This window comes from Shewanella sp. FJAT-52076, assembly GCF_019457455.1.
In the GTDB taxonomy this organism is placed as follows: Bacteria; Pseudomonadota; Gammaproteobacteria; order Enterobacterales; family Shewanellaceae; genus Shewanella; species Shewanella zhangzhouensis.
This window is the reverse complement of sequence record NZ_CP080415.1, coordinates 1-45,000: the sequence shown is the minus strand read 5'-3', so window position 1 is coordinate 45,000 and position 45,000 is coordinate 1. Positions and strand designations below refer to the sequence as shown.

The 45,000-nt window shown below is 54.0% G+C and carries 40 protein-coding genes (1 of these 40 only partly in view); 22 read left to right on the top strand and 18 right to left on the bottom strand.

What is annotated here, in order from left to right:
* On the top strand, positions 1-312 hold the 3' portion of the coding sequence (locus tag K0H79_RS00200) for a group II truncated hemoglobin (protein ID WP_220066234.1). It extends 120 nt beyond the left edge of the window; the window shows 312 of its 432 coding nt (coding positions 121-432); its start codon lies beyond the left edge, outside the window; it ends in the stop codon at positions 310-312.
* Positions 313-336: 24 nt separating this feature from the next.
* Here the strand turns inward: K0H79_RS00200 and hemF are convergent, their stop codons facing one another.
* The 3 genes from hemF to K0H79_RS00185 all read right to left on the bottom strand — a co-directional run bounded on the left by hemF (position 337) and on the right by K0H79_RS00185 (position 2,496).
* The gene (gene hemF / locus K0H79_RS00195) at positions 337-1,251 is read right to left on the bottom strand and encodes an oxygen-dependent coproporphyrinogen oxidase (protein WP_220076933.1); all 915 of its coding nucleotides are present in this window, start codon (positions 1,249-1,251) and stop codon (positions 337-339) included.
* Between the two features lie 13 nt (positions 1,252-1,264).
* Positions 1,265-1,828 (bottom strand): L-threonylcarbamoyladenylate synthase, encoded by a 564-nt coding sequence (locus tag K0H79_RS00190; RefSeq protein WP_220076932.1) that lies wholly within the window; start codon positions 1,826-1,828, stop codon positions 1,265-1,267.
* A 104-nt stretch (positions 1,829-1,932) separates the two neighbouring features.
* Positions 1,933-2,496 (bottom strand): type I DNA topoisomerase, encoded by a 564-nt coding sequence (locus K0H79_RS00185; protein ID WP_220076931.1) that lies wholly within the window; start codon positions 2,494-2,496, stop codon positions 1,933-1,935.
* 207 nt (positions 2,497-2,703) lie between these two features.
* Between K0H79_RS00185 and K0H79_RS00180 the strand changes: the two genes are divergently transcribed.
* Complete coding sequence (locus tag K0H79_RS00180; protein ID WP_258405442.1) at positions 2,704-4,452, top strand: collagenase; 1,749 nt, start codon at positions 2,704-2,706, stop codon at positions 4,450-4,452.
* Between the two features lie 102 nt (positions 4,453-4,554).
* Here K0H79_RS00180 and K0H79_RS00175 read toward each other — a convergent pair whose 3' ends face one another.
* From K0H79_RS00175 to K0H79_RS00165, 3 genes are all read right to left on the bottom strand, one after another.
* Complete coding sequence (locus tag K0H79_RS00175; protein WP_011758169.1) at positions 4,555-5,034, bottom strand: DUF494 family protein; 480 nt, start codon at positions 5,032-5,034, stop codon at positions 4,555-4,557.
* 2 nt (positions 5,035-5,036) lie between these two features.
* The gene (gene dprA, locus K0H79_RS00170) at positions 5,037-6,053 is read right to left on the bottom strand and encodes a DNA-processing protein DprA (protein WP_220078048.1); all 1,017 of its coding nucleotides are present in this window, start codon (positions 6,051-6,053) and stop codon (positions 5,037-5,039) included.
* A gap of 84 nt (positions 6,054-6,137) precedes the next feature.
* On the bottom strand, positions 6,138-7,241 hold the full coding sequence (locus K0H79_RS00165) for a LysM peptidoglycan-binding domain-containing protein (protein ID WP_220076930.1): 1,104 nt from the start codon (positions 7,239-7,241) through the stop codon (positions 6,138-6,140).
* 124 nt (positions 7,242-7,365) lie between these two features.
* Between K0H79_RS00165 and def the strand changes: the two genes are divergently transcribed.
* From def to K0H79_RS00140, 5 genes are read left to right on the top strand one after another with little or no spacing between them, the layout of a single operon-like run.
* Positions 7,366-7,869: a peptide deformylase gene (def, locus tag K0H79_RS00160; RefSeq protein WP_220066229.1), complete on the top strand. Its 504-nt coding sequence runs from the start codon at positions 7,366-7,368 to the stop codon at positions 7,867-7,869.
* 15 nt (positions 7,870-7,884) lie between these two features.
* Complete coding sequence (fmt, locus tag K0H79_RS00155; protein ID WP_220076929.1) at positions 7,885-8,847, top strand: methionyl-tRNA formyltransferase; 963 nt, start codon at positions 7,885-7,887, stop codon at positions 8,845-8,847.
* Positions 8,847-10,130, top strand: a complete 1,284-nt coding sequence (gene rsmB, locus K0H79_RS00150) for a 16S rRNA (cytosine(967)-C(5))-methyltransferase RsmB (RefSeq protein WP_220076928.1) — start codon at positions 8,847-8,849, stop codon at positions 10,128-10,130. The genes fmt and rsmB overlap by 1 nt, the downstream gene beginning before the upstream one ends.
* 17 nt (positions 10,131-10,147) lie before the next feature.
* A complete protein-coding gene (trkA, locus tag K0H79_RS00145; protein WP_011758163.1) occupies positions 10,148-11,557 on the top strand; it encodes a Trk system potassium transporter TrkA in 1,410 nt (469 codons plus the stop codon).
* Between the two features lie 2 nt (positions 11,558-11,559).
* Entirely contained in the window at positions 11,560-13,002 is a 1,443-nt protein-coding gene (locus K0H79_RS00140; RefSeq protein ID WP_220076927.1) for a TrkH family potassium uptake protein, read from the top strand.
* A gap of 5 nt (positions 13,003-13,007) precedes the next feature.
* Here K0H79_RS00140 and hemG (K0H79_RS00135) read toward each other — a convergent pair whose 3' ends face one another.
* Positions 13,008-13,559 (bottom strand): menaquinone-dependent protoporphyrinogen IX dehydrogenase, encoded by a 552-nt coding sequence (gene hemG, locus K0H79_RS00135; protein ID WP_220076926.1) that lies wholly within the window; start codon positions 13,557-13,559, stop codon positions 13,008-13,010.
* A gap of 189 nt (positions 13,560-13,748) precedes the next feature.
* Between hemG (K0H79_RS00135) and K0H79_RS00130 the strand changes: the two genes are divergently transcribed.
* Positions 13,749-14,057, top strand: a complete 309-nt coding sequence (locus K0H79_RS00130; protein WP_011758160.1) for a metalloregulator ArsR/SmtB family transcription factor — start codon at positions 13,749-13,751, stop codon at positions 14,055-14,057.
* Positions 14,058-14,101: 44 nt separating this feature from the next.
* Here K0H79_RS00130 and hemG (K0H79_RS00125) read toward each other — a convergent pair whose 3' ends face one another.
* The 4 genes from hemG (K0H79_RS00125) to pepQ all read right to left on the bottom strand — a co-directional run bounded on the left by hemG (K0H79_RS00125) (position 14,102) and on the right by pepQ (position 18,160).
* Positions 14,102-14,635, bottom strand: coding sequence for a menaquinone-dependent protoporphyrinogen IX dehydrogenase (hemG, locus tag K0H79_RS00125; protein WP_220076925.1), 534 nt, complete (start codon positions 14,633-14,635; stop codon positions 14,102-14,104).
* Positions 14,635-16,092: a TrkH family potassium uptake protein gene (locus tag K0H79_RS00120; protein WP_220066223.1), complete on the bottom strand. Its 1,458-nt coding sequence runs from the start codon at positions 16,090-16,092 to the stop codon at positions 14,635-14,637. The genes hemG (K0H79_RS00125) and K0H79_RS00120 overlap by 1 nt, the downstream gene beginning before the upstream one ends.
* Positions 16,093-16,217: 125 nt before the next feature.
* Complete coding sequence (locus K0H79_RS00115; protein WP_220076924.1) at positions 16,218-16,838, bottom strand: YigZ family protein; 621 nt, start codon at positions 16,836-16,838, stop codon at positions 16,218-16,220.
* 2 nt (positions 16,839-16,840) lie between these two features.
* Positions 16,841-18,160 carry a Xaa-Pro dipeptidase gene (gene pepQ / locus K0H79_RS00110; protein ID WP_220076923.1) on the bottom strand — a complete coding sequence of 440 codons (1,320 nt, stop codon included), beginning with the start codon at positions 18,158-18,160 and terminating at the stop codon, positions 16,841-16,843.
* Positions 18,161-18,440: 280 nt separating this feature from the next.
* Between pepQ and fadB the strand changes: the two genes are divergently transcribed.
* Together fadB and fadA are read left to right on the top strand one after the other, a co-directional pair.
* Positions 18,441-20,591, top strand: a complete 2,151-nt coding sequence (fadB, locus tag K0H79_RS00105) for a fatty acid oxidation complex subunit alpha FadB (RefSeq protein ID WP_220076922.1) — start codon at positions 18,441-18,443, stop codon at positions 20,589-20,591.
* Positions 20,592-20,610: 19 nt separating this feature from the next.
* On the top strand, positions 20,611-21,774 hold the full coding sequence (gene fadA, locus K0H79_RS00100; RefSeq protein ID WP_220066219.1) for an acetyl-CoA C-acyltransferase FadA: 1,164 nt from the start codon (positions 20,611-20,613) through the stop codon (positions 21,772-21,774).
* Between the two features lie 67 nt (positions 21,775-21,841).
* Here the strand turns inward: fadA and K0H79_RS00095 are convergent, their stop codons facing one another.
* Entirely contained in the window at positions 21,842-23,914 is a 2,073-nt protein-coding gene (locus K0H79_RS00095; protein ID WP_220076921.1) for a methyl-accepting chemotaxis protein, read from the bottom strand.
* Between the two features lie 241 nt (positions 23,915-24,155).
* Here K0H79_RS00095 and tusA point away from each other — a divergent pair, with 241 nt between their 5' ends.
* Both tusA and K0H79_RS00085 read left to right on the top strand, forming a co-directional pair.
* Positions 24,156-24,401, top strand: a complete 246-nt coding sequence (gene tusA, locus K0H79_RS00090) for a sulfurtransferase TusA (RefSeq protein WP_220066217.1) — start codon at positions 24,156-24,158, stop codon at positions 24,399-24,401.
* Between the two features lie 143 nt (positions 24,402-24,544).
* Positions 24,545-27,733 (top strand): amidohydrolase family protein, encoded by a 3,189-nt coding sequence (locus tag K0H79_RS00085; protein ID WP_220076920.1) that lies wholly within the window; start codon positions 24,545-24,547, stop codon positions 27,731-27,733.
* Between the two features lie 103 nt (positions 27,734-27,836).
* Here K0H79_RS00085 and K0H79_RS00080 read toward each other — a convergent pair whose 3' ends face one another.
* Positions 27,837-28,406, bottom strand: a complete 570-nt coding sequence (locus K0H79_RS00080; protein ID WP_220076919.1) for a DNA-3-methyladenine glycosylase I — start codon at positions 28,404-28,406, stop codon at positions 27,837-27,839.
* A gap of 110 nt (positions 28,407-28,516) precedes the next feature.
* Here K0H79_RS00080 and glyQ point away from each other — a divergent pair, with 110 nt between their 5' ends.
* Positions 28,517-29,422: a glycine--tRNA ligase subunit alpha gene (gene glyQ, locus K0H79_RS00075; RefSeq protein WP_126168880.1), complete on the top strand. Its 906-nt coding sequence runs from the start codon at positions 28,517-28,519 to the stop codon at positions 29,420-29,422.
* A 12-nt stretch (positions 29,423-29,434) separates the two neighbouring features.
* Positions 29,435-31,504, top strand: a complete 2,070-nt coding sequence (gene glyS / locus K0H79_RS00070) for a glycine--tRNA ligase subunit beta (RefSeq protein ID WP_220076918.1) — start codon at positions 29,435-29,437, stop codon at positions 31,502-31,504.
* Positions 31,505-31,575: 71 nt separating this feature from the next.
* Here glyS and K0H79_RS00065 read toward each other — a convergent pair whose 3' ends face one another.
* Positions 31,576-32,631 carry an HDOD domain-containing protein gene (locus K0H79_RS00065; protein WP_220076917.1) on the bottom strand — a complete coding sequence of 352 codons (1,056 nt, stop codon included), beginning with the start codon at positions 32,629-32,631 and terminating at the stop codon, positions 31,576-31,578.
* 254 nt (positions 32,632-32,885) lie between these two features.
* Between K0H79_RS00065 and pxpB the strand changes: the two genes are divergently transcribed.
* The 8 genes from pxpB to K0H79_RS00025 all read left to right on the top strand — a co-directional run bounded on the left by pxpB (position 32,886) and on the right by K0H79_RS00025 (position 38,839).
* Positions 32,886-33,557, top strand: coding sequence for a 5-oxoprolinase subunit PxpB (gene pxpB / locus K0H79_RS00060; RefSeq protein ID WP_220076916.1), 672 nt, complete (start codon positions 32,886-32,888; stop codon positions 33,555-33,557).
* Positions 33,550-34,482 (top strand): biotin-dependent carboxyltransferase family protein, encoded by a 933-nt coding sequence (locus K0H79_RS00055; protein ID WP_220076915.1) that lies wholly within the window; start codon positions 33,550-33,552, stop codon positions 34,480-34,482. Before pxpB ends, K0H79_RS00055 begins: the two co-directional genes overlap by 8 nt.
* Positions 34,475-35,200: a 5-oxoprolinase subunit PxpA gene (gene pxpA, locus K0H79_RS00050; protein ID WP_220076914.1), complete on the top strand. Its 726-nt coding sequence runs from the start codon at positions 34,475-34,477 to the stop codon at positions 35,198-35,200. Before K0H79_RS00055 ends, pxpA begins: the two co-directional genes overlap by 8 nt.
* The gene (locus K0H79_RS00045; RefSeq protein ID WP_408733361.1) at positions 35,190-35,930 is read left to right on the top strand and encodes a DUF969 domain-containing protein; all 741 of its coding nucleotides are present in this window, start codon (positions 35,190-35,192) and stop codon (positions 35,928-35,930) included. The genes pxpA and K0H79_RS00045 overlap by 11 nt, the downstream gene beginning before the upstream one ends.
* The gene (locus K0H79_RS00040; protein ID WP_220076913.1) at positions 35,927-36,910 is read left to right on the top strand and encodes a DUF979 domain-containing protein; all 984 of its coding nucleotides are present in this window, start codon (positions 35,927-35,929) and stop codon (positions 36,908-36,910) included. The genes K0H79_RS00045 and K0H79_RS00040 overlap by 4 nt, the downstream gene beginning before the upstream one ends.
* 11 nt (positions 36,911-36,921) lie before the next feature.
* Positions 36,922-37,575, top strand: a complete 654-nt coding sequence (gene pcp, locus K0H79_RS00035; RefSeq protein WP_220076912.1) for a pyroglutamyl-peptidase I — start codon at positions 36,922-36,924, stop codon at positions 37,573-37,575.
* Positions 37,575-37,976 (top strand): NUDIX hydrolase, encoded by a 402-nt coding sequence (locus tag K0H79_RS00030; protein WP_220076911.1) that lies wholly within the window; start codon positions 37,575-37,577, stop codon positions 37,974-37,976. Before pcp ends, K0H79_RS00030 begins: the two co-directional genes overlap by 1 nt.
* 98 nt (positions 37,977-38,074) lie before the next feature.
* On the top strand, positions 38,075-38,839 hold the full coding sequence (locus tag K0H79_RS00025; protein ID WP_220076910.1) for a hypothetical protein: 765 nt from the start codon (positions 38,075-38,077) through the stop codon (positions 38,837-38,839).
* Positions 38,840-38,885: 46 nt separating this feature from the next.
* Here the strand turns inward: K0H79_RS00025 and gyrB are convergent, their stop codons facing one another.
* From gyrB to dnaA, 4 genes are all read right to left on the bottom strand, one after another.
* Positions 38,886-41,303, bottom strand: coding sequence for a DNA topoisomerase (ATP-hydrolyzing) subunit B (gene gyrB, locus K0H79_RS00020; RefSeq protein ID WP_220076909.1), 2,418 nt, complete (start codon positions 41,301-41,303; stop codon positions 38,886-38,888).
* Positions 41,304-41,396: 93 nt separating this feature from the next.
* Positions 41,397-42,479, bottom strand: a complete 1,083-nt coding sequence (recF, locus tag K0H79_RS00015; protein ID WP_220076908.1) for a DNA replication/repair protein RecF — start codon at positions 42,477-42,479, stop codon at positions 41,397-41,399.
* A 27-nt stretch (positions 42,480-42,506) separates the two neighbouring features.
* Complete coding sequence (gene dnaN / locus K0H79_RS00010) at positions 42,507-43,607, bottom strand: DNA polymerase III subunit beta (RefSeq protein ID WP_011758137.1); 1,101 nt, start codon at positions 43,605-43,607, stop codon at positions 42,507-42,509.
* Between the two features lie 19 nt (positions 43,608-43,626).
* Positions 43,627-45,000: a chromosomal replication initiator protein DnaA gene (dnaA, locus tag K0H79_RS00005; RefSeq protein WP_220066202.1), complete on the bottom strand. Its 1,374-nt coding sequence runs from the start codon at positions 44,998-45,000 to the stop codon at positions 43,627-43,629.

Below are 45,000 nucleotides of genomic sequence, written 5' to 3'. Positions count from 1 at the left end.
TACGCCCGAATGCAGCAGGGTGAAGACACCCAAAAGCTGCTGGCAATGCACCCGGGGCCAATCGAGCAATCAGAACAAAAGCTGTATGAATTTTTGAGCGGCTGGCTAGGCGGACCTCAGCTGTTTCAGCAAAAGTATGGCCATCCTGCACTGCGTGCCAGACACATGCCCTTCGCCATAGATGAGCAAATGCGGGATCAGTGGCTGCTGTGCATGCAGCATGCGCTGGAACAGGAAGTGGCTAATGAACAGCACCGCGAGGTGATCTACCAGGCTATTGCGACCCTGGCAGACCACATGCGCAATCAATAAGCCATTTTTAAAGACCGTTGACCATTAATCAGCCAGCCAGTCCTGGGGCTTGAGGAAACGCTCGTACAGCTCTGCCTCAGGAGTCCCTGCTTCAGGACTGTAGGCATACTGCCAACGCACCAGCGGTGGCATCGACATCAGAATCGATTCGGTGCGACCACCGGTTTGCAGCCCAAACAGGGTGCCGCGGTCATACACCAGGTTAAATTCCACATAGCGGCCACGGCGATAAAGCTGAAAATCACGCTCACGCTCGCCATAAGCCGTGTCTTTACGACGCTCAACAATAGGTGCATAAGCCTTAAGGAAGCCATTACCCACCGCTTGCATATAGTCAAAGCACTTATCAAATTCCCAGTGGTTGAGATCATCGAAGAACAGACCACCCACACCTCGGGTTTCACCGCGATGCGGCAGGAAGAAGTACTTATCGCACCATTCTTTGTACTTGGGATACACCTCATCGCCGAAAGGCTTACACAGGTCTTTGGCGCTTTGGTGCCATTCTTTGACGTCTGACTCGAACGGATAATAAGGCGTTAAATCGAAACCACCACCAAACCACCATACGGGGTCGGCACCCTCTTTACGGGCAATAAAGAAGCGCACATTGGCATGAGTGGTTGGGATATAAGGGTTTTTCGGGTGGATAACCAAAGAAACACCCATCGCCTCAAAGCTGCGGCCCGCCAACTCGGGTCTGTGTGCCGTGGCAGACGCAGGCATGGAGGCACCCATCACATGGGAGAAGTTTACCCCGGCCTGCTCAAATACAGCCCCATCGGTCAGCACCCGGCTAACGCCTCCGCCGCCTTCGGCGCGCTGCCAGCTGTCGGTGGCAAAGCACGCCTGACCATCCAGCCTTTCCAGGCCAGCGCAGATGTTAGCCTGCAGCTGCATTAAAAACGCTTTTACCTCATCGGCGTTGGGAAGTCCCATGCTGTTTTCCTTCTTATCCTTGTCTGAAAATATGTCCGGTTTGAATATCGATAATGGTGGATGGCTGACCAGATTGCCCAAGCTGTCCCAACACCACGGCGTCGATTTTATCACCCAGCTGAGTTTGAACTTCAGCCAATGTCAGGGCTGGCTGTTCTCCTGCCAGGTTGGCACTGGTGGATACCAGCGGTTTTTGGCAGGCGTCACACATGGCACGTACGCCCTCATGGGCCGTCACCCGCACGGCAATGGTATCAAAGCAGCCCCTGAGCATGGGCGATACATCGGCTTTCGCGGGAATAACAAAGGTAAAAGGGCCCGGCCATTTATCAAATGCGGCCTGTAACTGAACTTCGGTCACCCGACTTAAGTCAATATAGGGTTTGAGCTGGTCAAAGCTGCTGGCTATCAGAATAAGGCCTTTTTCCCAAGGGCGCTGCTTTACTGCCAAAAGCTTTTGTATAGCGGTATCGTTATCCGGATCGCATCCCAAACCATATACGGCCTCGGTGGGATAGGCCACAACGCCGCCACTTTCAATGATGCCACTGATATGAGAAGGGTTTACCTGCACCATTAACGTCATCTCGAAGATAAAAAATTCGCGCCATTGGCCCTGACTATCAGGCTGGATGCTCAGTATAACGACACGGCGGACAAGCTTAAAGAAATGCGATCGGGTCAAAGAGGCCGTTTGTATTTGCACGGTTTATTGGGGCATTCGAGCCGCGTACCGCTGGCACCTTTACGCTGCACCAAGAGACCAAAGCCACAATCAGGGCAGCTCTCAGCCACCGGCGGATAGTTCACCAAAAACTTGCACTTGGGATAACAGGAACATGCGTAAAAACCTTTACCATAGCGATTGGTTCTGTGCTCCATCACGCCGCTTTTGCATACTGGGCAGGCCACAGCCTCTTCCGGCGGGGCCTGATCGGGCTTCTCGATATGGTGGCACTGCGGGTATTGGGTACAGCCGATGAAAATACCAAAGCGACCGGACTTAACCGCGAGTTCGTGGCCGCACTCGGGACAAACGGAACCTTCAATCACCTGGGTTTCGATGGATTCGTGCTGCACCAAAGGTCGGGTGTATTGGCAAGTGGGGTAATTGTTGCAGCCAACAAAGCTGCCATGTTTGCTGTGACGCACCGACAGCTCGCTGCCACACTCGGGGCAGAGCTCAAACTCTCGCTCCAGGGCGTGCTCGTGGGCACTGAACAGGCTGTGATCTATCTTGGACATGGCGACCTCTACTGCAAACTGCCACCATTTTAGCAATTGGCAGGCCTTGCTGAAAGCCAACTAGCCCGAATAAGCCAGCGTCTTGGCGACAAGCCCCTGTTATCACCAAGCCATAGCTAACTTCAGGGTGAAGGCTAAATCATGGTAGGGATGAAAACTCACATTCACAATGTTATATTGTATCCAAAACAACAATAGAGACTGAATGTGAACCTAAAATCCCTTGCCATCTGCCTGATGTTGGCCATGACCGGCTGCGTCCAATCCCCTAAATCAACCTCTGTGATCGACACACTCACCCCCAGACTTGCCAACATTGAACATAAACTGGCAGCAGACCCCGAACTCTACAGCAAGGCCAACTTCAATCTGGCACTGGCGCTGCTCGAAAGGCCCGAAACCGACCATGAAAAGCTGCTGGTCTATCTTCGCGCCTACAGCTATTTCGGTGATACGGATGTCATGGGTGCAAAACAAGCCTCACGCCTTGCTGCAATTTTGGCGCAAGTAGCGCAGGCCGCTTCTGCCAGCACTCGCGAACAGGTTGCCGTGGTGGGTTACCGTTTCCTCGCCGATAAGGATCGCGGCGACGAAATTGCGCCTTTTCTTGACCGGCTGGCATCGCAGCTGAAGCAATTGGCAGCACAACCTGCATCGATTGAACGGGACTATGCCCTGTGGGAAACCCTCAGAGCCTACGGTTTTTTACTGTTTGAAAGCCGTAAACACCCGGATAGTAGCCTCACCAAAGCCCTGCTTGTATCAGATGCGAGCACAGTACTGCTGAACTTTGCCAGCAGCGATGCCGCCATCAGCGGCGAAGATGACTGGCCGCGAATGAATGCCTATTGGGCGTTGGCACTCTATCGTCTGGCACTGCCCGCTGGCGAAAATGGCGAGGTCACGCCGGAGGAAACCCTGCTGGATGAGGCGGTAAAACGTATTGCCATTGCTGATACCAGAAACCGTGGCGAAGCGGCCAAAACCGCCTACACCCTGGGTTACCACGTCAACCGCTTTGCTGGCAAAGAAGCCTGCGAGCAGGATGACCTCTGCGTGATCCCTGAGCTTACTCAGGTACTGCCCCAACGGCATGGGTGTTCAGACAGCCTTTATATCCTGTCTCAGGATTTGACCGAGGCCGAGTTTGCCGAAAGCTGCTCCAAGCTGATTTCTCAGGAAGACAGTTTCCACTCTCTGCTAAAAACAGACCGGGAACCCACTGCCAATGATTTCAATCAGGCCCTACAGGTCGTAGCCTTTAAAAACTGGAGCCAATACAATGCCTACGGCCAACTGCTGTTTGATATAGGCACAGACAATGGCGGTATGTATATCGAGGGCACACCATCCAAACCCGGTAACCAGGCGAGCTTTTTTGCCTTCCGTCAATGGTGGATTGCCCCAGAGTTTGCCATCTGGAACCTCAATCACGAGTACGTGCATTATCTCGACGGCCGATTCGTAAAGTACGGCGGTTTTGGCCACTTCCCGGGCAAGATGGTGTGGTGGGCCGAGGGGCTGGCGGAATATGTCTCCAGGAATAATGACAATCCAGAAGCCCTCACGCTCGCGCGGGAAAAACGCGCAGAAGCCCCCGCCCTGGCCGATATCTTTGCCACCGAATATAAGGATGGGCTGGACAGAACCTACCGCTGGAGCTATCTCGCCATTCGCTATCTGGCAGAGCAGCGCCCGGGGGTGTTGGTGAACTTGTCGCGCTTATTAAAGACCGATTATTTTGAAGGTTATGATGCCCTGCTAAGCCAAATTGCCAACGAAGAGCAAAGCCGTTTTGAGACTTGGCTGGATGAGCAAATATCCCATACCGATGCGAAGGAAAAGGACACCCCAACGCTGCCTCACAAACTTAACCGCTATGCTTATCGTGACTACTTGATGCCACTCCACCTGGCGCAACCTGAGGGCAAAGCGGGCGTACATTTCCATTTCTAATCCTGCCTGGTCACCTGAATCACTTACTGCGGTGCAGGCCAAATGCCCAATAAAAAAGGAGACCTCTTGGTCTCCTTTCTTCTATTTGCGAGGGCTGGCGGCTCAGGAATGTAAACGGCCAGGCTGCTCGTCAAACATCATATTTTCCATCTGGTTGTATGCCATTTCCTGGCCTGGTGCATTAAAGAGCACCATCATGATCACCCATTTCAGGTCGTCCAATGTGAGGCTGGATTCATCCAAATCCATCACCCTGTCTATCACCATCTCACGGGCTTCGACATTGAGAACCTTTATCTGTTCGAGAAACATGAGAAAGCCGCGACATTCCACGTCCAGGCGCTCCATCTCTTCCGGGGTATACACCCGAAATGAGTGCTGCTCGTGGTGGCACAAATAAGGTTGTTCACTATCGCGAAGATCGGCCAGATGCTCCAGCCAATTCAATGCTTTGATAATTTCTGTTTGGCGAAATCCGGCCAAAGCCAGTTCTTTTTTCAGCTGGTCTTCGTCCACCAGCATGTCAACTTCCAGGTCATTCTGAACATAGTTCTCGAATAGGTACATGAGGATGTCAAACATGGCTAATTCCTCTTCACTCTGACGTAACCACCGGGTACTGCAGCAACCCAACCTTGTAACTCCAACTCAAGTATTTGTTCCAGCACAAGATCTATCGGTTTACCACTATGTTCCACCAACCTGTCTACGGGTGTGGTCTCATACTCTACACTAGCCAAGAGCTCTGGGTAAGGCAACTCCTGACCACTTTCAGCTTCGATATGGGGGCTTTGGGGCAACATATCAAGCTGGCAACTCAACATACTGCCAAGTTCCTCCACTATATCGGCAGCGTCGCAAACAAGTTTTACCCCCTGTCGCAACAAATCATGACATCCTTGATGTCGTTCATCCAATACGCTGCCGGGCACGGCGAAAACCTCCCGGCCTTGCTCCATCGCCAGTCTGGCGGAAATTAACGAGCCGCTCTTTCTGGCCGCCTCAACCACCAGAGTACCCAGGGCCATTCCCGTGACAATACGGTTTCGTTTAGGGAAGTTACCGGCAAACACCGGTGTGCCTGGCCAGAATTCACTGACTATGCAACCTCTCTCCAAAATTTCATTGGCCAGATGGGCATGCTTTTTCGGGTAGATTTCATCTATCCCCGTGCCAAGCACCGCATGGGTCACACCGCTAGCGGTCAATGCCCCCTGATGACTGGCGCCATCGATGCCGGCCGCCAAGCCGCTGACAACGGCAAACCCATAACCTGCCAGTCCGGACGCCAGCATTCTGGCCGTTTGAAGCCCGCTGTAACTCGCAGCCCGGCTGCCCACCATGGCAACAGAAGGTCGCAATAATGCCTCAGCCTGGCCTCTTACAAAAAGAAATATGGGTGGATCTGTGATGGTTTTAAGTAATGGAGGATAACGTGGGTCATCAAAACAGATAAGGTGGTGGTCAGTGGATGCGTCTTGCCATGCCAGAGCCGCATCCACCAAGCGGTAATCCACAATCAGGCCGGACCGCAGAGAGGGGGACAAAGGCAGGGAGTATTTTTCCGTTTCCAGCCTTTGTCTTAACTCGTCCACATCCATGTGTTGGAGCAATTGGCGGATCCGGGTCGGTCCCAACCCGGAAACAGCACCGACAATTAACCAGTCGACCAGACTGGCTGCGATTTATTCCCCCGCTAACCCGGTTTCCGCAGGCACCGACAATTTGTCATCAGTGCGCACCGGACGGTTGTTGATCATGATAAGACCCATACTCACTTTATCGAACACTTTGAACACCATGAGATTGCCATGATACACATCGGGCAACTTGATGGCGCTGTCGCTGCCAAATGTGGCCATCAGATCACCGTAGGCACTGCGGTCTATGCTTGGGACAGGTGTGCCATTTTTATCAATCACCACGGTTTCACCGTCGCGATGAATGGCAAACACATCACCGGGCTCTACACCATCGGTCTCACCCTTGCTGATATACACCACATCCAACTTACCCACTTCGCGAATGTCTTTTTCGGTACCAAGCACATAGGCATCGGTGACATCAGCAGGCTTGGGCATAAAGTACGCTGACATCAAGGCTTCATCTTCAATAGGCAGCACACGATTGCCAGGACGGGTTTCACGCAGGTTAGTGCTGATTTGGATTTTGGAAATGGGGCCAGACTCAACCACACGGCCACTCGCCGTCAGAATGACTTCACGGCCCAGAGTCTCTTCGGTGGTTTTGTCGGTAAAGATTCGACCAGCATCATAAGCAGCAACCTTCATACCAACGGGCAGTTCAGCTTGCACATAAATCACGTCCCGCTCGATATGGAAACGTGACGGACTCTCGCCACCAAGAATCATGGGCTGCTGTGCATACCATTCATCGTCAACTACTCGGTTTTGGCTCAGATAAGGCTGGATAAGTTCCAGATTGACCGCTGGAATGGCTCCACCTTTTGGCATGACACGCCCTTCTGGGCTCTTACGAACCTGCGGCTTGACCACCAAACGCGGCTGACCATCAATAAAGACCAATGTCAGACGATCCCCGGGGTAAATCAAATGGGGATTGGCAATTTGTGGGTTGGCATTCCAAAGCTTTGGCCAACGCCAGGGGTCGTTTAAAAACTTCGCAGAAATATCCCAGAGGGTATCTCCTTTTACGACAACGTAGGTGTCCGGATGGCCTGGCTTAAGCGTCAGGGTATCAGCCATGGCAAACGAACTGGTTAGAGAGATTAACGCGACTAGAATTAACCTTTTCATGGGAGCATCCATGTTGTTTGGCTCGTTAGGCGAGCTTTTACTGTTATTGATTGTCGCTACGGATTAAAATTGACCCAATAGCAAAGTCAGTATAACCAACTGGCACGGATTTGACAGACTTGTTAAGAGTTTAAGTATGCCTCTATTAAAAGTTTTACGTTTTCCCGACGAAAGATTAAGGACAGTTGCCAAGCCGGTGACGGAATTTACACCCGCTCTCCAATCGCAAATCGACGACATGTTTGAAACCATGTACGAAGAAAATGGAATTGGCCTGGCCGCGACTCAGGTCGATTTCCATCAACGCCTGATTGTGATGGATCTGCAAGACGAGGTTGAGCGCCCCAAGGTATTCATTAACCCTGAAATCGTGGCCAAGAGCGGTGACTTCTGCAACGAGGAAGGCTGCCTGTCGGTGCCTGGCGTCTATGCCAAGGTTGACCGCGCCGAGTTCATCACAGTGAAGGCGCTTGACCGCAACGGCAATGAATTTACTGTAGAGGCTGATGGCCTGTTCGCCATTTGCCTGCAACATGAGATGGATCATCTCGTCGGCAAGCTCTTTGTTGACTATCTTTCTCCCCTGAAGCGTCAGCGTATTCGCCAAAAGCTGGAAAAAGCCGCCCGTAACGACAAATAAGATTCAGGAATCGTTTTGAAGCCACTGAAAATCATCTTTGCCGGTACGCCGGATTTTGCTGCCCGCCACCTGCAGGCACTGCTGACGTCTGAGCATGAAGTCATCGCCGTCTACACCCAACCAGACCGACCAGCAGGAAGGGGCCATAAATTAACCCCAAGCCCGGTCAAGTCATTGGCACTGGAACATGGGATCCCGGTGTTTCAGCCTAAATCCCTGCGTAAAGAAGACGCGCAGCAGGAACTGGCGGCCCTCGGTGCCGACATCATGGTGGTGGTGGCTTACGGCCTGATCTTGCCCAAGGTGGTGCTGGATACTCCGCGCCTCGGCTGCATCAACGTGCACGGCTCCATTCTGCCGCGCTGGCGCGGTGCAGCGCCCATCCAACGTGCCCTGTGGGCCGGTGATACCGAGACCGGCGTGACCATCATGCAAATGGATGTGGGTCTGGATACCGGTGATATGCTGCTCAAAACCCATCTGCCCATAGAAGATGACGACACCTCTGCCAGCCTGTATGAGAAACTGGCCGAGCAAGGTCCTGCGGCACTGTTGGAAGCCCTAGCAGCGCTCAGCGAAGGCACCTTGAGCGCCGAAAAGCAGGACGAAGCACAGGCCAACTACGCCGAGAAGCTCAGCAAAGAAGAGGCCCGTCTCGATTTTGCCAAGCCCGCTAAAAATCTGTGGCAGGAAGTACGCGCCTTTAACCCCTGGCCGGTGAGCTACTTCGAGCATCAGGGGCAGACCATCAAGGTATGGCAGACAAGTGTGCTGGCTGAATCCAGCCCCAGAACGCCCGGCACCATAGTTGCCGCAGGCAAACAAGGCATAGATATCGCAACTACCGATGGCGTGCTGCGTATTCACAAAATGCAGCTGCCCGGTAAAAAGCCCATGGACGTGGCCGATATCCTCAATAGCCGCGGCGACTGGTTCGCTCCCGGCACCCAGCTGGCAAGCCCAGAGGCAAGCGAGTAATGAATATCCGAGCCCTCGCCGCCAAGGCGATTTTCGACGTACTGGAGCGCGGCGTGTCGCTCTCGGTTGCCCTGCCAGCCCAGCAACAACTCCTGCGTGATGGCAAAGACAAGGCACTGATGGCCGAGATTTGCTATGGCGTCATGCGCCACCTGCCCCAGCTCGACAAGCTGATCAGCGGCTATATGCAAAAACCCCTCAAGGGCAAACAGCGTGTTATCCACCAGCTGCTGCTGGTGGGTGCCTATCAGCTTTATTTCACCCGGGTGCCGGCCCACGCCGCCATTTCCGAAACCGCCGAAGGCTGCCGCGCCCTCGGTTTTGAGAGCCTGGTCAAGGTGGTCAACGGGGTGCTGCGTAACATTCAGCGTCAGGAGCCGTCGCTGGACGAGTCCAACGACACCTTAAAGTACAACTTTCCGGCCTGGATAATCCGCCGCCTGAAAGACGCCTACCCAGATAACTGGGAAGGCATTATCGAGGCGTCACACCAGCGGCCCCCTATGTGGCTTAGAAACAACCGCCGCCACCAGAGCCGCGATGCCTATCTGCAGGCGCTTAGCGATGCAGAAATAAGCGCTGCTGCGGGTCAGGGGGAAGATGCCATTTGCCTCGAATTTGCCACTGACGTCGCTCGCCTGCCCAATTTTGCCGACGGCGCAAGTTCGGTGCAGGACGGCGCAGCCCAGTGGGCCGCAAGCCTGCTGGCGCCCCAGAACGGTGAGCTGGTACTCGATGCCTGCGCCGCCCCCGGCGGTAAGAGCTGCCACCTGCTGGAGCTGGCCGATATCGAGCTGGTCGCTGTGGATTTCGACGAGAAACGTCTCGAACGTGTTTCACAAAACCTGGAACGTCTCAAACTCAATGCCAAAGTCATCCACGGCGATGCCGGTGATATCGGCAGTTGGTGGCAGGGCGGCAAGTTTGACCGCATCCTGCTGGATGCGCCCTGCTCTGCTACCGGGGTGATCCGCCGCCATCCGGACATCAAATGGCTCAGACAGAACAACGACATTGCCGAGCTTGCCAAACTTCAGCAGCAAATTCTCGACAACTGCTGGCAGTGGCTCAAGCCTGGTGGCACACTGCTGTACGCAACCTGTTCCATTTTGCCTGAAGAAAACCGTGAGCAGATCAAGGCCTTCCTTGAGCGCACCCCAGATGCGACCCTGGAAACCCTGCCCAATCAGGCAAACAGTAACGATATTGGCTGGCAAATCCTGCCGGGACAGGACGACATGGACGGGTTTTATTACGCCCGCCTGAAAAAAGCGCTGGTTTAGGGATTTAGGCAAACGCCATGAAAATTATCATCTTGGGCGCAGGTCAAGTCGGGGGAACCCTGGCAGAAAACCTGGTGGGTGAAAACAACGACATCACCATAGTCGACAGCGATAAAAACAAGCTGCGCAGCCTGCAGGACAAGTACGACTTACGGGTAGTCGTCGGCCATGGTGCTCACCCGGACGTGCTGCGCGAGGCCGGCGCCGAAGATGCCGACATGCTGATTGCCGTAACCAACAGCGACGAATGCAATATGTCAGCCTGCCAAATTGCCTACACCCTGTTTGGCACCCCCACCAAAATTGCCCGTATCCGGTCTGAACAGTACCTGCACATGCAGGAGCGGCTGTTTATCGACAGTGAAACCAAAAACTCCGACAACCGCACTCGCGGCGGCTTTGTCATTGACGAGCTGATAGCTCCGGAGCAATTGGTTACCTCTTATATTCAGCGATTGGTTGAATATCCGGGAGCCCTGCAGGTACTGGAGTTTGCCGAAGGCAAGCTGAGCCTGGTGGCAGTGAGGGCTTACTACGGTGGTCCACTGGTGGGGAATGCCCTTGCTGCACTGCGGGAACACATGCCCAATATTGATACCCGGGTCGCGGCCATTTTCCGCCAGGGTCGGCCCATCATGCCCCGGGGTACCACCATTATCGAAGCCGACGACGAAGTCTTCTTTGTGGCCGACAGTCGTCATATCCGCGCCGTGATGAGTGAAATGCAAAAGCTCGATAACAGCTATCGCAACATCATGATTGCCGGTGGCGGGAATATCGGCCTGGGTCTGGCAAAAAAGCTGGAGCGCAATCACTCGGTAAAACTGATTGAGCACAAGGCAGAGCGTGCCGAGGCCCTGTCAGAAAAGCTGCAAAATACCACGGTTTTTTGCGGCGATGCCTCGGATCAGGAGCTGCTGCTCGAAGAGCACATCGATCAGACCGATGTCTTTATTGCAGTCACCAACGACGATGAGGCCAACATCATGTCGGCGCTGCTGGCAAAACGCATGGGCGCCAAAAAAGTCATGGTACTGATCCAGCGTGAAGCCTATGTGGATATTGTCCAGGAAGCCAATATCGATATCGCCATTTCGCCGCAGCAAGCCACCATTTCTGCATTACTGACCCATATTCGCCAGGGCGATATCTGTAACGTATACTCACTGCGCCGCGGCGCCGCCGAGGCTATCGAGGCGATTGCCCACGGCGACCCCAGCACATCCAAGGTAGTGGGTAAACAAATCGGCGAAATCCGCTTGCCGCCGGGCACCACCATTGGCGCCATTGTCCGTAATGACGAAGTTCTGATGGCCCACGATAAAACCGTTATCGAACAGGGCGACCATGTGATCCTCTTCCTGGTAAACAAGAAATTTATCGGCGAGGTCGAACGGCTGTTCCAACCCAGCGCTTTCTTCTTCTAACCATGCTGAACCTAAGGCCGCTGCTCTTTATCCTCGGCACGTTTTTGTCGATGTTGGCGGGCTTTATGCTCATCCCCCTGCTGTTTGCCTTATTGCATGGGGATGAGACCTCCGGCGCCTTTATGATTTCCTCTCTGGTGACCGGGGCAGCCGCCAGTTTCTGTATCAGCAGCGGCCAGCAGAAAAATATCAAACTCAACATTCGCGACATGTTTTTGCTGACCAGTATCACCTGGTTGGTGGTCAGCCTGTTTGCGGCCATGCCCTTTACCCTCTACCACGGCATCAACTACACAGATGCCTTCTTCGAAACCATGTCTGGTATCACCACCACGGGTTCCACCGTGTTGTCGGGCCTGGATAACATGGACCGCAGTATCCTGATTTGGCGCTCATTACTGCAATGGCTGGGGGGAATTGGCTTTATCGTGATGGCGGTGGCCGTCCTGCCGTTCCTCAACGTAGGTGGCATGCGGCTGTTTCGCACCGAGTCGTCGGACTGGAGCGACAAGTCCACGCCGCGTACCCAGGACATGGCCAAGAATTTATTCCTTGTATACATACTGCTGACCATACTGTGCGGCCTGGGATACCATCTCGCTGGCATGGACTGGTTTGAGGCTATCAACCACGCCATGACCACCCTCTCCACCGGTGGCTACTCAACATCAGACGAGTCCATGGCGCATTTCAGCCCGGCAGCCCACTGGGTAGGCACCAGCTTTATGCTGGCGGGCGGATTGCCTTTGCTTATCTTCGTGCAGATGCTGCGGGGCCGCAGTCTGAAGGTATGGAATGATGCGCAGGTGAAAGGTTTTTTGCTGTTTGTGGCTTTGGTCAGTGTCACCCTTGGCGTCTGGCTTGCCGATGTGAAAGACCTCGCCTTTATCGATGCCCTGCGCCTGACCAGCTTTAACGTGGTCTCTGTAGTGACGACCACCGGCTATGGCCTGACCGATTATGGCAGTTGGGGACCGCTGGCCAATGTGGCGTTTTTATTTTTGATGTTTGTGGGTGCCTGCTCCGGCTCCACCTCTGGCGGGATAAAAATCTTCCGGTTTCAAATTGCCGGCGCCATCATGCGCGAGCAGTTAAAGCAGCAAATTCATCCTGCAGGGATTTTCCGCGAGCGTTACAACAATCGCCCCATCAGCGAAGACATCATTCGCTCACTGGTGACCTTTATCCTGCTGTTTATGGGGGTGACGGTAGCGCTGGCGGTGTTTTTGGTGGCCGTGGGTGTCGACCCCATGTCGAGCCTCACCGGCGCCATCACAGCGGTTACCAATGTGGGGCCGGGGCTTGGCCCGGTGATAGGCCCGGCGGGCAACTTTGCCAGCCTGCCAGAGAGTGCCAAATGGGCTCTGTCATTGGGTATGTTATTGGGGCGGCTGGAGATCCTCACGGTTGCCGTGCTCTTCCACCCCAAATTCTGGCACTACTGACAAGCTCAACTCAGCGTTGCCAAATGGTCGGCATAGGCGTCGACATCCTTCCAGTCGGTGTAGTCTATCACCGCCTTGGGGTCGGTCGGGCCGTTGGTCATCTTCATGATAAGACGGATCATCAAAGCGTCGTACCAGGGCCAGGCGGGATAATCCACCTTCCCCGCAATGATTTTCAAATCCCCAGGCTGCCAGGGCGATAAGGCGAGAAACTTCTGCAAATACTTGTTGTTTTCCGGGATGCGTTTTTCCGGATTACGAGCCACCACGTTGACGCAATAAAAGCTGGATACCTTGCTGCTGAGCACCCCACCAAATCGGTCGACCAACTCAAACACTGACTTGTCATACGAGCCATAGAGGACACAGGCCCCCAGTGCGACCACCTCAAAAGCGTCCCATTCCGGCGGATTTTGCAGCGCATCGCTTACCGACATCAAAGTACAACCATGCCCACAGGCTTCAAGCCGGGCCGCAATCGCCTCAGAAATCTTTCGGGTGTGACCACCGCGGGAGAAATAAATAAGCAAATGTTGACGCTGCTGAGTCTGTGACATTTCTCTGGCTCCAGGTTGGGCAATGGCACCATTGTGGCAAGCCAACCCCAGGCTGTCGCCTTCCTGGCTCACAAACGGGCATCATAAATACGCAATTGCCAAAGGGGTCACACTTATGGCGCAGGAAATTGCCTTGGCAGCGACACTCAATTAGAATCATCTAATCAAAAGTGTCGCTGAGAGCCGTAAATGCAACCGAATATTGATGTAAATGCCATGGTAGGTAACGCAGAATCCGCAGCCAAGTGGCTCAAAGCCATTGCCAATCCTTATCGGCTGATGATCCTGTGTCTGCTGCTGGACAATGAAATGAGTGTTACCGAGCTCAATGAAATCGTCCCCTTGAGCCAATCTGCGCTGTCTCAGCATCTGGCCGTGCTCAGGGCTGAAGATCTGGTGGATACCCGCAAGAGCTCGCAGCTGGTCTACTACAAGCTCAAGAACGAACAGGTCACTGAAATTATCTCAATTCTGCACCAGCGCTACTGCAGCGTTTAAAGTACTTTGGTTTTAAGGTGCTTTGGTTTTAAGGTGCTTTGGTTTTATGGTGCTTTGCGGGCGGCAAAAGTGTCGGCAAAGTCATCCACCTTGTCCCAGTCGGTAAACTCGAAGGTGCCCTTGATATCTGTGGGGCCCTTGGTGATCCACATGATGAAGCGGATCATGGTACGGTCAAACAGGCCGTAGCGGGGATAATCAATCTTACCGGCAAATACCCCCAACTGCTGTGGCTGCCATTGGGACAGCTGCAAAAACTTTTGCATATAGGGGTTGGTCTCTGGGGTATTTTTTTCACTCTTGCGGGCAACCACGTTCACGGTGAAAAATCCGTTTATCTTACTGCCAAGTGCAGCCCCATGCCTGGCGGCAAACTCAAACAGTGTCGGCCTGTGTTTGCCATAGCGTATGCTGGCCCCCACCAATACCTTATCCGCCGCCGCAAGCAGGACATCTGCCTCTGCGATATCCGCCATTGTGACCTGCTCTCCGGCCGCCTCACAGCGCGCCTTGATACGCTCACAAATCTTGCGGGTCTGGCCATCGACTGTGGAATAGAGGATCAGAGTATGGGTCATCAGGTTCTCCAGAAAGTGGGGGTAAAGAGCACCAACAGAGTAAAAATTTCCAACCGGCCAAACAGCATGGCCACCACCAGTACCCACTTGGCACCATCGCCTATGCTGGCATAGTTACTGGCCACTTCGCCAAGCCCCGGGCCCAGGTTATTCAGGCAGGCCGCCGTGGCACTGAAAGCGGTAATGTCATCCAGTCCCATGGCCATCAAAATCAGCATACAGATAACGAACACCAGGGCGTACGCCGAGAAGAAACCCCACACAGCATCCACGACCCGGTCCGGCAGCGCGGTTTTACCGATACGGATAGAAAACATGGCTCTGGGGTGGATAAGGCGTTTCAACTCACGGCTACCCTGCAGTAGCAGAAGTACGACCCGGATAACCTTGATACCGCCTGCAGTAGAGCCACCACAGCCGCCAATAAAACTGGAGAAAATCAGCAGCATGGGTAAAAACAGCGGCCACAGGTGGAAGCTCTCGGTGCCGAAGCCCGCGGTAGTGGAAATAGACACCGCCTGAAACAGTGCATAATCGAAGGTTTCTTCCGGTGAGTCGTAAATCCCTGAATGGTAAAGCGTCGCAAAACAGATGGCAGTCAAGAGTAGCTGAATAGCGACCAAAATCTTGAATTCGGTGTCTCGGAAATACACCCTGAGGTTAATGCCTCTGCGGCTAATGGCGGCAAAGTGCACACTGAAATTCACTGCGGCAATGATCAAAAACACGACGCAAATCATATTGATGGCCGGGCTATCGAAATACCCCATACTGGCATCATGGGTAGAGAAGCCACCGATGGCGATAGTGGAAAACGAGTGGCAAATCGCATCGAATACCGACATACCGGCAGCCCAGTAGGCAGTGGCACAGGCTATGGTCAGCAGCAGGTAAATGTACCAAAGCGCCTTGGCTGTCTCAGCGATGCGTGGGGTCATCTTGCTGTCTTTCACCGGGCCGGGAATTTCGGCGCGGTACAGCTGCATGCCACCAATACCAAGCACCGGCAAGATGGCTACGGCGAGCACGATGATCCCCATTCCACCCAGCCACTGCAGCAAGTGCCGATAAAACAGAATCGCCTTGGGCAGGCTGTCCAGCCCCACAATCACGGTCGCCCCTGTGGTGGTGAGCGCTGAAAACGACTCAAAGAAGGAGTCAGTCCAGCTTAAATCCGGCGTGGATGAGAAGATAAATGGCAGTGCACCGATAGACCCCAGTACTGTCCAGAACAGCACCACTATCAAGAAACCTTCTCGGGTGCGCAGCTCCGACTTATGCTTGCGATTGGGATACCAAAAAATAAAGCCCAGGATCAGGCTCACCACAAAGGCCTGAATAAATGCAGTACCACCGCCATCTTTGTAATAGATAGCGACCAGCGCCGGTGGCAACATGGTGATGGAAAACAACCCCATCAACAGGCCGGTGATCCTTATTATTGTTCTGTATTGCATGGGGCGGTTCTGGTATTCCCTTGATGCCGGGCGCTTTTTGAGTAATTGGGGGATTGTCGCACAATTCCCCGTTACAGGCACTCATTCACGGTCATCAAAATATAATCGCATTTGATGCGGGCATTTTATTCGGTTTCAGTAAATGCCACCTGAATTTGCCCGGCGCTAAGGGTCGCCAAATCCTGATTGAGGGGCGTGAGCTTGTCTTTTGCCAAAACAAACTCAAGGTTTACAGCACCGGAAAAGTCCCGACGGCTTATATCGGCGCCGTACTTGCCAAGCAGGTATTCGATATCCGCAAGCTGGGCATAATCACAGCGGAGAGACGAGGGATACTTAAGTTCCTTTAAGCGGGTTTCCAGGGTGGTTAACGCCTTTTTGATACCCGAGGTATAGGCCCGCACCAAGCCGCCCACACCCAACTTGGTACCGCCGTAATAGCGCACAACAATGGCCATCACTTCACCCAGCCCTGAGCCTTGCAAAGTAGCCAACATGGGCCTGCCGGCACTGCCGGCGGGTTCACCATCGTCACTTGATCCCATGGCAACACTGTTGTCAGGTGCTGCGGCGACATAGGCCCAACAATAATGACTGGCACCCGGGTAGCGCATTTTCACGTCAGTGAGTACTGACTTCAGTTTTGCTTCTGAGTCGCAGTGGTCCAGCAGGGTAATAAATCGGCTGGCTTTGATTTCTTCTTCAAATACCAGCTCACCTGCTGGAATGAGGTACTTCTCGGCCACTGTCAGTTAAGCCCCAGATCCCGGGTCATGTTCTCGTTGCGTTCCTGATGCACAATCACGTTATCCTCGATACGTATCCCGCCGAAGGGGCGCAGGGTATCAACCATGTCCCAGTTCACGGCTTCTGCCCGGCCATCGGCCTTCAGTTCGGCCAACAAACTGTCGATGATGTAAAAGCCGGGCTCTATGGTCAGCACATGGCGTGGCGCGAGAATACGGGTACAGCGCAGGAAGGGATGGCGCTCCGGTGCCGCCAAATGGGTGCCGCGCTCATCGTGTGCAAACCCGGCCACATCATGCACCTGCAAGCCCAGCATATGGCCAAGCCCATGGGGGAAGAATGCGCTGGTCACCCCCTGCTCCACCAAGTCGCTGGCATCCCCCTTGGCGATACCAAACTCCAGCAGCAGTTGCGCCAACTTGTGATGGGTAGCCAGATGCAGCTCAGTAAAACGCACGCCGGGGCGCATCATGTCCACCAGCTCACGCTGCATCTTGTCCATTGCCTTAATAAGTTCATCAAACACATTTTTTTCAAAGGCATAGGTGCGGGTAATGTCTGCGGCATAGCCATTAAAAGAGGCGCCGGCGTCAATTAAAAACGAATGCCGGTTCGCCGGAGCCCCGTGTTCCAGCGCAGTGTAATGCAGGATGGCCGCATTCTGATTCAGGGCAATGATGTTGCCGTAAGGCACGTCGTTCTCACCCTGGCCGATGGCTGACAAATATTGCTGCTGTATTTCAAACTCGCTGGCGCCCTTATAGAAGGCCTCCCGCGCGGCGTTGTGGCCTATCACAGCGATGCGGTTGGCTTCACGCATACAGGCCAGCTCATAGTCGGTCTTGAAGCTTCTGTGCCAATGGAAGTAGTTCATCACCCCATCGGGATTTCGATTCTTGAAGCCCAGCACGTCGGCCACGTCCAGATGCTCACCAATGTAAGCCCAGGCATCGAGATTTTTTGGCAGCAGATCCGCCACCTTCTCCGCCTTGGTCAGAAGCTTGATCTCGAAATGCTCGGTCCAGAAACTTTCGGGCACATCACTGACCTTATGCCAGAAATCCACCGGGCGATAAAACACCAGCACAGGCTTATCGCGACCATTGGTTAATATCCAGCAGTTGGGATTGTCCAACACCGGCAGCCAGGCCTTGAAATGCGGATTGGCCTTAAAGGGATAGTTAATATCATCCAAAAACTGACGGTGGTATTGGCCCGAATGAATGGCCAGACCTTCGAGTTGCTCACGGGCCAGCACATCGGCCACCCGGCGGTTTTGTTCATTGATGTGATTGACGTACAGCGGGGCCAAATTTTCCATGTGAATTATCCTGTCTGCGATGTACGACACCTGACGGAATTTTTGAAAAACCACATCCCAAACACCGTCTTGGCGAACTATTCTGTGTGCTGTGCAGTGTATCACAAAGGCCAAAAAGCGCCCTAGCCGCCAAACAATTAAACGATCGTTTTAATTGGGTGTTGTAATTTTTGTTTTTTGGACGCACACTGGCAAACAAATGGTCAAATGATGGCCGCATTTGCTGTGATAAGGAGAGTCCGTCGCCAGATGGATTCCTGACCAAAAGGAAAGCAAGCACATGATCTACCAAAGTCCTACAATCCAGGTCGAACTGACCGATGGCAAGATTGCCCGGCTGTGTTTCAACGCTCCCGGCTCGGTCAACAAGTTCGATCGTGAAACCCTCGCCTCCCTCAATGCCGCACTCGATGTTCTCAAAGACTCTGATGCCAAGGCCGCTGTCCTGACCTCTGGGAAAGACACCTTTATTGTTGGCGCCGACATCACCGAGTTTTTGGCCCTCTTCGCCGAAGAAGACGCCAAACTGATGGAGTGGATAGCCCAGGCCAACGTAGTATTCAACAAGCTGGAAGACTTGCCTTTCCCAACCGTGTCGGCCATCAAGGGCTTCGCCCTGGGCGGAGGCTGTGAAGCGATTCTGGCCACCGATTTCCGTGTTGCCGATACCAGCGCCAAGATAGGTCTGCCAGAAACCAAACTCGGCCTTATCCCTGGTTTTGGCGGTACCGTACGCCTGCCACGGCTGATTGGTGCCGATAACGCACTGGAGTGGATCACCACAGGTAAAGATCAGCGCCCCGAAGATGCCCTTAAAGTGGGTGCAATCGATGCCGTAGTTGCCCCGGAAAATCTGGAAGCGGCTGCCATTCAGATGCTCAACGACGCCCTCGCCGGCAAGCTCGACTGGCAAGCCCGCCGCGCCCGTAAACAGGCGCCGCTGACGCTGCCCAAACTCGAAGCCATGATGTCTTTCACCACCGCCAAAGGCATGGTGTATGCCGTTGCCGGCAAGCACTACCCTGCGCCCATGGCAGCCGTGTCCGTGGTTGAACAAGCAGCCGGTATGAGCCGCGCCGAGGCCCTGGTCGTCGAGCACAACGCCTTTATCAAGCTGGCAAAAACCGATGTTGCCACTGCGCTTATCGGTATTTTCCTCAACGACCAGTTGGTAAAAGGCAAGGCGAAAAAGGCCTCCAAACTGGCGAAGGACATCAAGCACGCCGCCGTATTGGGCGCCGGAATCATGGGTGGTGGTATTGCCTACCAAAGCGCCAGCAAAGGCACCCCTATCGTCATGAAAGACATCAATCAGGCCGCATTGGATTTGGGTCTGAACGAAGCTGCCAAACTGCTGAGTGCTCAGGTTGCCCGCGGCCGCTCAACCCCAGACAAGATGGCCAAGGTGCTCAATAACATCACCCCGGCTCTGGACTACGCCCCTATCAAAGACGTCAACGTCGTTGTTGAAGCCGTGGTGGAAAATCCCAAGGTTAAGGCCATGGTGCTGGCCGATGTGGAAAATGTAGTGGCCGAGGATGCGATTATTGCTTCCAACACCTCTACCATCTCCATCGATTTACTGGCCAAGAGCCTCAAAAACCCTGCCCGCTTCTGCGGCATGCACTTCTTTAACCCGGTACACAAGATGCCGCTGGTTGAGGTCATTCGCGGTAAAGACACCAGCGAAGAAACTGTCGCTTCCGTGGTGGCTTATGCCAGCAAGATGGGCAAAACCCCCATCGTGGTAAACGACTGCCCGGGCTTCTTCGTAAACCGTGTACTCTTCCCTTACTTTGCCGGCTTCAATGGCCTGTTGGCCGATGGTGGCGACTTCGCAGCCATCGACAAGGTGATGGAAAAACAATTTGGCTGGCCAATGGGTCCTGCCTACCTGCTGGACGTTGTTGGTCTGGACACAGGCCATCATGCTCAGGCCGTGATGGCAGAAGGCTTCCCGGACCGCATGGGCAAGTCAGGTAAAGATGCCATCGATGTGATGTACGAAGCCGGTCGCCTCGGTCAGAAGAACGGTAAGGGTTTCTACCAGTACAGTATCGATAAACGTGGCAAGCCAAAGAAAGACGTGGATCCTGCCTCTTACACCATGCTTGCCGAAGCCTTTGGTGCTCAGAAAGCCTTCGACGCCGATGAAATTATTGCCCGCACCATGATCCCCATGATCATCGAAACGGTACGCTGCCTCGAAGAAGGTATTGTTGCCAGCCCGGCCGAAGCCGATATGGGTCTGGTGTATGGCCTTGGCTTCCCTCCATTCCGCGGCGGTGTATTCCGCTATCTGGATACCATGGGCGTGGCCAACTTTGTGGCACTGGCCGATAAATATGCCCACCTGGGCGGCCTGTATCAGGTTACCGACGCCATGCGCGAACTTGCCAGTAACAATGGCAGCTACTATCCAAAGGCCTGATTAGGGAAGGATTATCAAAATGAAACAAGCCGTTATCGTAGATTGCATCCGTACTCCCATGGGCCGTTCCAAGGGTGGTGTATTCCGTAATGTTCGCGCCGAGACCCTGTCTGCCGAGCTGATGAAAGCCCTGTTACTGCGTAACCCCGGCGTTGACCCAAACACCATTGAAGACGTGATCTGGGGCTGTGTGCAGCAAACACTTGAGCAGGGCTTTAACATAGCCCGCAACGCCTCACTGTTGGCTGGCGTGCCTAAAACGGCCGGTGCCGTGACCGTTAACCGCCTGTGCGGTTCTTCCATGGAAGCCCTGCATCAGGCATCCCGTGCCATCATGACCGGCATGGGTGATACCTTCATTATTGGTGGTGTTGAGCACATGGGTCATGTGCCCATGAACCACGGTGTCGACTTCCACCCTGGCCTCGCCGCCAATGTGGCCAAGGCCTCTGGCATGATGGGCCTGACTGCCGAAATGCTGGGTAAACTGCACGGTATCAGCCGTGAAATGCAGGACCAGTTTGCCGTTCGCTCACACCAGCGAGCCCATGCAGCCTCGGTTGAAGGCCGCTTTGCCAACGAGATTTATGCCATCGAAGGCCACGATGCCAACGGTGCCCTTATCAAGGTGGATTACGACGAAGTTATCCGTCCGGAAACCACACTCGAGTCCCTGGCCGGTCTGCGCCCCGTGTTCGACCCAGCCAATGGTACAGTAACCGCAGGTACCTCTTCTGCACTGTCTGACGGCGCCGCTGCCATGCTGGTGATGGAAGAAGAAAAAGCCCGCGCCCTGGGCCTGACTATTCGTGCCCGGGTGCGTTCCATGGCCGTGGCCGGCTGTGACGCCGCCATCATGGGTTATGGTCCTGTGCCTGCCACTCAAAAGGCACTGGCCCGTGCAGGTCTCAGCATTCAGGATATGGATGTGATTGAGCTGAACGAAGCCTTTGCTGCTCAGTCTCTGCCTTGTGTGAAAGACTTGGGGCTGATGGATGTGGTGGACGATAAGGTGAACCTCAACGGTGGTGCTATCGCCCTGGGTCACCCACTGGGCTGCTCCGGTGCCCGTATCTCCACAACCCTTATCAACCTGATGGAACATAAGGACGCTACTCTGGGTCTGGCAACCATGTGTATCGGTTTGGGCCAAGGCATTGCCACTGTGTTTGAACGTGTGTAACACGGCCCAAACGCAGTAAGTAAAAAGCCGACCATTGGGTCGGCTTTTTGTTTCACGTGAAACAGCGTCAGATTTTAAAGCGGCCAGTGATGCTCTTTAAATCCAGGGCAAGCTCACTGAGTTGTGTGGAGGCAACAGCCGTCTGCTCCGAACTGGCCGCATTCACAGCCGCAGCATCGCTTATCACAGCAAGACTTTGACTGATATCCTCGGCCGCCAACGTTTGCTGAGATGCCGCTGTAGCAATTTGCTCTGCATTGGCGGCGATAGACTCTATCTCTATGTGAGTGTTACGAATGGCTTCGGCGGTACATTCGGCGCTGTCGACCGTTTGCTGAAGATGCCCTGTACTTTCCCCCATTACCCCAACGGCATTTTGTGTGCCCTGCTGCAGCAAAGCAATCATCTCTTCGATATCGCGGGTCGATTGCGCTGTCTTTTGTGCCAGTTGCCGTACTTCGTCAGCCACAACGGCAAAACCACGCCCCTGTTCTCCCGCTCGGGCCGCCTCAATCGCGGCGTTCAGGGCGAGCAAATTGGTCTGGTCTGCGATGCCACGGATGACCTCCAGCACCTTGCTAATTCCCTGGCTTTGCCGCTCCACGTTGCGAATAACATCGGTTGCTTCAGTAATCGCAGAAGCCAGGCTATTGATGGTAGCTATATTACTTCTTACCTGAGTGTCGGCGATTTGCGACAACCCGTACGCCGCCTGAGTCGAGTCAGCTACCTGTCGAGCATTGTGTGCCACGTCAGCGATGGTGGCCGTCATTTCATTTATCGATGTCGATACACGTTCAATATTTGCTTGCTGATGAAACAGACTCTGATTGGTTTCTTCGCTCGCGACACGGGTTTGTTCTGATGCTGCAGAAAGCTGCTCGGTAATACCCACAATCCGTGAGACCAGCTCTCGAAGATTGTGAGACATGGTTTCCATGGCGAGATACACACCTGTCTTCTCGGCATGGCAAAAGTCGATGGCCAAGTCCCCCCCGGCCACACGTTCTGAAATTTGTTGCATAACGGCTGGTTCGCCCCCTAAAGGACGTAATACGGAACGCAGGATCAGCCGAGCAAAACCAACCACCACCAGCACAGAAATCCCCAAAACTATCCACAGGCTATTTTTAATAGCCACAACAGATTCCAGCGCTTCTGCCTCATCGATTTCCACAATCAAGGCCCAGCGAATTTTGCCTGCCAAATCGGGGCTGATTGGCCGGTATGCCGACAGCACCAAATTCCCCTGATAGTCGGCTATGACTTCCATGCCGCTTTCACCGTTTAGGCCTTTTCTGGATGCCACTGTGTTGATGCCATTCGCTTCCACTGAACCGGCAAAACTGGCAATAACCGAGCGGCGCACTGGGTCCAGAAGCGAGTCCGAGCGCATACGAAAGTCGCTGCCAACCAGATAGCTTTCTCCCGTATCCCCCATACCGGCTCTTTGACTCATTAATTGATTGATGCGGTCAATCGAGAGCTGAAGCGCTACCACGGCGATTAGGCGCCCATGATAAACAACCGGCATCCCAATGAAGGCTGCCGGTTGTCCCCCACTGGGGGTATATGGCATAAAGTCAACCATTTCAATATTTTGGCTTGCTAATATGTTCCTGAAGAGATCCGCGAGGTTGGTGTCTTTGTAAGGCCCGGAAACCAGATTCGTTCCATAGTCGGATTCTTTTGCATGGCTGTAAGCCAAGTCGCCATCCGGTGCAATGACAAACAGGTCATAGTAGCCATATTCCTTCACCATTTGGGTGAAGTAGTCCTCATGCGCATGGGTAATATGTCTAAGAGAGGAGCCATCACTGAAACTCACCATGTCGACCATGGCAGCAGCCAGCATCTTAAGATCGGCTCTATTATCGGCAAAGTATTCTGTCAGCTGGTTTTCCTTCAGCTGCCTCACAGCTTCCAGCTTGTTATATACCTGAGCTTTCAATGCCCGCTCGGCAAGCTGCTCCGATACTACCCCTGCAATGACCAACGGCAATAAGCCAATGCACAGCAGCCCATACCAAATCCCCTTTTTAAACGACATTGCCTTATCACTACCCCATAGTCTGCAGAAATCTGTATTGCTTGTATGGCGAGCAACACTAGCAATCGAACTTAAGTCTGCAACTATCAAATGGTTATTTGCTTATTCATGGAATTGCGTACGGGGTGAGATTGAACGTTTTAGGTGCCAAATCGCTGAGATTATGAACACTGTCCGAAAAGTTGAAAAATCTTTTCCCACTAACGTCAGTCGTTCCACGTGGAACATCGACTTTGCGCGATACCGCATAATCCAGTGTTGGCTTGGCGTTGCCACAGTGAGTGGAGTAAAATTTGCCCCAATGACCATTGCTCTCTTTTCAAGATTTCTTATGACCAATATTTTTGCCGAAGCCGATAAGCAACTCGATGCTTTGGGACTGCGTTGTCCAGAACCTGTGATGATGGTACGCAAAACAGTGCGCCACATGGCAGACGGTGAAACCCTGCTGATTATTGCAGACGATCCTGCCACCACTCGCGACATTCCGAGCTTTTGCGAGTTTATGGACCATACCCTGGTCGCCAGTGATACGTCAGTAACACCCTATCGATACCTGATTAAAAAGGGCCTCTAGTAGAGTCCTTGAAGATTATTATTTGAAACAGAAATGAGGTTTTCCTGATCCTGGATTTATGAGATAACAACTTGACGTGCGCTAAGGACTAGCCTGCATTATTCAGTCTTTATCTCAATAACTATAACGATTAGGAAACCCAGATGTTCAAGACCCGTCTCCACCCAACCATGATTGCGGTGGCATTGGCTTTTGCTCCTGCAGCCTATGCCGCCGGCGACGCCGAAACCTGGCAAGTAAACGCCCCGACCAATGCTCCGCTGGAAAAAGTCAGTGTCGATGTAAACGAAGGCACCTGGATGAACCTGAGCCTGAGCCCGGATGGTAAGTACATAGTTTTTGACCTGCTGGGTGACATCTACCGCATCCCAGCCAAGGGTGGTGAAGCTGAAGTACTCGCCAGTGGTATTGCCTGGCAGATGCAGCCAGTTTACAGCCCTGATGGCAAGTACATTGCGTTTACCTCGGATCAGGACGGTGGTGACAACCTCTGGGTAATGGATGCCGATGGTAAAAACCCACGCGCAGTCACCAAAGAAACTTTCCGCTTGATTAACAGCCCAGCCTGGAGCCCTGATTCCCAGTATCTGGTGGGTCGAAAGCACTTTACCGCCAGTCGCAGTCTGGGTGCCGGTGAAGTCTGGCTGTATCACATCAGTGGCGGTGAAGGTGTTCAGCTAACCGAGCGCCCCAATGATCAGAAAGACCTGGGTGAACCTGCTTACTCACCCGATGGCCGTTATATCTATTTCAGTCAGGACGCTACGCCCGGAAAGACCTTCCACTATTCCAAAGATTCCGTGGCCGGTATCTACAAAATTAAGCGCTATGACACCCAAACCGGTGAGATTGAAGTGCTGATTGAAGGTACCGGTGGTGCAATCCGGCCTACACCCAGCCCAGATGGCAAAAAGCTCGCCTTTATCAAGCGCGATGGATTCCAATCCACTCTCTATTCATTGGACCTGGCTTCGGGCGCGAAAGAAAAGCTGTACGGCGAACTCGACCGTGACATGCAGGAAACCTGGGCTATTCACGGTGTTTACCCCACCATGGCCTGGGATAAAAACAGTAACGATATTCTGTTTTGGGCCAAGGGCAAGATCCAACGTCTGAACGTATCCAGCAAAAAAATCACCGAAGTGCCCTTCCACGTGAAGACACAGCTGGATGTGCAACCCTCAGTTCGATACACCCAAAACCTTGATCACAATACCTTCGATGTAAAAATGCTGCGCATGGCCCAGGTTTCACCTGACGGTAAGCATGTGGTGTATGAGGCACTGGGTAAGCTTTGGATTAAATCCTTACCTGAAGGTAAGGTCAGCCGTTTAACCAAACTGGATGACGGCATTTCTGAGCTGTACCCGACCTGGTCTCGGGATGGCAAGCAATTGGCCTTTACCACCTGGACCGATAAAGATCAGGGCACGGTACAGGTAATTAGCCTCGGTAATCGTAAGACCACCAAGATAACTCAGGTGCCAGGCAAGTATGTTGAACCTGTATTCTCGCCCAATGGTGAGCTGCTGGTTTACCGCAAAGCCAGCGGTGGTTACATCACCCCGACGACCTGGTCAAAGGATCCTGGTATTTACAAAGCCAGTTTGAAAACTAAAGAAAACACCCGCATCAGCGCGCTGGGCTTCCAGCCACAGTTTGGTGCCGATAGTGGCCGGGTGTACTTTATGGAAAGTGGCGAAACCCCACAGTTCTCCTCTATCAATCTGGATGGTTTTGAAAAACGCACTCACTACACCAGCAAGCATGCGACCGAATTCCGTATTTCCCCCGATGGTGAGCAGCTGGCTTTTGCCGAGCGTTTTAAAGTTTGGGTAACCCCTTTTGCCAAACACGGTGAGACCATTGAGATTGGCCCCAAGGCCAGCAATCTGCCTGTTACGCAGCTGAGTGTTCGCGCCGGTGAAAGCTTAAGCTGGAACAGCAAGAGCAATCAGCTGTACTGGACCCTTGGCCCCGAACTGTATCAAATGCCAATCGATAGCAGCTATAGCGCCAAGGCAGATGCAACATCAAAACCTCAGCCAACGATCACCAATATTAGCTTCGAACAGAAGGCCGATGTTCCACGTGGAACCATTGCCTTTGTCGGCGGCAAAGTGATTACCATGGATAAGGACCAGGTGATCGACAATGGTGTGGTGATAGTAACAGATAACAAAATTTCAGCTGTAGGCAGTAAAGATGCAGTAACCATCCCTGCATCGGCTGAAGTTATCGATATCAGTGGCAAGACGATTATGCCGGGTCTGTTTGATGCCCACGCACACGGTGCTCAAGGTGAAGATGAAATCATTCCTCAGCAGAACTGGAATCTTTATGCGGGCCTGTCACTTGGTGTAACCAGCATCCATGACCCATCAAACGATACTACTGAAATTTTTGCCGCGTCCGAGCAGCAGAAGGCCGGTAAGATTGTTGGCCCGCGTATCTTCTCAACCGGCACTATTCTTTACGGCGCTAACCTGCCCGGTTACACCAGCCATATCGATTCTGTTGATGATGCAAAGTTCCACTTGGAACGCCTGAAGAAAGTTGGCGCGTTCAGCGTTAAGAGCTACAACCAACCGCGCCGCAACCAGCGTCAGCAGGTGATTGCCGCCGCACGCGAATTGGAAATGATGGTTGTGCCTGAGGGCGGCAGTTTGCTGCAACATAACCTCACCATGATTGCCGATGGCCACACTACTGTAGAACACTCTCTGCCAGCGGGTGCCATCTACAACGACATTAAGCAGTTTTGGGGCCAGACCAAGGTTAGCTATACCCCAACACTCGTCGTTGCCTATGGTGGTATTTCAGGTGAAAACTATTGGTACGATAAGACAGATGTATGGGCTCACCCACGTTTGTCCAAGTTCGTACCGGGGGATCTGCTCAAGGCTCGCTCAATGCGTCGCCCCACGGCACCAGAAGGCCATTACAACCACTTCAATGTCGCCCGTGTCGCCAACGAGCTGAACAATGTTGGCGTACATCCCAACATAGGTGCTCACGGTCAGCGTGAAGGCTTGGCAGCGCACTGGGAAATGTGGATGTTTGCCCAAGGCGGTATGAGCAACATGGAAGTGCTGAAGACGGCGACCATCTACCCAGCCAAGACCTTTGCCATGGATCATCAATTAGGTTCAATCAGTGAAGGTAAGCTGGCTGACCTCATCGTTATCGATGGAGACCCACTGGCCGATATCCGTGTAACCGATAAAGTGACCCACACCATGGTTAACGGCAAACTCTATGATGCCGAATCCATGAATCAGCTTAACGGTGACAAGCGCCAGCGTCAGCCTTTCTTCTTCGAAGAAATCTAACCGGTGTTCGCAAAATCATCTCCTCTCAGGAGATGATTTCTGAAAACGAAAAAGGTGTTCCACGTGGAACACCTTTTTATTGGCTGGCCAGTCGCTCCCAGCATCAATACTTTTGGTAGCAATGGCAATCAACCGTGTGGTCATTCACCATGCCGACCGCCTGCATAAAGGCATAGCAAATAGTGGGGCCGACGAAGTTAAAGCCGAGTTTCTTAAGCGCCTTGGACATAGCTTCCGATTCCGCCGTCTGGGCCGGTACCTCTGAAATGGACGCAAACCGATTGACCTTGGGTGCGCCACCAACAAAACTCCACAAAAACGCAGAGAAGTCATTCCCGGCATCAACGTAACTCAGGTAGGCTCGGGCGTTGCGGATAATGGAGTTCACCTTGGCACGGTTACGGACTATGCCCGGGTTTTGCATTAACTCCTCCACCTTGGCCTCATCGAAATTGGCAATGATGGCAGGCTCAAAGTAGGCAAAGGCGGCTTCGTAATTTGCCTGCTTCTTTAAGATGGTGATCCAGGAAAGACCTGCCTGCTGCCCATCGAGACATAACTTGGCAAAGAGTTCCCTGGAATCATATACCGGCCTGCCCCAAACCTCGTCGTGATACTGCTGATACAGGCTATCGTTCCCTACCCAAGCGCACCGATTCCTACTGTCTGCCATCGTCTTTCCCTGTGTTTTAGCCCAAAATTCGCTAAAAAATAGCCTACATAAGCACAGATCTACAAGGTATAATCGAACCCATTTTCTATTTTCAGCTGACAGCAGTAGACATGACGACGAAATACGACGTAAAGACATTCCAGGGCTTTATTTTGACCCTGCAGGATTACTGGGCTCAGCAAGGCTGTGCCATTGTCCAACCACTGGATATGGAAGTCGGTGCCGGCACCTTCCACCCTCAGACCTTCCTGCGTGCCCTCGGCCCCGAGCCAATGAGCAGCGCCTATGTGCAGCCTTCACGCCGCCCAACCGATGGTCGCTACGGTGAAAACCCGAACCGCTTGCAACACTACTACCAGTTCCAGGTCGTATTGAAGCCATCCCCTGACAACATTCAGGAACTCTACTTAGGCTCGCTGCAAGCCCTGGGTATCGACACCCAAATCCACGACATTCGCTTCGTGGAAGACAACTGGGAATCGCCAACACTGGGCGCCTGGGGTCTGGGCTGGGAAGTGTGGCTCAACGGCATGGAAGTGACTCAGTTCACCTACTTCCAGCAAGTGGGCGGTATCGAATGCAGCCCAGTGACCGGTGAAATCACCTATGGTCTCGAGCGTCTGGCCATGTACATCCAGGGCGTAGACAGCGTTTACGATCTGGTATGGACCGATGGCCCTATGGGTCGCATCACCTACGGCGATGTGTTCCACCAGAACGAAGTAGAACAATCTACCTATAACTTTGAGCACGCCGACGTGGACTTCCTGTTCGGCATGTTCGACCAATGCGAAAAAGCCTGTCAGCATTTGTTGTCATTGGAAACTCCTCTGCCTCTGCCCGCTTACGAGCAAGTCATGAAGGCCTCACACGCGTTCAACCTGCTGGATGCCCGTCACGCTATCTCTGTGACCGAGCGTCAGCGCTACATTCTGCGTGTGCGCACCATGGCCAAAGCAGTTGCCGAAGCCTACTACAAGGCCCGCGAAGCCCTCGGCTTCCCGATGTGCAAATAAGAGGAAGATTAAATGAAATTCGAAAACCTGCTCATCGAAATCGGTACCGAAGAGCTGCCACCGAAAGCGCTCCGCACCCTGGCCGAATCCTTTCAGGCCAATTTCAGCGAAGAACTGACCAAGGCCGAACTGCCATTTGAATCTATAGAATGGTATGCCGCTCCACGTCGTCTGGCCCTGTACGTTAAGGGTCTGGCCACCGCTCAGGAAGATAAAGTCGTTGAAAAGCGCGGCCCTGCCGTGCAGTCCGCTTTCGATGCCGAAGGTAACCCCACCAAGGCCGCGGAAGGCTGGGCCCGTGGTAACGGTATTACCGTAGCCGAAGCCGAGCGTCTGGCCACTGAAAAAGGTGAATGGCTGGTTTATCGTGCCAATGTCGCCGGTGAGCCAACAGCAGCACTGGTGCCTGCCATAACCCAGCGCGCGCTGGACAAGCTGCCTATCCCCAAACCAATGCGTTGGGGTAGCAACAGCACTCAGTTTATCCGCCCCGTGCACACAGTTACCCTGCTGCTTGGCAGCGAACTGATTGCCGGTGAGGTGCTGGGCATCCAGTCTGACCGCATCATCCGCGGCCACCGCTTTATGGGCGAGTCCAGCTTCAGTCTTGATCATGCCGACAACTACCTGGCTGCTCTGAAAGAGCGCGGCAAAGTCATCGCCGACTATCAGGCCCGTAAAGCCCTTATCAAGATTGACGCCGAAAAAGCCGCAGCCGTGATAGGTGGCAACGCCGACATCGAAGAAGGCCTGCTGGAAGAAGTGGCCTCGCTGGTTGAGTGGCCAGTGGTACTTACCGCCCACTTCGAAGACAAGTTCCTGGCCGTGCCTGCAGAAGCGCTGGTGTACACCATGAAGGGCGACCAGAAGTACTTCCCGGTGTTCTCAAACGATGGCAAGCTGCTGCCAAACTTCATTTTTGTGGCCAATATCGAGTCCAAAGATCCGGCGCAAATCATCTCCGGTAACGAGAAGGTGGTTCGCCCACGTCTGGCCGACGCCGAGTTCTTCTTCAACACCGACAAGAAGCACACTCTTGCTAGCCGCTTGGCAAGCCTGGATACCGTAGTATTCCAGAAGCAACTGGGCACCCTGAAAGACCGTGCCGAGCGCATCTCTGCCCTCGCCGGCTTTATCGCCGGTCAAATTGGCGCCAGCAGCGAAGACGCCGCCCGTGCCGGTTTGCTGTCAAAGTGCGACCTGATGACCAACATGGTGATGGAATTCACCGACACCCAGGGCACCATGGGCATGCACTATGCGCGTCTCGACGGTGAAGCCGAAGCCGTTGCTGTGGCACTGGAAGAGCAATACAAGCCCAAGTTCAGTGGCGACAGCGTGCCTAGCGCCGGTGTTTCCTGCGCCGTGGCACTGGCTGAAAAGCTCGACACCCTGTCTGGCATCTTCGGTATCGGTCAGGCGCCTAAAGGCGCTGCCGACCCGTTCGCGCTGCGCCGTGCCGCCATTGGTGTACTGCGTATTATCGTAGAGAACAAGTTGCCGCTGGATCTGGTTGATTTGATTGCCAAAGCAGTCGAATTGCACGGTGCCAACCTCAGCAATGCCCAGGCTGCTGATGAAGTGCTCGAGTTCCTGATGGCCCGCTTCCGCGCCTGGTATCAGGACAAAGGCATCAGCACCGACGTTATCCTCGCTGTACTGGCCCGTCGTCCAACCCGCCCTGCGGATTTTGATGACCGCATCCTGGCGGTAAGCCACTTCCGCACCCTGGAGCAGGCCGCTGCGCTGGCCGCCGCCAACAAGCGTGTGTCCAACATTCTGGCCAAGGTAGAAGGTGAACTGCCAAGCGGCATCAATGCTGCATTGCTGAGCGAAGCCGCTGAAAAGGCGCTGGCCGACAAGCTTGCCGAAGTCACACCTGTGATTGCCCCACTGTTTGCTGCCGGTAACTACCAACAGGCGCTGACCGAACTGGCTGCCCTGCGTGAGAGCGTGGATCAGTTCTTCGAAGACGTAATGGTAATGGCCGATGACCAGGCGCTTCGTAACAACCGTCTGGCACTGCTTGGTAACCTGCGTGACCAGTTCCTGCACGTCGCCGACATTTCTCTGCTTCAGTAATGCAGCAGTAGCAAATGCTCGTTAAGAAAAACGCGCCTCAGGGCGCGTTTTTTTATGCCTAAAATTCTTTCTCAACGGGTAAAGAGGATGAGCTTATCGTGCAGGGGATCAAAGGTTTTCCTGTCCATGCCTATGCGTACCAGCAAATCGTTCAGCTGCGCCTCTTTAAGCCTGGCTGCCTGCCACAACATGGAACACTCACTGATATAGTTAGCTGTCCAGATAGCTTTTGGCAGGGGTTCTGTGGGCATATTGTCTGGATTTGCCAATGCTGCAAGAGAACGGGAAAATAACGGTGGCAGTTGCCAGGATCGTGCCAATACAGCACTTAAAATCAATGACTTGGATGTCATAACCTGACGAAACAACCATGATCTTGGCTGTTCCCCGGGTTCAGCCTTGGCGAAGGCTTCCAGCAACATCTGAAAAATCGCTATCTTACCCACATCGTGAATAAGCCCCAGCATAAAGGCGGTATCCTGATCCTCTTTGGCCAACTCGGCGGCCAGATAGGCAACCTGAAGCGAATGCCGCCATACCTCAGCGCCGAATCGACGGTAATAAATTGGCTTTATTTCAACAACTTCTCTAACTTTCACTGCACTCACGAAACGCCTGAGCTGTTCGCGTCCCAGAATTACCACCGCCTGCTGTAAGCTGGTGATATCCTTGGCTCCCCGATGAAATGCGGGCGCATTACACAGCTGGATCACCTCTGCACTGAGCACAGGGTCGCGCTTGATTAGCGCTATCACCTCATCGGTGTCGACCTCCGGATTGGCAAGCTGTTTATCCAATTCAATCAAATCGTGGGGCAGTTTGAAAACCTTTTCGGCAATCACCTTGGGGTCGGCCAGTGCAGACTCCACGTTGCCGATCAGCCGCTTTTCAAGGTTATTGGCAATGCCGCCGGTATCTTTATGACTGGTTGCAAACAGCAGGCTGTAAAAGAGTGCCTCCACATCCACGGTAGGTGCAGCAACCGTATCGGTATCGTTGGGGGTTGAAGATATCTTCTCGGCAACCCGGTTTTGGGCCTTAGCGGCTATACCTTCGCCGGAAAGGCTGCGGGGACGCTCCACCACTGTATTGTCACGAATATTGAAAAGCTTGCTGAAAAGCCGCATTAAGGACGGTTTCCTTCCAATGAAAAACCCGATTTATCAAGCAGGTTATGGCAGAAGTTCAAGATTAAATACTAGGCTTTCGGTCAGAAATTGCCAGCCCTGTTCGTCACAGATACGTGACGGCAACCCTGGATAGTGCAGCTGAACCTCAACTTAACAAACCCCAAATAAAACAACATTTATGGATCAATTTATTGACACTGGTGGGGGCTTTTTTTAGGTTCAGAAGATGTTTGGCTTAAGGAATATCCCCCATGCAGTCTCTTTCTCCCCAAATCTCGGTTTTGGGTGAGTATCAGGTATTCCTTGGCTTGCCGCTTTCGTCAAACCCCGAGGTTTGTCTGCATATCCAGAGCCGTATCTGGCAGCTGGCCAATAGGTGCCGGGACCGAGACGGCGTGTTGGATACCGTGCCCGGGATGAACAACCTGACGTTAAGACTGAGTGACAATCAGGACCCCGAGCTGTGGTGTCGCTGGTTAGAGGCGGAGTTTCATCGCACCGCCAGCCCTGATATTCATAAAGGACGCGAGCATATTATTCCTGTCAGTTACGGTGGCGAAGCTGGCCCCGACCTGGAATCATTGGCCACCCGGCACGGACTGAATAGCCGGGACATCATTCGTCTCCACACCCAAGGCAATTATCGGGTCCTCTTTATCGGATTCTTACCCGGATTTCCCTACCTCAGTGGCCTGTCAAATACACTGCACACTCCCAGACTGGCCACACCCAGGCAAGCGGTTCCCGCCGGCAGCGTCGGAATAGGTGGTGCTCAAACAGGTATTTATCCCTGCACGGCCCCCGGCGGCTGGCATCTCATAGGTAGAACTCATACGCAGCTATTTGATGCCACCGCCAACTCCCCTTGCCTGCTGTCACCAGGCGACAGAGTGATTTTTGTCGAGGGAGGGCACTATGCTTGAAGTGATGCTGGCAGGCATTCAAACCACGGTGCAGGATCTCGGCCGCAGCGGCGTTGCCCATCTGGGCCTGCCCCGCAGTGGCGCGCTGGACCGTCAGGCTCTGCTGCTCGCCAACCGGTTGCTGGGGAATCCGGATAACACTGCTGGCCTCGAGTTTGCTCTCGGTCAGTCGAGTCTTAGATTTAATCGCGATGCCTGGATTGCGCTCACAGGTGCCGACTTCGATGCCCGAATCGATGCCAAGCCGGTCTGGAGCGGCTGGCGCAGCCTGATTAAAGCCGGACAGACACTTAGCCTGCGCGGCCCAAAGGCAGGAATGCGAGCCTATTTGGCGGTGGACGGCGGTATTCAGGTGCCCCTGTTTATGGGCTCGGCCAGCACAGATTTATCCAGTGGCCTGGGCGGTCTTGAAGGACGAGCACTGAGGTCCGGCGACCGACTTGAGCTTGGGCCAGAACGGTCGCTGAAGCATCAGGTAGGCGCTATGCAAAGCCCTTGGGACAATCAGATAAGGGTGTTGCCAGGGCCGCAATATCCCCTGCTCGCCGAAACCTCAATACTCACAGAGTCAACGTGGCAACTACAGCCAAGCAGCAATCGTATGGGCGGCAGATTGACGGGGCCAGCGCTGCGCCTGAAGGCGCCGCTGGAGATGGCCTCCCAGGGCGTGTTCCCCGGGGTCATTCAACTGCCGCCATCGGGACAACCCATAGTGCTGTTAAACGATGCGCAAACCACCGGCGGTTATCCGATTGTGGCCACAGTGATTGAGGCCGATCTGTGGAAACTCGCCCAGGCTCGGCCAGGGCAATCACTGCAATTTGTGTTGGTCGATCGCGCCGAAGCGCTGGCGGCCTGTGAACGCTGGAAACAGTATTTTTATCGCCTCGGCCGCGCCCTGGGCAGCGGAGAAGCCCATGTCTAATCTTCAGTTAAACGCCGATGTGGGCGAAGGCTATCCTTTTGATGCCGAGATTCTCGCGCTTGTGGATGCCGCCAACATAGCCTGTGGTGGCCACGCCGGCGACTCAGACAGCATGCGCGCCACGGTAAAGCTTGCCATGGCAAACGGCTGCCTGATTGGCGCCCATCCGTCATTCCCCGATAAAGCCAACTTTGGCCGCTTGCCGATGAACATGGATGCCACCGAGCTGACCACCAGCCTTATCGCCCAAATCCAGGCCCTGAAGCAGATTTGCGATGAAGAAGGCGCGGTAATGTTTCACGTGAAACCCCATGGCGCCCTCTACAATCAGGCCGCTTTCGATAAAGAGTTGGCCACATGCCTAATCGAGGCGATACAGGCCGTCGACTCCAAGCTGGTGCTAATGGGGTTGGCGGCGAGCCCCCTGCTGCAATGGGCCCGTGAGGCAGGCCTTAAGGTGCAGGCGGAGGCCTTTGCTGACCGCCGCTACGAGGCCGACGCGTCCCTGGTATCGCGGCAAAAACCGGGGGCCGTAATCCACAACCAAGCCGAAGCGCTGGCACAGGTGCAGGCGTTAATGTCGGGCAAGGCCGCCAGTATCGATGGCGCGCCGCTCAGATTAAGGGCCGACACCCTGTGCCTGCACGGTGACAATCCCGAGGCGTTGCAGTTTGCCCGCCGCATACGGGCATTGCTGGAGGCAAGCCATGCTGAATGAGCTGCTCGCCCTCAACTACTGGCCGCTGATCGGCATACCCGTGGTGGTGCTGGGCTTCGCCTTGAGATTCAACCCCTTGCTGGTTGTTACCCTTGCGGGGCTTATTACCGGCTGGGCCGTTGGCATGGATGCCGCGACTTTGCTGGAGACCTTTGGCGAGAAGTTTCTCTCCAGCCGCCAGCTGGCGTCTTTTCTGCTGATCCTGCCGGTGATAGCCCTGCTGGAGCGGCACGGTCTCAGGGAGCGTGCCAAGGGCTGGATTGCCACCATCAAAAGCGCCACCACGGCGCGCATTTTGTCGCTCTACTTTGTGGTGCGCGAAGCCAGTGCCGCGCTGGGGCTGTTAAGCCTTGGCGGCCACGCCCAAACGGTGAGACCGCTGCTGGCCCCCATGGCCGAAGCCGCCGCCATCAATGCCTACGGGGCACTGCCCAAACCCATTCGCGACAAAATCGCTGCCCACGCCGCAGCCTGTGACAATGTGGCCATGTTCTTTGGTGAAGACATCTTTATCGCCTTCGGCGCCGTGCTGTTGATGGATGCCTTCCTCAAAGAAAATGGCATCCACGGCATCGAGCCTTTGCACATAGGCCTGTGGGCAATCCCCACCGCCATTGCGGCACTGATTATTCATCTGTTCCGGCTCTCAAGGCTGGAAGCCGGCATTCGCCGCGATATAGCCCAATGGCAGGCGAAGGAAGACGCCAATCAACAGGAGGCCGAAGCATGAGCCTTATCAGTATCGACGATATCTATCTGCTGATTGGGCTGGTGGTGGCCATTTTGGTGATACTGACCCTGAAAGACAAACAACATCCCAAACGGCTGACCACGGCCCTGTTTTGGGGCTTGTTTGGCAGCCTGTTCCTGTTTGGCGATCTGGCGGTAGATACCCTGGGCGCCAAATTGGCGCACCAGATTGCCGGCGCCATGGTGATTGGTATCGCCGTGCTGGCGGGAATGGGCTGGGTCAGTCTTGGCAGCTATCAGGAAACCAGCCCGGCGCAGAAAGTGGCCAGCGCCGAGCGGCTGGGTAATCGCATCTTTTTGCCGGCACTGCTTATCCCCCTGCTGACGGTAGCGGCTACCCTGCTGCTTGCCGGAGTCAGCGTCGGTGATGTGCTCCTGCTCGATCCCAAACATCAAACCTTGGCGGCACTGGCGCTGGCATGCGGCATCGCCCTGCTGGTGGGCTGGCGTCTGACCGGCGATAACCCGCTCAAGGCGGTGGCCGAATCGCGCCGACTGGTAGACAGCATCGGCTGGGCCGCAATTCTGCCACAAATGTTGGCTATGCTGGGAGGCGTGTTTGTGGTGGCGCAAACCGGCGACAGCATCAAGGCGCTGGTCAGTCTGTTTGTTGACCCCAATAATCGCTTTGGACTGGTGGTTATTTACTGTGTGGGCATGGCGCTGTTTACCATGATCATGGGCAATGCCTTTGCCGCCTTCCCGGTGATGACCGCCGGTATCGCCCTGCCGTTTTTGATTGAAGGGCAAGGCGCCAGTCCGGCGCCCCTGATGGCCATTGGCATGTACTCGGGTTATTGTGGCACCCTGATGACGCCCATGGCTGCCAACTTCAATATAGTGCCGGCAGCGCTGCTCGACCTCGACGACAAATATCAGGTCATCAAGGTGCAGCTCCCTACGGCGCTGGCGCTGCTGACAACCAACATATTCCTGATGTATTTCATCGTTTTTGACTGAGCGAGCCCATTATGAAACCCGTGCCACTGATTTTGCTGACCGGATTTGAACCCTTTGGCGGCGAGGTAATTAACCCATCCTGGGAGGCGGTAAAAAACCTCGATGGCGAGCTTATCTGCCGCCACAGGATCAAGGCCATCAAGCTGCCCTGCGTATTCCACGATGCGCTCAGCCAGCTAACCGAGGCCATCGATTACCACCAGCCAGCTCTGGTGCTGTGTGTTGGTCAGGCAAGCGGACGCAGTGAGCTGACCCTTGAGCGTATTGGCATCAATATCGACGATGCCCGTATTGCCGATAATCGTGGCCAGCAGCCCATCGATGAACCCGTGATAGCAGAGGGTCCGGCGGCCTACTTTGCCACCCTGCCCATCAAGGCCATGGTGCGCGACCTGCGCGAAGCCGGGATCCCTGCGGCCGTGTCCAATACCGCCGGCACCTTTGTCTGCAACCATGTGCTCTATGGCATGCTGCATCAGCTAAGCCAAACCCCTGAATGCCGCGGCGGCTTTTTGCATATTCCGCTGGCACCTGAACAAGCCTCACGGCTGCCGGGCACGCCATCAATGGCACTGGAAACCGTTATCCACGGCCTGCGACTGATGCTGGCCACAGCCGTCACCACGGCCACCGACATCCACGAGAGCGCAGGACTGACCCACTGATGGCCTTCGACGATACCTTTCGTTTGAGCTGCCACGCAGTGATCACCAATGATGAGGGTAAGGTGCTACTGCTCAAGGCAAATTACGGCAACCGTCATTGGGGCCTGCCCGGCGGCGCCCTGGAGCCGGGCGAAACCATACATCAGGCACTGATGCGCGAATGTCTGGAGGAACTCGGGCAGCAAGTCAGTATCGACTATCTCAGTGGCGTGTATTTTCACTCGGTCTATAACTCGCAGGCCTTTATCTTTCGCGCCCGCCTGACAAGCCCGCATATAATCCTGAGCCCAGAGCACAGTGAATATGGTTTCTTCGCCCCAGACAGCCTGTCAGCGGTCCAGCAGCGCCGAATACAAGAGTGTTTCGACTTTAACGGGCAAGTGCAAAGCGCCGCATTTTAGCGACAGCCATGAACATCGGCACTGTAGAAAACGGCAGCCTATCAAAGTAATTTTCTAGTTAACTTATTGAATGATTTTAAAATGCATGGAGGCATACCGTGATAGTGAAACAATCCTGGCTCCAGAGTGGCGTGTGTTTGATGGCAGGGGTCGCTCTGGGCTATGTTGTCAGCAAACAGCCGACCGCCGCCATAACGGCTTTACAACCGCTCATGCCGCCCGCAGTTGCAGAGAAGCCAAATCCCACTCAGCCGCCCTTCTCAGTCCAAACGCAAACCGATAACACAGGCAGCAGCGCCGCGGGTGATAAAAGCACAGAAACGATTGCCGCATTGCAGCGCACCATCGCAGCACTGCAGAGCGAAAATGATTATTTAAAAGAAGCGCTCCATAAGGAGGCGGCCGAGACCAAAGCTCTTACGGCAAGTACCGATGCCGCCCAAGACTCTATGCAGAATAATTCGCCCGACAAAAGGGCCGACTCGGTGGCGGTTGAGGATGCCGAGCGCTACCTGCCAGCGCCTTTCGCCGCTCTGATGGCAAAACAGCAAGGAATGCTTGCAGAGCTGTTCATCACTCTTCAAACCGAACCCAAAGATGATGATTGGGCCGTGGTAATGGAACAACAGATCAGTGACTTTATCCTGACCCATGCCCAGTCGGGTGACGTGGAAATTCAGGCCATCAACTGTAAAAAGAAGACCTGCGAAATAAGAGGCTTTGAGTTGATACCCAAGGGTTGGGACAAAATCTTTAAAGAGATGGTGGATGAAAGCTGGTGGACATTCAGAAGCACCGCTGCTTCCTATGACAAATCTGCAGAATTCGGCGAATACTTCTACCTGGTGGCATCGGGCGTATAAAAAAGGGAAAGCAGCTGCTTTCCCTTTTTTGTTCCGAACCGGACGGTTACACGTCGAGGTTGGCCACGTTCAGGGCGTTGGCTTCAATAAAGTCGCGGCGCGGCTCAACCTGGTCACCCATCAAACAAGTAAACAGCTGATCGGCGGCAATGGCGTCTTCAATGGTCACCTGCAGCATACGGCGGCTCTCAGGATCCATGGTGGTTTCCCACAGCTGCTCTGGGTTCATCTCACCCAGACCCTTATAGCGCTGGATGTAGAGGCCGCGCTTGGACTCACCCACCAGCCAGTCGAGGGCTTCAATAAAGCTGGTCACTGGCTTCACTTTCTCGCCGCGCTGTACGTAACCACCTTCTTCAATCAGGCCATCGAGTGCGTTGGCCAGGGCGCCCATCTTGCGATAGTCGCTGGATTGGAAGAAGTCATAGCTGAACAGGTACTCGTGGTCGATACCGTGGCGACGCAGGGTCACCTTGGGTACGTACACCTGACGCTCCGGATCGTGCTCGGCCACGGCGTTGTAAAGTACGCCGCTGCTTTCACGCTCAACCAGATCGGCGACAAAGGCATCACACCAGGCCTGGACCTTGGCCTGATCCGCCAGCATGTCGTTGCTCAGCACAGGGTGATAGAGCATACGGTCGGTCAGCACCTCTGGATAACGCAGATCCAGACGGGCGATGATGCCTTCCACTTCACGGTACTGATTCACCAGTTTTTCCAGCGGCTCACCGCTCATGCCGGGCGCACCCTGTGATGGGTGAATAGAAGCGCCGTCGAGTGCACCTGTGGTCAAAAACTCGGTCAGGGCCGGATCGTCTTTCAGGTACTGCTCGTGCTTACCCTTTTTCACCTTGTACAGAGGTGGCTGGGCGATATACACGTAACCACGCTCAATCAGCTCAGGCATCTGACGGAAGAAGAAGGTCAGCAGCAGGGTACGAATGTGAGAACCGTCCACGTCAGCATCCGTCATGATGATGATGTAGTGATAACGGGTCTTATCCGGGTCGTACTCATCGCGGCCAATACCACAGCCCAGGGCGGTGATAAGGGTTGCCACTTCCTGAGAAGACAGCATCTTGTCGAAACGGGCTTTTTCTACGTTAAGGATTTTACCCTTCAGTGGCAGAATCGCCTGATTTTTACGGTTTCGGCCTTGTTTGGCAGAGCCACCGGCCGAATCACCCTCCACTATGTAGATTTCGGAGAGTCCGGGATCTTTTTCCTGACAGTCAGCCAGCTTACCTGGCAGACCACCCAGGTCCAACGCACCTTTACGGCGGGTCATCTCGCGGGCCTTACGGGCCGCTTCACGGGCACGGGCCGCATCGATGATCTTGCCCACAATCAGTTTGGCGTCTGTGGGGTTTTCCAGCAGGTAATCACCCAGCTTTTCACCCATGGTCTGCTCAACAGCCGACTTCACTTCACTGGAAACCAGCTTGTCTTTGGTCTGGGAGCTGAACTTGGGATCCGGCACCTTCACCGAAATGACAGCGGTCAAACCTTCACGGGCATCATCACCGGTGGCATTGGTTTTGTTCTTCTTGTTGTAACCCTCAGCTTCCATGTAGTTGTTGAGGTTACGGGTCAGCGCGCCACGGAAACCGGCCAGGTGGGTACCACCGTCACGCTGGGGAATGTTGTTGGTAAAGCAGTAGATGTTTTCCTGGAAACCATCGTTCCACTGCATGGCCACTTCCACGGTAATACCGTCTTCGCGCTCTTGGGCGAAGTGGAAGATGTCCTTGTTTACCGGGGTCTTGTTGCGGTTCAGGTACTCAACGAAAGCACTGATACCACCTTCATACTTGAAGAATTCGTCTTTGTTGTCGCGCTCGTCAACCAAACGAATACCTACGCCAGAGTTCAGGAACGACAGCTCGCGAACGCGCTTGGCGAGAATATCGAAATGAAACAGGGTGTCGGAGAAGGTTTGTTCGCTGGGCCAAAAACGGACTTCGGTACCGGTTTTGGTTGCATCACCAACAACCTTGATTGGCGCGTCAGGCACACCATGGGTATAAAACTGCTCGTGTACCTTGCCTTCACGGCGAATGGTCAGCTGCAGCTTTTTGGACAGGGCGTTTACCACTGACACACCCACACCGTGCAGACCACCAGACACCTTATAGGAGTTGTCGTCGAACTTACCACCGGCGTGCAGTACCGTCATGATCACTTCTGCGGCAGACACCCCTTCTTCAGGGTGAATGGCTACCGGAATACCACGGCCATCGTCTTTTACCGAGACTGAACCATCCACATGGATGGTGATGGTGATTTCGCTGCAATGCCCGGCCAGGGCTTCGTCGATAGAGTTGTCGACGACCTCAAACACCATGTGATGCAGACCTGTGCCATCGTCGGTGTCACCGATATACATCCCGGGTCTTTTGCGTACTGCATCAAGGCCTTTAAGTACCTTAATACTCGACGAATCGTAAGTATTCTCTGACATATTTCTCTCTCGTCGGTTATGGAAGGGTGCATCTTCCCGTCAACATACTGGGAGGACTCTGGGGATAACCTCTCCCCGGGGCCTGCCCCTTCCTTATTTAGTCTGTGTTACCCGGCCGGCCTGTACATGAAACATCCTGTCGGGGGGCACAGGCAAAGAATCCACAATGGCTGAAGGTTCGATGGCGGTGACAAACAATTGCGCCCCCGTCTCTATTAGTTCCTTCAGCAACAGCTGCCTGTGCTTGGCATCCAACTCGGAGGGCAGATCGTCCACCAAATAGATGCTGTGTTTATCGATTTGTTGCTTGAGCAACTTGCCCTGGGCAATGCGCAAGGCACACACCAATAGTTTCAGTTGGCCGCGGGATAGCGCATCCTGTGCGGGCAAAGTACCAACCCGCAATCTGAGGTCTGCCTTATGGGGTCCGCTGACCGTATGACCTATGGCCAAATCCCGCGCATACTGGGTCTGGAGCAACTCGGCAAAGTCGGTCTTGCTGTCCCAGCCACGGGTGAAAGAAACCCGGATATCCACATCGGGTAAAAACTCCCCGATTATACCCTTAAGCACGCCATTTAACGAGCCTACATAATCGTTTCTTATCGCTGTGACTTCAAGGGCATAGCGAATTAATTCCTTATCCCAGAAAGCGATGTGTTCGTAACTGGCTCCATCTCTAAGCAGCTGATTTCTTTGCTTTAAAATTCTGCGTGTATTCATCCATGCCAGATGAAACTGTTTGGAGGCATGGAAGGCGCCCCAATCGATAAATTGACGCCGCGCCGAAGGTCCCTCAAACAGCAGTGAAAAGCTCTCGGGAGTGATCACCTGAATGGGTAAGGCTTCGGCCAATTGCGACAGTCGCTTAACCTTTTCGCCGTCGATTTTGACTTCGGTATCGCCACTGCGATGCCGCCGCAGACCGATACGACTGTCCCCGGCCTGCCCTTGGGCTACCGCAAACAGCGTCAGACTGTCGGCATCGTTCTGGATAACCCGCTGGGACAAATGACTTCGGAACGAGCGGCCCATGCCCAAAAAGTAAATAGCTTCGAGGATACTGGTTTTTCCGCTGCCGTTATGGCCATAAATAAGATTCAGCCCGGCGCCTGGGGCAAGCTGGGCTGAATCAATATTGCGAAATGCGTCGATGGAGAGACGACTGAGGCTCATACCAACAAAGACTCGTCAACGACGGTCTTAGAGCCTCATTGGCATGACCACGTACATGGAGTCTTCTTCCACGTGGTTTTCAATCAGGGCACTGGAGTTACTGTCGATGAGGGTGACACGCACTTCATCGGAGCGCAGGCTGTTGAGCACATCCAGCAAATAGGAGACGTTAAAGCCTATTTCGAGGGTGGTGGAGTTGTAATCCACGTCGATGATTTCTTCGGCTTCTTCCTGCTCGGGGTTGTTGGCGGTGATTTTAAGCAAGCCATCTTCCAGCAGGATACGCACGCCACGGAATTTTTCGTTCGACAGAATCGACGCCCGTAGCAGTGCCTGTTTGAGCTGGTTACGACTGGCTATCACTATCTTGTCACCGCCCTTGGGCAGCACCCGACGATAGTCGGGGAAGCGACCGTCCACCAGCTTACTGGTGAATACGGCTGTGGCAGTGGTAGCACGAATAGCGCTCTCACCTATAGCCAGGGTGATGTCCTGATCTTCTGCATCGAGCAGGCGCGACAGTTCCACCACACCCTTACGGGGCACAATCACCTGCTTCTCAGGCAATGAGGCTTCAATCATGCGATGGCTCAGCGCCAGACGATGACCGTCGGTTGCCACGGCACGCAGTACATTACCCTCAGTCTCAATCAACAGGCCGTTAAGGTAGTAACGCACATCCTGGTTTGCCATGGAAAACTGAGTGGAGTCGATAAGCGACTTGAGGGTGCCCTGCTTTAGGGTAAATTCGATGTCCGGGCGGAATGCCTCGACATTGGGGTATTCTTCGGCTGGCAGGGTTGCCAGAGAGAAACGGCTGCGACCGCAGCGCAGCAACCATTTGTTTTCCTGCTGCTCGACCTTGATTTCGGTCTGCTCTGGCAGGGACTTGACGATATCCAGTAACTTCTTGGCGGGCACTGTCGTGCGGCCTTCCTGAACATCACCGTGAACCGTGGCTTCACCCACGAGCTCCACTTCCAGGTCGGTGCCGGTCATCTTAAGTGAGTGACCACTTACTTCCACTAAAAGATTCGCCAGAATAGGCAGATTATGCCGTCTTTCCACCGCTCCGCTTACCAGCTGCAACGGTTTTAACAGCGCATCCCTATCAATAGAAAATTTCATCGTGTCCAATCCCTGTCTTTTAGGAAGATAAGGTACGAATCAGGTTGGCATAATCTTCTTTAATATCGTGGCTCTCTTCGCGCAGCTGGGCGATCTTGCGACAGGCGTGCAGCACAGTCGTGTGGTCGCGGCCACCAAAGGCATCGCCAATCTCGGGCAAGCTTTGGTTGGTCAGCTCTTTGGAGAGGGCCATGGCCATTTGTCTTGGGCGTGCCACACTGCGGGAACGACGCTTTGACAACATGTCAGCCATTTTGATTTTGTAGTATTCGGCCACCGTCTTCTGAATGTTGTCTATAGTGACCAATTTTTCCTGCAGAGCCAAGAGGTCACGCAGTGCTTCGCGCACAAAATCGATAGTGATGGGCCGACCGGTGAAATTCGCGTTGGCAATAACCCGGTTCAGGGCGCCTTCCAGCTCACGTACGTTGGAACGCAAACGCTTGGCAATAAAGAAAGCCACTTCATCGGGCAGGTTGATGCCGCTCTCCTGGGCCTTGCGCATCAAAATTGCTACCCGGGTTTCCAATTCAGGCGGCTCGATGGCAACCGTTAAGCCCCAGCCGAAGCGGGACTTGAGCCTGTCTTCTACCCCATCGATTTCTTTGGGATAGCGATCCGACGTCAGGATGATCTGATGATTGCCTTCCAGCAGCGCGTTGAAGGTGTGGAAAAATTCTTCCTGGGATCTGTCTTTGTTGGCAAAAAATTGGATGTCATCGATAAAGAGCGCATCGACACTGCGGTAATAACGCTTGAACTCTTCGATGGCATTGTTTTGCAGCGCCTTGACCATGTCCTGCACAAAGCGCTCGGAATGCATGTACACCACTTTGGCATTGGGATTGTTTTTAATAATGCCATTGCCCACTGCGTGCAGCAGGTGGGTTTTACCCAGACCGGTACCACCATACAAAAACAGCGGGTTATAAGCGCCGCCTGGATTTTCAGCCACTTGCAATGCCGCGGCCTTACCCAACTGGTTCGATTTACCTTCTACAAAGTTATCAAACTGATAGGTGGGATTGATGTTACTGCGATGATTGCTGACAGCAGGCTCAGGCTGGCTGACGAAGCTGTTGCCTGGCTTGGGCTGAGGCGCAGCGGCCTTAACAGGGGCAGGAGCCTGAGCTTGAGGTTTGGCAGAGGGACGACTGCCGATATCAAAGCGCAGTTTTGGGGCATTATCCCCCATTTGCTCGGTAAAAAATTGGTTGATGGAATTGATGTACTTGTCGCGTACCCAATCCAACACGAAGCGGTTTGGCGCATAAAGCACCAGGGTGTCACCTTCCATTTCGGCCTGTAACGGTCTGATCCACATGCTGAATTGCTGTGCAGAGAGCTCATCCTGCAGCCTGCCGATACACTGTTGCCAAAGTGAAACCGCCAC

Coding starts and splice junctions, on each gene's coding strand:
- K0H79_RS00140 (WP_220076927.1), top strand. CDS start 11,560: ATGCTGAACCTAAGGCCGCTGCTCTTTATCCTCGGCACGTTTTTGTCG.
- recF (WP_220076908.1), bottom strand. CDS start 42,479: ATGAGCCTCAGTCGTCTCTCCATCGACGCATTTCGCAATATTGATTCA.
- K0H79_RS00045 (WP_408733361.1), top strand. CDS start 35,190: ATGCTGAATGAGCTGCTCGCCCTCAACTACTGGCCGCTGATCGGCATA.
- pxpB (WP_220076916.1), top strand. CDS start 32,886: ATGCAGTCTCTTTCTCCCCAAATCTCGGTTTTGGGTGAGTATCAGGTA.
- K0H79_RS00080 (WP_220076919.1), bottom strand. CDS start 28,406: ATGGCAGACAGTAGGAATCGGTGCGCTTGGGTAGGGAACGATAGCCTG.
- K0H79_RS00065 (WP_220076917.1), bottom strand. CDS start 32,631: ATGCGGCTTTTCAGCAAGCTTTTCAATATTCGTGACAATACAGTGGTG.
- K0H79_RS00165 (WP_220076930.1), bottom strand. CDS start 7,241: ATGGATGCTCCCATGAAAAGGTTAATTCTAGTCGCGTTAATCTCTCTA.
- hemG (WP_220076926.1), bottom strand. CDS start 13,559: ATGTCACAGACTCAGCAGCGTCAACATTTGCTTATTTATTTCTCCCGC.
- K0H79_RS00130 (WP_011758160.1), top strand. CDS start 13,749: ATGCAACCGAATATTGATGTAAATGCCATGGTAGGTAACGCAGAATCC.
- glyQ (WP_126168880.1), top strand. CDS start 28,517: ATGACGACGAAATACGACGTAAAGACATTCCAGGGCTTTATTTTGACC.
- pepQ (WP_220076923.1), bottom strand. CDS start 18,160: ATGGAAAATTTGGCCCCGCTGTACGTCAATCACATCAATGAACAAAAC.
- K0H79_RS00185 (WP_220076931.1), bottom strand. CDS start 2,496: ATGTCCAAGATAGATCACAGCCTGTTCAGTGCCCACGAGCACGCCCTG.
- def (WP_220066229.1), top strand. CDS start 7,366: ATGCCTCTATTAAAAGTTTTACGTTTTCCCGACGAAAGATTAAGGACA.
- pcp (WP_220076912.1), top strand. CDS start 36,922: ATGAAACCCGTGCCACTGATTTTGCTGACCGGATTTGAACCCTTTGGC.
- K0H79_RS00085 (WP_220076920.1), top strand. CDS start 24,545: ATGTTCAAGACCCGTCTCCACCCAACCATGATTGCGGTGGCATTGGCT.
- dnaN (WP_011758137.1), bottom strand. CDS start 43,607: ATGAAATTTTCTATTGATAGGGATGCGCTGTTAAAACCGTTGCAGCTG.
- K0H79_RS00055 (WP_220076915.1), top strand. CDS start 33,550: ATGCTTGAAGTGATGCTGGCAGGCATTCAAACCACGGTGCAGGATCTC.
- K0H79_RS00190 (WP_220076932.1), bottom strand. CDS start 1,828: ATGGTGCAGGTAAACCCTTCTCATATCAGTGGCATCATTGAAAGTGGC.
- gyrB (WP_220076909.1), bottom strand. CDS start 41,303: ATGTCAGAGAATACTTACGATTCGTCGAGTATTAAGGTACTTAAAGGC.
- tusA (WP_220066217.1), top strand. CDS start 24,156: ATGACCAATATTTTTGCCGAAGCCGATAAGCAACTCGATGCTTTGGGA.
- fadB (WP_220076922.1), top strand. CDS start 18,441: ATGATCTACCAAAGTCCTACAATCCAGGTCGAACTGACCGATGGCAAG.
- dprA (WP_220078048.1), bottom strand. CDS start 6,053: ATGGATGTGGACGAGTTAAGACAAAGGCTGGAAACGGAAAAATACTCC.
- trkA (WP_011758163.1), top strand. CDS start 10,148: ATGAAAATTATCATCTTGGGCGCAGGTCAAGTCGGGGGAACCCTGGCA.
- K0H79_RS00120 (WP_220066223.1), bottom strand. CDS start 16,092: ATGCAATACAGAACAATAATAAGGATCACCGGCCTGTTGATGGGGTTG.
- K0H79_RS00175 (WP_011758169.1), bottom strand. CDS start 5,034: ATGTTTGACATCCTCATGTACCTATTCGAGAACTATGTTCAGAATGAC.
- K0H79_RS00030 (WP_220076911.1), top strand. CDS start 37,575: ATGGCCTTCGACGATACCTTTCGTTTGAGCTGCCACGCAGTGATCACC.
- glyS (WP_220076918.1), top strand. CDS start 29,435: ATGAAATTCGAAAACCTGCTCATCGAAATCGGTACCGAAGAGCTGCCA.
- rsmB (WP_220076928.1), top strand. CDS start 8,847: ATGAATATCCGAGCCCTCGCCGCCAAGGCGATTTTCGACGTACTGGAG.
- fadA (WP_220066219.1), top strand. CDS start 20,611: ATGAAACAAGCCGTTATCGTAGATTGCATCCGTACTCCCATGGGCCGT.
- hemG (WP_220076925.1), bottom strand. CDS start 14,635: ATGACCCATACTCTGATCCTCTATTCCACAGTCGATGGCCAGACCCGC.
- K0H79_RS00040 (WP_220076913.1), top strand. CDS start 35,927: ATGAGCCTTATCAGTATCGACGATATCTATCTGCTGATTGGGCTGGTG.
- pxpA (WP_220076914.1), top strand. CDS start 34,475: ATGTCTAATCTTCAGTTAAACGCCGATGTGGGCGAAGGCTATCCTTTT.
- hemF (WP_220076933.1), bottom strand. CDS start 1,251: ATGGGACTTCCCAACGCCGATGAGGTAAAAGCGTTTTTAATGCAGCTG.